Source organism: Ruegeria sp. BHSA123, assembly GCF_059613425.1.
In genome coordinates this window covers 1-54,615 of sequence record NZ_JBXWSL010000017.1, presented here as the reverse complement: position 1 = coordinate 54,615, position 54,615 = coordinate 1, and the positions used below count along the sequence as shown (strand labels likewise).

The window sequence follows — 54,615 nt, the reverse complement described above, 5'->3', positions numbered from 1 at the left end:
GATCTGGTGGTTGCCGACACCTGGGTTTCGATGCATGACAGCCAATCCGCCAAGGAACGTCGCCACAACATGCTGCGCCCCTATCAGGTCAACGCGGAACTCATGTCACATGCCAAACCCGACGCGCTGTTCATGCACTGCCTGCCCGCGCATCGTGAGGAAGAAGCAACCTCCGAGGTCATGGACGGCCCGAACTCGGTCATCTTCGATGAGGCCGAAAACCGCCTGCACGCACAAAAGGCCGTAATACGCTGGTGTCTGGGCGTTTAAGATCAACTTGCAGTTTCGAGAGGGCCATCAGGCTCTCTCATGACCCCCGGAGCATTCAATGCCTCACGTTACCCTGGAATTCTCCAAATCTCTGGACGACACCCATGATTTCCAGATGATTTGCGAGCGGCTGCATACCGTTCTCGCAAAACATGATGAAATCGACGCCTCAGCGCTCAAGATCCGCGCCGCGCCGATTGCCTATTCCTACGTCGGAACGCAACCGCAGACCTTCGTGCATGCCACGCTGCTGTTGATGCGCGGACGGGATGAGGCCACGCGGGCCGAGCTTAACGCGATCATTCTGGAAGTTCTGGCCCAGACCATGCCCGAGGTCGGCAGCATCACCGTGCAGGATGTCGAGATGACCCGCGCCACCTATGCAAAGCGGCTGGCAGGTTGACGCGGACCCGGTAGCGTGCCTCGGGGGTTTAACGCCGATGCACCTCCCAAATCCGCAACTTGGCGAGTGTTCCCACGCTCACCAATACCACCAGCGCGCACAGAGCGACCTTGGTCATCGTCTCCATCGTACCTTCGATCAACAGTGCGTGAATGACGCTACCCAGAATGGTTACCATGGCCAGTCCTGCATGGCCCAGGCGCCAGACCCGAAACCGCAAGTTTAGTCGCTGCCGAAAATTCCCCATTGCCGCCGCCGCAAAACCCGCCCACATGGCGATGACCCCCCATGTCGAAAAAGGTGTTGCAGACACGAAAAGCAATGCGTCCGCCACATCAGGCGGGCTTGTGATCCACAAGCCGGTCACATGGATCATAATGCTTGCAGCAAGGGCCAAGCCACACCGCCTGTGCCAATGGCGGCTGTTGACCGGAGAAAGTCCGGGCAACCAACGCCCGGCCAGCAAGGGTTGCAGAAGAAGAAGACACATCCCGATGATGCCTGCGAAACCGGCGACGATGTAAACCGGCTCTCGCCACGCCAGATAGGGGCTGAAAGCCGCTGCTACGACCGGTGCCAGAAGTGCGGCGATCAATGCCGCCCAGATCGCAACGCGCTTTAACACCTGTCAGACAGGTTGCAGCACGAAATGTGCAGCAAGGCTTTTGTCCTTTGCGCTCGCCATCACAGGGCGCAGGAACACAGTCTCAAATTCACCGCTGTCATAGGCCAGATGCCCGTGCGGTTGACCAAAAGCAGGCACAATCTGAGGCATTTCCAACCGGAATTCTCCGTTCGCATCGGTTAGTGTCGCCCCATGGCTGCGCTGGTCACGTTCATGCCCCTCGGTCGTGTGGGCCCATATCTGGATGCGCTGGCCGGGCAGGGGGGCTCCGTCGCCCGCGCGCCGCACGGTGCCGGTCATCCAGAACCCGCCGCCGCCGATGCGCTTCACGATCGGCGCACCGGGCCTGTAATTGTTCGACCCGCCCCGCATCGACGGTGTCGGCGCAAGACCGGCGGCGTGCGCAGGTGTGAAAATGCCGATCATACCGGCTGCAAGTGTACCAATCCCTGTCGCAACAAACTTGCGGCGGTTGATTTCGAGTCGGGCCATTGCATCCACTCCTGTCGGTTGAATCCCATCTTCGACTGGCTTCCCTGAACCGGCGACACCCGATGTCTAAAGATAGCACGATTGTTCATGATTCCGAGAGTCGCGAAGGAGCGTGCCAAATACGCCATTCCACGCCTTTGTGAGTATCTGCAAATCGCTCCAGGGACTTCACGATCATTGTGCAAAAATGCACTTTTCATGCGATACTTTCCCAATACCTTCAGCATGGGCGAACATGAAGCCGTCTCGCAGGACCAAAAAAGGAGATCAGGATTGAGTTGGAACCCCACCCATGACCCCGAATGCGCCTCCGAAAAAAATGCGCTGGAAACGCTCATCATTCCCCGCGCCCGCGATCTGGGCGGGTTCGAGGTGCGCCGCGCGCTGCCCTCGGTCAAACGCCAACTGGTTGGCCCGTTCATCTTCTTCGATCAGGTCGGCCCGGCAGAATTTGTCACCGAAGGCGGCATTGACGTGCGTCCGCCCCCCCATATCGGGCTGGGAACCGTCACTTACCTCTATCAGGGCGAATTCGAACATCGCGACAGCCTCGGCACTCACCAGATGATTTACCCCGGCGAGGTCAACTGGATGGTTGCAGGCCGTGGCGTGACCCATTCCGAGCGCACCAGCGAAGAAACGCGCGGTAAAGGCCACAAGCTGTTCGGCATTCAGACCTGGCTTGCCCTGCCCGAAACGCATGAGGATATGACCCCCGAGTTCGAACACCACAAGCAAGGCGCGCTGCCCCATATCCAAGACAAGGGCGTCAGCGCACGGCTGATCCTCGGCACTGCTTATGGCGAATCCAGCCCCGTGACGATGCTGTCCGAGACCTTTTATCTGGATGTTGAACTCGCCCCCGGCGCGACTTTCCCGCTGCCCGACGACCATGAGGATCGCGGTGTCTATGTCACGCAAGGATCAATCGAGATTGCTGGCGACACATTCGACGAAGGCCGCATGATGGTGTTCCGCCCCGGTGACAGGTTGTCGGCCCGAGCGGGTCCGCAAGGTGCGCGGCTGATGCTGCTGGGCGGCGCTACCCTGAATAAGGATCGCTATATCTGGTGGAATTTCGTGTCATCCTCGAAAGAAAAGATCGAGACGGCGATTCATGAGTGGAAAAGCGCCGATTGGGTCAGTGGCGCGTTCCACCTTCCGGCAGGGGATAACCGCGAATTTATTGCCATTTCGGAACAGCTTGAGCGCACAAAGCCCCGGCTGGCCCGCCCGCGAGCGGCGTCAGCGGCGGGTGGGCTTGTGTAACCGTCCGTTTGCGGTGATCCTTTCTGGTATACCAGAGGGGGTATCATGAAACTTGTCATCGCAGGCGCGGGCAGCATCGGCTGCTACTGCGGCGGTTTACTGGCCCGCTCGGGGCATGCGGTGACCTTGCTGGGCCGTGCCCGTGTACTGGACCCCATCCGCGAACATGGGCTGACGGTCACGAATTACGATGGCCTCAATTACCATGTTGCGGCGGAAGCCCTGACACTCAGAACGGATCCCGCCTGCCTGGATCAGGCCGAGCTGGTCATTGTCACCGTCAAATCCGGGGCAACGGCGGATATGGCCGGTCATATCGCGGACGCCGCCTGTCGGGATGCGCCCGTCCTGTCCTGGCAAAACGGGATCGAGAATGCGGCGACCCTGCGCAAGGCGCTGCCCGGTCGCGATGTGCGCGCGGGAATGGTCCCCTTCAACGTGGTCCCGAACGGCCCCGCCACCTATCACCGGGCCACATCAGGCGAAATTGTGATCCAGAACGGCCCCGGCGACCTGGCCACCGCCCTCAGCAGCCCGGACCTGCCCGTTATCGCAAGTGACCGGATCGAGGCGGTGCAATGGGGCAAGCTGGTGATCAACCTGAACAACGCGCTGAACGCGCTGTCAGGCCTGCCGCTTGTGGATCAGCTGCTCAGCCGTGACTGGCGCAACCTCATGGCCGACCAGATGGCCGAGGCGCTGTCCGTTCTCAAGGCGGCCGGGCATCCGGTGGCCTCGACAACGCCGCTTCCGGCGTGGCTGACGCCGCATATCCTGCGCCTGCCGACACCTTTGTTCAGCCGGATCGCGGCGCGGATGCTCACCATCGACCCCACCGCCCGGACCTCGATGGCCTATGACCTGATGGCCGAGCGGCAAACGGAAATCGACAGCCTTCAGGGCCATATCATTCGGCTGGGACACGAGACCGGGGTGCCCACCCCCCTGTGCACAAAAGTGTCTGACCTGATCAAACACGCGCCTGATCATCCGCTGTCCCCGGAACAGATCAGGCTCTGATCCCGGTCGTCAGACGAGGCCGGTCAGTATCCAGAAAATCACGGCCGACATGGCGGCGGCGGCGGGCACGGTCACGACCCAGGCTGCAATGATCGTCATGAAATGCGACCGCCGCACCAGCTTGCGCCGCCGGAATTCTTCGGGGGCCAGCTTCTGCGCTGTCGCGTTTCTCCCATTGTTCTGCTTCCGCCTGCGATCCGACTGCCATTCGCGATAGAACCCGACGCCAAAGATTGCGCCAACGGCGATATGCGTGGAACTGACCGGCAGGCCCAGCCAGCTGGCCACAATGACAGTGATCGCCGCCGACAGTGCGACGCAAAAGGCCCGCATCGGGTTCAGCTTGGTGATCTGGCTGCCGACCATCCGGATCAGCTTGGGCCCGAACAGAAACAGGCCGAACGATATCCCGAACGCGCCGATGATCATCACCCATAACGGGATCGAAACCTTTTGGGCGAAATCTCCGAACTCAGCCGCGTGGACAATCGCCGCCAGAGGGCCGACCGCGTTGGCCACATCATTGGCGCCGTGGGCAAAACTCAGAAACGCGGCCGATATCACCAATGGCAGGCCGAACAGGGTTTTCAGCGACCGGGTCCGGTTCTCCATCCCCTCGGATTTGCGGCGTACCCAGGGAACCGTCAGCGCCCAGACCAGCACGCCGCTGCCCAGACCGATCAGCAGCGCCACCTCCAGTTCGATCTTCACGATCCGCTTCAGACCCTTGACCGACAGATAGGTGGCAAACGCTGCCGCCATCACCGCCACAAGGATCGGCACCCAACGCCGCGCGGCGGCGATCTTGTCGTCCTGATACTGGATCTTGGTCTTGATCAGCGCCAGGAACCCAGCCGCGATCACGCCGCCAAGAACCGGAGAGATCACCCAGCTGGCGGCAATCGCGCCCATCGTGCCCCAGCTCACCGCGCTCAGACCGGCAGCGGCAATCCCCGCGCCCATGACCCCGCCCACAACCGAATGCGTTGTCGACACTGGCGCACCGATCCAGGTCGCCAGATTGACCCACATGGCGGACGAGATCAGCGCCGCCATCATGGCCCAGATGAACACATTGGTGTTCTGCACCGAGGCCGGGTCGATGATCCCCTTCGAGATGGTCGAGACGACGTCGCCTCCCGCAAGCAAAGCGCCCGCGCTTTCGGCAACGGCGGCGATCACGATGGCACCGCCCATGGTCAGCGCGTTCGCACCCACCGCGGGACCCATGTTGTTGGCCACGTCATTGGCACCGATGTTGATCGCCATATAGGCTCCGAACGCGGCGGCAGCCACGACGATATAGGTGCCGTCGGCCCGACCGAACAGCACCGCCGCCATCAATCCGGCAAGCACCATGAACGCCAGTGCAATTCCCGGCGCCAGCAGCGGGCGGGCGACATGAAGATTGGCGATTTCTACGCGCGAGATGCGTTGCAGGTCGCTGTCAAGCGACTGCCAGCGCGGTTTTGAATTTGTGTCAGACATGGGCTTGGTCAAAGTTTCGCAGATCGCCCGCAGCTAACGGTTTCCCGGTTCAGGGGCAAGCGCGCAGCCATCAAATTGTTGCGAAACGGCTACATCTGTCGCAGCAGCGCCTGCAACTCGAGCTCCTGCACCCGTTTGGCGGCTTCTGCCGGTGAAAACCACTGACGTTTGCGCTTATCCACTTCGGGAAAATCATCGGCAAGTTCTCGCACGGAAACCCGGTAGACGCGGGTCAGGACCGACTGTGCTGATCCCCCCTTGAAGATCTTGTCATAGGTGAATTGGCCGATGGGCTCCTTGTCGACCGCTTCTGCACGCACGCCAGCCTCTTCCCACGCCTCCAGCAGGGCCGTCTCCAACCCGTCCAGACCATTGACAGGCCAGCCCTTCGGGATGATCCAGCGCCCGGTTTCGCGGCTGGTGATCAGCAGAACCTCGTCCTGATCCTCGTGCTTGCGCGTGCACAGGGCCGCAAACTGCACCCTTTGGGGACGCAGGAATAAGGGGCGTCCGACCTCTTCCCAGATATTTTGCAGCCAAGCACTCATGATATGTTCTTCAAATCCTGTTTCTGTCTTCGAAACCTGTGTGACGTAACAACAATAATGCCAGACTTCAATGAAATGTCCGCTTATTTCTGATTATGACCGGTTCTTCGGTCAATCTACTGTGATTTGTGAGATTTCGTGCAACAGCCCCGAAAGCCTGAGCCGCTTGCCGGAAGCAACGCGGCAATGGGTCTATTCCTGCCTGCGTTTGGCCCTCAGCGTCGGGTCGGCCTGTGTCGGGTCTTCGGGCCATGGATGTTTGGGGTATTGCGCCCGCATATCCTTGCGCACATCCGCATAGGACCCGGCCCAGAACCCCGGCAGATCGCGGGTAATCTGGATCGGGCGCTGCGCCGGGGACAGCAGCGTAATCTTCAGGGGCTGTCCGCCAACCACCGGATGCCGGGTCACTCCGAACAGTTCCTGCAACCGAACCGAGATTTCGGGGACCGCCGCGCCATAATCGATTGGTACCTTGCGCCCCAGGGGTGTTTCAAACGATCCCGGCGCGCGCCGGTCCAGTTCCTGGGTCTGGACCCAGTCCAGCCGCGCGCGCAAGGCGGGCAGCGGGTCGAACCGTTTCCAGTCCTCCGCGCTTTTGACACCGGACAGCATCGGCAACAGCCAGTCGTCCAGCTCGGCCATCAGACCCTCGACCGAAAAGTCGGGCAGGTCCACCCCGTCGGCGCGCACCAGTTCCACCCGCGCGGCCAGCCGTGCGGTGGCCCCGTCCAGCCGCAATCCCAGATCGCGCACCCCGTCCAGCATCGCACGCGCCACGGCGGCGTCCGGGACATCCTTCCAGATGCGGTCGTCCAGCGTGATCGCCCCAAACCGCTCCTGCTGTCGTGACACAACCCGCCGCTCACGTTTTGACCAGGCGCAAACCTCGGCCCAATGGATCTGGTCGGCGAACAGTTCGCGGATCTCGCGTTCCGAAATCTGGGTGGCCATCCGCACCTTTGCCTCGCGCGGGTTTCCATCGGTGTCGGTGACAACCAGAAAAGGCGCCGCCGCCAGCGAATCGCCGCTGTCCAGCACGACACCTTTGCCCCCCGACAACACATAACGCGGCGCATTGCCCTTGCGCCGCTGCCCGATACGGTCGGGATAGGCGAGGGCGGCCATGGCAGCAGCGCTCAGATCGTCCGTCTTGCTTCCGGCCTGTTTCCTCAACCGCTTGGCCTCGGCATTGATCCGATCCACGGCGCCCATGTTCACCTGCCAGACCCGGTTGCGCTGAAAGGTGCGCACATCCCGCAGTGCCTCTTGCCGCAAGGCGATATCCACCGGCGCGCCGCGCAGGGGGTCGCGCTCGGCCATCAAGGCGGCCAAAGGCGCGGCACTCGGTCCGGCCCGCACCAGCATATGCCCCAGCCGGGGATGCAACGGCAGCGCCGCCAGCGCCCGCCCGTGTTCGGTGATCCGCCCCTTGCCGTCCAGCGCGCCCAGCATCGCCAGAAGGGCGCGCGCCTCGGCCATCGCGCCTTCGGGTGGCGGGGTCAGAAAGGCCAGATCGGCGGCATCCGCGCCCCACAGCGCCAGCTCCAGCGCCAGCCCGGTCAGATCGGCGGCTTCAATCTCGGCAGGCGGGTACGCGGCCAGCGCGCCATCCTCCCCCTTTGACCACAGCCGGTAACACAGCCCCTCTGCCACACGGCCCGCACGACCCGCGCGTTGCGTGGCCTCGGCCCGTGTCACCCGCTCGGTCACCAGTCGGGACATGCCCGAGCCCGGATCAAACCGTGCCCGCCGCGCTTGCCCCATATCCACCACCACCCGGATATCGGGGATCGTCAGCGAGGTTTCGGCAATCGACGTCGCCAGCACCACCTTGCGCCCGGTCTCAACCGGGGAAATCGCTGCGCGCTGGGCCGCAAAGGGCATGGCTCCGAACAGCGGGCGCACCGTGCAACTGGCGGGCAGGCGTCCGGTCAGGGCTGCTTCAGCCCGCCGGATTTCACCTTCACCGGGCAGAAACACCAAGATCCCGCCACCGGTGGCGCGGGTCTCGCGCTCGGCCTCAACGACCAGATCGACCAATGCATCCAGCCGCCGTGCCTGAGGCCCCAATGGCCGGTCCAGCCAGCGCATCTCGACAGGAAAACTCCGCCCTTCCGACGTAACCAGCGGCGCGGCCATCAGGCGCCCCACCGGGTCCGCGTCCAATGTGGCCGACATGGCCAGCAGAATCAGATCGTCCCGCAGCGCGCCCGTGACCTCAAGGCACAGGGCCAACCCCAGATCCGCGTTTAATGAACGTTCGTGGAATTCATCAAAGATCACCGCCCCGATGCCCGGCAGGTCAGGGTCCGATTGCAGCATTCGGGTCAGAATGCCCTCGGTCACCACCTCGATCCTTGTGTCTTTTGACACTTTCGCATCGCCCCGCACGCGGTAGCCAACACTCTGGCCCGCGCGCTCTCCCAGCGTCTCTGCCATCCGCTCTGCCGCGGCCCGTGCCGCCAGCCGCCGCGGCTCCAGCATCACGATCCTGCCGCCGCACAGACCCGCCTCCAGCATCGCCAGCGGAACCCGCGTGGTCTTGCCCGCACCGGGCGGTGCTTGCAGCACGGCCCGCCCCTGCGTCCGCAGGGCGTCCAGCAGGCCGGGTATGGCATCGTCTATAGGCAGGCGTAGGGTCATCCGGCCCTTATCCGCGATCCCGCAGGTGGCGTCCAGTTTCCGCGCGCACATCAGCAAATCGCCCCGCACGAAATGACGCAGGCTGCGCGATCTTCGCACTTCCTGCCGCCTCCGGTCTGGACAAACGCCCCCCAAGCACGGCAACTGTTCCTGCCTCTAGGAACGGGACAAGAATGCAGACAGACAGCCTGAGCGACAGAATTTTGAAGGGCGAGCGCCGGGCGCTGGCGCGTGCGATCACCCTTGTTGAAAGCAATCGCGCCGATCACCGGGCACAGGCCAGCGACCTTCTGGCACAGCTTGCCGGTTCGGGGCGTCAGGCGCTGCGCATCGGTCTGTCTGGCACACCCGGCGTGGGCAAGTCCACCTTCATCGAAAGCTTTGGCATGATGCTGACAGGGCAGGGGCTGCGCGTTGCGGTTCTGGCGGTCGATCCCAGCTCGGCCCGCTCGGGCGGCTCGATCCTGGGCGACAAGACCCGGATGGAACGCCTGAGCCGCGAGCACAACGCCTTCATCCGGCCCTCTCCCAGCCAGAGCCACCTTGGCGGCGTCGCCCGCCGCACCCGCGAGGCCATCGCCCTGTGCGAGGCCGCAGGCTATGACGTGGTGTTGATCGAAACCGTGGGCGTGGGACAGTCGGAAACTGTGGTGTCCGAACTGTCAGACCTGTTCCTGCTGCTGCTGGCCCCGGCGGGTGGGGACGAGTTGCAGGGCGTCAAGCGCGGCATCATGGAAATGGCGGACATCATTCTGGTCAACAAGGCCGATGGCGACCTGAAAGCCACCGCCACCCGCACCTGCGCGGATTATGCCGGCGCACTGCGGCTGCTGCGCAAACGCCCGCAGGACCCCGAAGGCTTCCCCAAGGCAATGACCGTTTCCGCCGTCGAAGAACACGGGCTGGAACAGGCCTGGGACGAAATGCAAACCCTGACCCAATGGCGCCGCGACACCGGTATCTGGGAGGCAAACCGCGCTGCCCAGGCCCGCTACTGGTTCGATCAGGAGGTCCGCCACGCCCTTCTCGCCCGTCTCGATACACCGCAGGCCCGCGCCGAGATGGAGCGCCTGAATGACGAAGTCTCGCAGGGACGACTCAGCCCGGCGGTTGCTGCCGGACAACTTCTGGACACGCTCGGCTGAAGGGCCGTCATGGCCGCTTCACCTTTTGCCAAATACTCTCGCCAACGGCATGGCCCGTCCGGGCCATTCCTGCATGGCAGGCAAAATGAAAGATTTCGCGCAGCCCGTCTTGACCCTCCGCGCGATTCCCACTACACGCATCCAACCAGTTTTCGGGCGCGACTTCGGGTTGCGCCCCTTGTGATTTGGCCGCGGGTATCTAGCCCGGCCTCCAGAAACAAAGGAAGAAACCATGTCGCGCCGTTGCGAACTGACCGGAAAAGGCCCGATGACTGGCAACAATGTCAGCCACGCCAAAAACAGAACTCGTCGTCGTTTTCTGCCGAACCTGAACGACGTTACCCTGCAGTCCGAAACTCTGGGCCGTGGCGTCAAGCTGCGCATCTCGGCGGCTGCGCTGCGTTCGGTTGACCACCGCGGTGGTCTGGACGCGTTCCTGGCCAAAGCCAAGGACGATGAGCTGTCGGCAAATGCTCTGAAAGTGAAGAAAGAAATCGCCAAGGCGCAAGCTTCGGCCTAAGGTCTTTCACTTAACAGTATTTCAGGCCCTGCACCCTATCGGTGCGGGGCCTTTTCTGTTGGGCCAGTCCCTTTCGGCCTCCATTGTTTTCAATCTGGAACTAATTTTTCGCCATTGGTGAACTTCTTCACATACAGGTTTCCGAATCTGACCTAACGTCACTGTCATCCATCAGGCGGGGGCCACATTATGACGTTAAAAAGTTTTTATCTTTTCCTGTTTCTGGCCGCGGTATTCCGCAAGGCAATTGCAACCTGCACGCGGATGCAGCGCTGGGTGAACCGGTCCCATACCAGCTTCACCACAGACAGGGTGAAAAGACCCGGACTGGATTATTGAAAAACAGCTTCAAGCGCGACCCTTTGGCGCTTGAAGCTTTTCCCGTTGCTGACCTATAGCTGGGTCAGAATGAGACCTTCTGTTACCAGATTTCTGCCTTATGTGCTAACCCTTCTGCTGGTTCTGACCGGGCAGGGGCTGGCCATGTCGCGCGGTATGGACAAGGCGGTGGGTCAGATGGTGCTGTGTACGGGCACCGGCCCGGTTGTCGTCTATATGGACGAAAACGGGCAACCGACCGCCCCGCCGCATTACTGCCCGGACTACGCAATATCCTTGCTGGGGGCCGTTGCGGTTGCCGAACAGGCACTGCCAGCCGCGCCGGAACAGGCGCAACCAGCACCGCTGCGGCATCTGGGCAACCAGATCGCCCTTCCGGTTCCCGCAACCCCGGCCCGCGCGCCTCCTGTCAGCGTTTGAAACCCACCCTTTTCAAACCTTTATACAGGAGAGGCACGATGTCCCTCAAAACCACTCTGCTCGCAACCCTGGCCTCCGTGTCGCTGGCCATCCCCGCCTTTGCCGAAGGCACCATCACGGTTGACGACGCCTATGCCCGGTCCTCGGGCAAGACCGCCATCGCCGGTGCTGCGTTCATGATGATCCATAATCAGGGTGACGCGGATGACCGGCTGATCGGTGTAACCTCGGACGCGGCAGCGCGTGTTGAATTGCACACGCACCAGGTCGATGAAAACGGCGTGGCCAAGATGGTGCATGTCGAAGAAGGATTTGCCATTCCAGCCGGTGAAACCCACATGCTGAAACGCGGCGGCGACCATGTGATGTTCATGGGGCTGACGGCCCCGTTCGAACAGGACGCCAAGGTGCCGGTCACGCTGATCTTTGAAAAGGCAGGCGAGGTTGAGATCGAGATTCCCGTGGATCTGGAGCGTCAGGACAAAGGCGGCCACGGATCACATTCGAACTAAGGCAACGCCTGTCTTCGGGCCGCGCGGCAGCCCTCATCTATGCGTCAGGCCGGGCTTTGCCCGGCCTGTTTTCCATGCGGCCGCGGATGGCGTTATTTGTTGATGGTTTTCAGGCCGACACGGTCGCCCGCCTGATGGAATCGCGAGGCCAGCCAGAACATGACAGCGGCCATGGCCAGCGCCGAGAATGCGATACCCCAGCCCAGCGCAACCAGCGCCACCGCAGGCCAGATCATCAGGACAAGCCCGACGACAAGCGCGACAAATCCCGAAACGCGCATGGAACCGCGTTGCGGGTCACTTGGATGCATCTGCCCGGCAGCCGCCAAGGATCCGATCCCGATGATCAGCGCCCATGCGCCCAACAGGAAAAACGCCAGTTTCACCGTGCCTTCCGGCCAGATCAGCAGGACAAGCCCGATCAGAAGCGCGCCGATCGCAGCACCTCCCAGCACCCCGCGACGGCCAACACCCAAAAGCGTCAGCCCACCGTCGAGGATCAGCAACACACCGACCAGCCGCAGCAGCAGCGCGATGCTGCCCGATGGCCAGAACAGGGCCGCGATGCCCACAAGCCCGGCCAGCACCCCGCGCAGCAGAAAAGTCCACCACAGGCTGGACAGCTGTTCCCCCAGCATGTCACGCCCGGCCATGCTGCTGTCATCCAGGATTTCACCGGTGCGGGGGTCTTGATCAGTCATGGCACATCCTCCAGTCGCTATTGCAGATAGTGTACACAAATTAAGCCAGCGTTGTCTGTAGCTTAAGAATTTCCCGCAAGAAGCTGCCCGACCCATCGCGGAACCGTTTCGGATGCCCTGCCGACAATGCGCTCGTCAAAGCCCGACGGCCCGGGCGTCGGCTCCAGATTGATCTCGACCGTCCGCGCACCCGCCGCCTGCGCCTCGTGAACAAAGGCCGCCGCCGGATAGACCTGACCCGAGGTGCCGATGGCGGCAAAGATCGACGCGCTGGCAAGGTGGTCGTAGATGTCGTCCATGTAATAAGGCATCTCGCCGAACCAGACCACATCGGGCCGGGCGGTGGGCTGGCCGCAGGCGGGGCACGGCTCGGCGACGGCCATCTCGGGCAGGGCGGGCCAGCGATGATCGCACCCGGAACACAGGGCACCCGCCAATGTGCCATGCATGTGGATGACACCCGTCGCACCGCCTGCTTCATGCAGGCTGTCTACGTTCTGGGTTACGATCACGACCTCTGCGTGCCAGCCCTGCTGCAACCGGGCCAGCGCCATGTGGGCCGCGTTGGGCTGCACGGCGGCGGCCTGAACGCGGCGTGCATTGTAAAACCCCTGCACCAAGGCGGGATCGCGGGCAAAGCCCTCGGGTGTGGCCACATCCTCAATCCGGTGCTGTGCCCACAGCCCGCCTTCGTCGCGGAAGGTGCTCAGCCCGCTTTCAGCAGAAATCCCGGCCCCGGTCAGAATGACGATCTTTCCCATATCCCCTCCGCGCGTTACACCTTGGCCATGACACACCGTATCCTCTTTGTCTGCCTGGGCAATATCTGCCGCTCTCCCGCGGCCGAGGGCGTCTTTCGCGCCCGCGCACCGCATCATGCAACCGACAGTGCCGGAACCATGGGCTGGCACGCGGGCAATCCGCCCTATGGCCCGATGCAGAAGGCTGCAAACTGCAGAGGCATTGACCTCGGCGACCTGCGCGCGCGCCAGTTCACCGTTGCTGATTTCGACCGGTTCGACCTGATCATCGGTATGGATGCCCAAAACATCGCTGATATCGAAGACCTGCGCCCGCCGGGCAACGGCACGCCGGTTCGCCTGCTAACGGATTTCGCCCCTCAGACCGGTGCCGATCACGTACCCGATCCGTATTACACGCGGGATTTCGACGGCGCGCTGGACCTGATCGAAGCGGCGGTTGACGGGCTTGCCGCCCATCTGGACACCTAGCCGCCGGTCACCCGCAACTGGCCGCTCAGCCAGGGCAGCTTGGCAACCGCCGGGTCCACGATCTGGTTCTGCATCAGACGCCGGGTCATGCCCGCAACCTCCTGCGGGACCTGATCGGACCACTCGGTGCGCGCCAGCAGCGATATGTTGCGCGAGAACTCTCCGAACGGGGCAGGGTGCGCCTCCAGCCCCTCATGGAACCGCGCCGCGCGCATAAAGCCCAGCGGCGTGGTGATCGCCCAGCCCAGACCCCGCGCCACCATGGCCATCAGCGCCATGTGCGAGCCGATCTCGAACCGTTCCTCGAACACCTGCGAGCGGCGCGCCAGATGCGCCTCGATCTGGCGGCTGATCAGCTGCTCGCGTGCATAGCGCAGAAACGGCAGCCGCTCCTGCACGGCCTCGACCCCGCCCGATCCCTGCGGCGCCACCAGAATGAACGGATCATGGACCAGCGGGTATTCGACCACCCCCTCCAGCACTTCGCCGCTATGGGCGGTGACCGCCATGTGCAGGCGCTGCTCGGCCAGCGCCTCGAACAGATCAAGGCTCGACAGGGTGATCAGCTTGAATTTCGACCGGGTCAGGCTGTCGGCCAGCAAGGTGGCCAGCCGCGGTGTCAGATCATTGTCGAAATCGTCGATCAGCCCGATCGACAGCGTGGTCAGATGCCCCAGATCCATGACCGACAGCTCGCTCTGGGCCATGTGCAGCTCGGCCAGAACCGCCTCGGCCCGCGCAAGGAAACTGCGCCCCGCCTGCGTCAGCCGCATCGGTCGCCGCCCGTGATCGACCAATTCGGTCCCCAGCGCGTTTTCCAGATTGCGCAATTGCTGCGATACGGATGGCTGGCTGAGCCCCGTGATCTCGGCAGCCTGTGCCACCGATCCCGTCCGCGCCAAAGCCTCGAACACTTCAAGGCCCCGCAGGGTCAGCCCTTTCATTACCATGCAATACACCTTTCGCTGCGCCTTTCTGGGGCGCAGCGTGGATCAGGTCAAGCATTCTGAACGGGTTAGCTGCAGATCGCCTGCGCCATCTGGCCAAAGTTCTGGTACCGATCCCACAGCGCATCATCGCGCGCGGATTTCGACATCTTCAGCACCTGCGCCTGATGGGGGTCCTTGAACCATTTCGCCACGGTCTTCTGATCACTGCGCGTCAACGCCTGATCCGCCACGCGCTGAATGCAGCTGCACCGGTCCCGCGTCGCGGCCGAGCGGTCCGACGCCATGCACGCCTGCCTGATCTGCGCCGCATCCGCGACCTGAGCCACCGCCGTCAGCGATGCCGCACAAAATGCGATAATGAGGAACTGTTTCATACTCGAGCCTCGTTTTTGCCTGCCCGGACGGGTCTGACGCCCCTCTCGGTCTGCGGCGGAGTATGAATCAAACGGGCGCGCGGATCAATCATACGTTGCGAAAAAGTGATTACACGGTCCGGAAACGATACATCCCCACCACCCCCGTAGGCCGGGCTTCAGCCCGGCACCGGTCAGGACAGGAACGGCAGCCAGTCTTCGATGGCTTTGATCAACGCTTCAATTTTCTCTGGATAATTTGCAGCATACCCTGCTCCTGTCGCAGGAATACCCCACTTGATCAAAGTATCTACCGTAAGATCGCCTTTGCCTGCACACCATTTTAGGAATCCTGCCAATCCAGCTTTGAGTTTGCCCAGAATTGCTTCAATCCACTCACGAGCAGGGCATTCCTCTTCCAAAGCCGTCGAGAGTTCTTCGGCAGCTTCCCAGATCAAGGTTATAGCGCCGGACAAACGTTCATCTTCGATGCTCTCAGGAGGGTTGTTCCCTCCGATACCGTGGCGTGCTGAGGTTCGAACCGTCAGGCTGCCTTTGATGTCCGATAAGGCTTTCTCGACTTCCCATCGCGCCCGAATTTTTTCGATTTCGTCTGAAACCGCTTTAGGTCCGTCTTTCCAAATTGTATCGTGAATCTGAGCTACTCTCCGCTGGAGTTCCAAATCAACTGGCGAGCCATCCACAAATCCTCGATACCAAGTTTGCCAAAATGCCCATTCTGGTTCGTCGTAACTCCAGTAGCTTAATAGCGGTAGATATTCGGGCTGATTGGAGAGTACCCATTGATCAGGCTCTTCTGCTGTAGCGTCATTGTTGGCCCAAAGCGGCACATTGAAGTCGAGGTCAGCTTCCGGCACAAAATGGATAAGTTCGTTGTTGCTATAGCGGAGAGATTCCCAACCAGAAGAACCGGTTAAGATTAATGAAATCCCGTCTGCAAGTGCAGCCACCGCATCATCTTGATCGGAAATAATGCTGAAACCCGGGGCGCAGATACCAAGTAACACTTCTTCTGAAAATCGGGCTAAGGAATCCATGTCGGCCAAAGGCCCTGTGCTCGATGTGTTCTTACTGGCTTTTTTTGCCACCTCACATGCTCCAAAGCGAAGAAACTTGAGTCTTCATCTCCAGCTACGCAATTGACCAGTGCACGTAGAACAACAAGCAACCACTCATCGAATTCTTTTTCGCTGACAACACTCGATCGAACCGGTGTTCTGGATAGACCTAAAGCGCGCAAGCTCTCTCTACTTGCGACCGTTCTTGCTTGCTGAAAAACTAGATCGTCAAATGCAATCATCGGACCCCCATTTTATACGAATAACTTGCTAGGCTGCGGCTAACATGATGCCTTGACCAACCCACGATTCCTCTACATATCCCCACTCCATGACAGACCTCGCTCATATCCGCAATTTCTCCATCGTCGCGCATATCGACCATGGCAAATCCACCCTTGCTGACCGGCTCATTCAAGAGACCGGGACAGTGCAGGACCGTGACATGAAGGAACAGCTGCTCGACAGCATGGATATCGAGCGCGAGCGTGGCATCACCATCAAGGCCAACACCGTCCGCATCGACTATACCGCCGATAATGGCGAGACATATGTGCTGAACCTGATCGACACCCCCGGCCACGTGGATTTCGCCTACGAGGTCAGCCGGTCGATGCGCGCGGTCGAAGGCTCGCTGCTGGTCGTGGACAGCACCCAAGGGGTCGAGGCGCAGACGCTGGCCAACGTCTATCAGGCCATCGACGCCGATCATGAGATCGTGCCGGTGCTCAACAAGATCGACCTGCCCGCGTCCGATTGTGACCGCGTGGCCGAGCAGATCGAGGATGTGATCGGCATCGACGCCAGCGACGCCATCCGGGTCAGCGCCAAGACCGGGCAGGGCATCCACGAGACGCTGGAAGCGATCGTGCACAAACTGCCCGCGCCGCAGGGCAATCTGGACGCGCCGCTCAAGGCGATGCTGGTGGATTCGTGGTACGACGCCTATCTGGGCGTCATCGTTCTGGTCCGCATCATGGACGGCACGTTGAAAAAGGGGATGCGGGTCAAGTTCATGTCGAACGGCACTCTGCACCATGTCGACCGCGTCGGTGTCTTCCGCCCGGAAATGCAGATGATCGACAGTCTCGGCCCGGGTGAGATCGGGTTTCTCACCGCCTCGATCAAGCAGGTCCGCGACACCCGTGTCGGCGACACCATCACCAATGACCGGGGTGGCGCCGAAGTCGCCCTGCCGGGCTTCAAACCGGCGCAGCCGGTGGTGTTCTGCGGCCTCTTCCCGGTGGATTCAGCCGAATTCGAAGACCTGCGCGACGCGATCGAAAAGCTGGCCCTGAACGACGCCTCATTCTCGTATGAGATGGAAACCTCGGCCGCGCTTGGCTTTGGTTTCCGCTGCGGTTTCCTTGGCCTGCTGCACCTCGAGGTCATCCGCGACCGGATCGAGCGTGAATATGATATCGACCTCATCACCACCGCGCCCAGCGTGATCTATCACGTCTACATGAAAGACGGCGTGATGATCGAGCTGCACAACCCCGCCGACATGCCCGACCTGTCCAAGGTCGACCACCTTGAGGAACCGCGCATCAAGGCGACCATTCTGGTGCCCGACGAATATCTCGGCGACGTGCTGAAACTCTGCCAGGACCGCCGCGGCATCCAGATGGACCTGACCTATGCGGGCCAGCGCGCCATGGTCGTCTATGACCTGCCCCTGAACGAGGTCGTCTTTGACTTCTACGACCGCCTGAAATCGGTGACCAAGGGCTATGCCAGCTTTGACTACCAGATGACCGGCTACCGTCAGGACGCGCTGGTCAAGATGTCGATCCTTGTGAATGACGAACCGGTCGACGCGCTGTCGACCATGGTTCACCGCGACCGGGCCGAGATGCGGGGCCGCGCGATGTGCGAAAAGCTCAAGGACCTGATCCCGCGCCACATGTTCAAAATCCCGATCCAGGCCGCCATCGGAGGCAAGGTCATCGCCCGCGAGACCCTGTCCGCCCTGCGCAAGGACGTGACCGCCAAATGCTACGGCGGCGACGCCACCCGGAAACGCAAACTGCTGGACAAGCAGAAGGCGGGGAAAAAGAAGATGCGCCAGTTCGGGAAGGTCGATATCCCGCAGGAGGCGTTTATTTCAGCACTAAAAATGGACAGCTAAGGCTGTCCATTTTTAGTGACGGTGGGCGAAAGCGGTTGGCGCAGCCAACCTGCGTGCCCACACGGTTGGGGGGGAGCGACCGAGTTTCCTAAGTAGGGTGCTCTACTATCGGCACGATCGCTCGATGTACTCTAATTGGCAAATCTTCTTGGATACGGCCAATCATCCCAAGAACGATGAGGTAGATTCGATCTGCGTCTGCTAGTACTTCGTCAATACTTTCTTTTGTCACGGCACTTGTTGAACGTTTGAAGATAGGGTCCTTTCTCGAGCCAGTGTTCGTCACATAGTCAACACGAAGGAAACCGTTCAGCGATCCGAAAAAAGCGCCATGCGCGGCCATATGTCGGTTACCAACAAACCTTCCTATCCAATCTGATAACGCTGACAAGTCTTCATCGAATCCAAATTTTTTGGCGAGTTCGCTAGACTTTTTCAATTCTCTGATGAGTTCTTTTGTAGGGAGCTTTCGAACTTGGCAGTACCGATCAAACCAGTCTTTGTTTTCTGGCTTCAATCCTTCAAGGCAAACAATCAGCGCACTTACCCAAAGTTCAATGTGAGCGCAGGTTTGTAGATAGAGCCCTAGGCAATAAGCGAACTCTTTTGGAAGCAATCCCTCCATAGCCGTGCCTTTGTCAAAAAATTGTTCACTCATGTATTTGCTCGAACAGGTTCTGTCTCAATCAGCTGATTGAGCGCGAAAAAAATAGCTGCAGCAAGAGCTTATTTCTATTTTTTTGCTTTGTGCCGCGGTCAAGTCAACCCACCCACCCGGCGGCATCACCGGGCCGCGTCATGCTGAAAGCATGCCTCCGGCATGACCCGCCCCCGTCAAACCAGAGGTTTGCCTCCGGCAAAACGGGCGGCGCGTTTGCTCCCCGGGGCTCCGCCCGTTCGGCCCTGAAGCGGTCCACTGGACCGTTTCCGAGACGGGCCTCACCCCCTCGGGCCGGCGCTGCCCTCTGTTCTGTCGCCCAATCGGGTTTAATATGCCGTAGGGCGGGCTTCAGCCCGCCAATCCTCCACTCCGCCATCTCCCCGACCCCAATCCACTGCGCATGGATCGGCTGTATCCGGTGGCGGGCTGAAGCCTGCCCTACGGGGTGGTGTTCAAATTTCGGGAAAATGGCAAACAGTGATACACTCCCGGCATTCCAATCAATTGATAAACGGAGGGATTGCCATGGACGCGCAACTTCGGGCGCAATACGCCATCAGCCGGTTTCAAGACTACCACGTCATCATGCGCACCACGCTGTTCTGCTTTGTCGGTATCGCCGCCATCATCAGCTTTGCGCCCGACGGTTATGCGCTGGCTCAGGCCATTCTGGTCATCGCCACAACCGCCTACGGCATTCTGGCGGGCGGGGCCACTTTGGATGATCTGGTCAATCTGCGTTCTGATATCGACGGGGAATTCGCCAATACCCATTATGCCAAGGGGTTGCAGAACAGGAACACAAAAGGGTTGAAGCTGGTCTCTCACGCGCTGATTGGCCTGACCGGGCTGGTCCTGCTGATCGCAGCGTTTGTCTAGCCCGTCGCGACATCCGTAGGGCAGGGTTGGTTGGGCGGTTGTATCAGCGCTTGCGCCATTGGGGCTCTGGCCGTTCGCGGCCCTCGGGTCTGCGGGTCAATCGCCGAAACCACACCTCACCCGCGCGGCACCAAATGCAACCATTGCATCGGAAAACCGCGCCCCTCGGACAGGATCGGCCATTTGAAATCATCCCCCAACCGGATAATCTCATCCATCTCGGACGTGTCGCGCACGCTTCCGTCCACATAGGCGACATCAAAATACCCGGCGCAGAACGCTTCGATCGCTTTCAGTTTCGCATCGCCATCCTCCACCATCTGGGGGTGCAGTTCGATCAGAAACTCCGACCTGCGGTAATGCGTCAGAAAATCTTCGGTCATCAGACTGAATTCAACGCCCTCGATATCGATCAGAAAGAAGATGTCCGCCGGGTCGGGGGCCACGCTTGCGATATTTTCAACCGTGTCCGTCAGCGCATCCCCAAATACCGTCACACGGTCGCCCACGCCGTTATGCTCCGCTGTTTCCCGGATCACATCCCGGCCTTTTGCCGAAACTTCAAAGCACACGCTTTTTTCGAACTGCCCCGCGGCCACCAGCCCGACGCCCCAAAAGCCGTCCGCCGCGCCGATATCCACCAGCACCGGCTTGTCCGAGTTGCTCAGCACCTTCAGGTTCTGCTGCTCATACAGGCCAAAGATTTTCGTGGCCGTATCCGAATGCCCACCCCAGAATGCGTTTTCGACAAAGCGAAACCCCTTCATCGGCCCGCACAGCACCTGTCCGCGGCTTTGTTCCAGCACGAACAGCGAAAACTCGTTGCGGAACCTGCGCACAATGCTCTTGAACTCTCGATGTTGTCGTTTTGGAAATCGCATGTTCTGTCTGGGGCTTTTCATGTTGGGTAGGACGCCCCCGGATGAGGGCAGTTGCCTGAAATCCCTGTTTAAGTTGAGGCGCGCGGTGTTGGAAGGAAAAACACAGTGCGCAATACCGGGCAGGGTGGGGTTTTCTTCTTGTCCACCTTTCCCGCGCATGAACCCTTGATGAAGTTTCCTTCAGACAGGTTGCAACCGCCGCGCGCGTATCCAATCTCAGTCACAGGCCAGCACGGCCCGCATCCCAAAGGAGGGTGCCGATCATCAGATCAGAGATTTCCGTAGCCTGCGCACCGGGACTGTTTTCGACCCCGTTACGGCCCGTCAGGTGAACCGAAGCGTTTCCGGCCCGGTCGGGTTGTTAAGGGGTATGAGCCGCCATTGGTCACGGATTGCGGCGGAGGGGGTGTTGGTACCACCGCCGGGCCGGAACGCTTCTCAGAAACGGAACCAGCGTCTCCATCGTGCGGAGGCAGGCCGGGCGGCCAGTTCACCGCCTGCGACAGGGTCCAGACCGCCCCGCGCAAGAATGCGGCGTTCCTCGGCGCGGGTCATCTGGATCTCGCGGACCTTCAGCGCGGCCTCGCGCGCGGTGACATAGCGGCCGTCCGGTCCCGGTTCCATACCGGGGATGTTGCGCCCCTTCGACCACATCCCGCGCAGCCCCGACAGCGGGTGTTTCCATCCGATCTCCTCGTCATCCTGCAACTGCCAGATCCGGTTTGCCTCGGTCATCGAGACCAGCGCGGCCAGCGGCTTGCCGTGCCGGGTGATCAGCGGCCCCAGATGGGCGCGGGCATAGGAAATGGTGCAGCGCATCGGCGAATCTCCGTCTGTACGATTCGTAAGATTGGGGGTCCGAGCGTTGTACAAATCGCACAATTTCGGCCTAACGGTCCGCACGGAGCGTTTTGCACCCGCAGCATCGCGGGAAATTCGGGTGCCGGGGTCATGTCCGGTTTTTTCCGCCCTCAACCCTTCGCAGGATCGGGGATTCTGGGGTTATCCACAAAATTCTCCCGCCGGATATCAACATCTTATCCCCGTCTAATTTTCATGCTGCAGTGCTATTTTCTTGTCGGATGCAGGGCGTGGTGCAACAGTCATCTCACCGCACAGGGTCTTCGGAACCGGGGCGGGACGCAAAGGCCAAGGGGGTCTGAGCAGAGGAAGGCGGATCTTAGGATTTGCATTTAACTGCAAAGGCTTACCGGTTGGTGATCAGCCAGATATGGGTCTCGGACCCAGGTCGGGTGGCCATCTTCTCAAACGGCCAATGCATGTCGCGATGGACCTTAGGGGACAAAGCGGCGGCTGCAGTCTCTCAGGGGGCTGGGGCGACTGGATCGGAGTGCTCCTCGGGGTGCGTCGACCCGGTAAGGCGTCAGGGCGTATCCGTAAGGGTACATGCAAAGACCGCGTCTGCGCACCTGACGCCTTTTCTTATGCCGAAATTCGGTTTCATACAGGCTACCACTCACCCCTGCCGAACGGGAACGGGGCTCTTCTGCGTGCGCGAAAGAGCCCCGATTTAGTGTCAGATATGCAATGCCGCGTCTATGCACCTGTAGGGCTAGACTACTGCGTGTGGGCGCAATCTTCAACCATATATTGCGTTAATGTCCGGCTCGCCCGCAAGATAAGCGCGTTTACAGGCTTTCCTGCACGTCCGAAGCTGCGTTCTGGATTGCATCCCCGGCCTTTTCGATATCTTTACCCGCGCCTTTGGCGGTTTCGCAGGCGGTGAGTGCAAACAGGCTCAGGCCAATCAGAATTACGCGGATCATGTGTGTCTCCTCAGTGCTCGATACGGATTCGGTAGCACCTTTCTCGACACCAAGCCAGAGCTAGCCTTTGTCCTCACCGCAGAACAGCTCGTACACCACTTCAAGCATCCGGCGCGGGCGGTCATCGGCCAACCGGTAGAAGATGGTTTTGCCCTCTCTGCGCGGCATCACAAGCCCCTCCAGACGCAGGCGGGAAAGCTGTTGCGAAACAGCGGCTTGTCTGGCGGACAACAGCTCTTCCAACTCGGTGACAGATTTCTCACCGGACACCAGGTGGCACAGGATCATCAGCCGGCCTTCGTGACTGATTGCTTTGAGGAAGTTGGACGCGCGTGTCGCATTATCGACCATTCGATCCAGGTCGTGTTGCGACATGTCCTGGGACAGCTGTGGAAGTGCCATCGAATGTGTTCCTTGTGAACCCGTTGACCGGGCGTAGTTTCCGTTACGTAAAGCTCGTCGCCTGCGAGCCCCTTCAGTACATGTTTCGATCAATTATTGCTATATGTATGAATCAAAAAACCGTGATCAGAAAAGGGGAACCCGCAGCCGTTTTTCCCGCAGCCCCTTGTGCAGGGCGCAATCACGGATGTGGTGGTACTGCGAGGCAGCGGCAGGTGTGGCAATCTTATTGGCGTTGGTCCACATTCGTTCTGTGTTCTCACCGACACCCCCTTGCAGCCCCCCGGAGCCAACACTAAGACTCAGGTAACACTTGTTGGGATAATGTCCCGATCCACAGCAAAACAGGCAGGTTGCGAATGTTTGATCCCGTAGATACCTACATGAATACGCTTGTCCCCATGGTCGTTGAGCAGACCAGCCGGGGCGAGCGCGCTTATGATATTTTCTCCCGCCTGCTGAAAGAGCGGATCATTTTCATCAACGGCCCGATTCACGATGGCATGAGCCATCTGATCGTGGCCCAGCTGCTGCACCTTGAAGCGGAAAACCCCAAAAAGGAAATCTCGATCTACATCAACTCGCCCGGTGGCGTTGTGACCAGCGGTTTGTCGATTTACGATACAATGCAGTATATCAAGCCGAAATGTTCCACTTTGGTGATCGGTCAGGCCGCCTCGATGGGATCGGTTCTGCTGGCCGGTGGCGAGAAAGGGATGCGCTTTTCGCTGCCCAACAGCCGGATCATGGTGCACCAGCCCAGCGGCGGATATCAGGGCCAGGCCAGTGATATCATGATCCACGCGGCCGAGACGCAAAAACTCAAGGATCGCCTTTATGATATCTATGTACGTCATACCGGGCAGACGAAAAAAGCAGTTGAAAAAGCGCTGGACCGTGACAATTTCATGAGCCCGGAAGAGGCCAAGGAATGGGGCCACATCGACGAGATCGTGGAAAACCGCGCAAAAACGGACGCGGATGAGGTCTGAGTTCCGGAGCCTGCGTTACCGGCGCAGGAACCATTTTGAGATTGTAGCGGCCAAAACGCTGGCCTAAGCTGCACGAACAGGCGAAAACGCATCCCCGCCGGGGGTGCTGGGATGAGGCCCGAAAGGTAGATCATGGCGACGAATTCAGGCGGTGACGGGAAAAACACGCTCTACTGCAGCTTCTGCGGCAAAAGCCAGCATGAGGTGCGCAAGCTGATCGCAGGCCCGACCGTTTTCATCTGTGATGAATGTGTCGAACTTTGCATGGACATCATCCGCGAAGAGACCAAAGCCAGCGGGCTGAAGTCTTCGGACGGCGTTCCGACGCCCAAGGATATCTGTGAGGTGCTGGACGATTACGTGATCGGCCAGTCCACCGCAAAACGCGTCCTGTCGGTTGCGGTCCACAACCACTACAAACGTCTGAACCACGCCCAGAAGGCGGGCAATGATATCGAACTGGCGAAATCCAATATTCTGCTGATCGGCCCCACCGGCTGTGGCAAGACATTGCTTGCGCAGACACTGGCCCGGATACTGGATGTTCCCTTTACCATGGCCGATGCCACCACGCTGACCGAAGCCGGTTACGTGGGCGAGGATGTTGAAAACATCATTCTCAAGCTTTTGCAGGCCAGCGAATACAATGTCGAACGCGCGCAGCGCGGCATCGTCTATATCGACGAAGTCGACAAGATCACCCGCAAATCCGAGAACCCGTCGATCACGCGCGACGTGTCCGGTGAGGGCGTGCAGCAGGCGCTGCTGAAACTGATGGAAGGCACCGTGGCCAGCGTTCCGCCGCAGGGCGGCCGCAAACACCCGCAGCAGGAGTTCCTGCAGGTGGACACCACGAATATCCTGTTCATTTGTGGCGGTGCTTTTGCGGGTCTGGACAGGATCATTGCACAACGCGGCAAGGGCTCGGCCATGGGCTTTGGTGCCGATGTGCGTGACAATGACGAGCGCGGCGTGGGTGAGATCTTCAAGGATCTGGAACCCGAAGATCTGCTGAAATTCGGCCTGATCCCCGAATTCGTGGGCCGTCTGCCGGTTCTGGCAACGCTTGAGGATCTGGACGAAGAAGCGCTGGTCACCATCCTGACCAAGCCAAAGAACGCCTTGGTCAAGCAATACCAGCGCCTGTTTGAGCTGGAAGATGTTGAGTTGGGCTTCACCGATGACGCGCTGAAGGCAATTGCCAAGAAGGCCATCGAGCGCAAGACCGGTGCACGCGGCCTGCGATCTATTCTCGAGGATATCCTGCTGGACACCATGTTCGAACTGCCGGGCATGAAAAATGTCAGCGAGGTTGTGGTGAACGAAGAGGCGGTGATGTCCGACGCGCAGCCGCTGTTCATCTATGCCGATGCGGCCAAGGAATCGGCCTCGGCGGGTTGAGGCCGGGCTTTTTGCCGCGACGGTGGGACTTCAGTTGAACCGGTTCAGGGGGCTCTGCCCCCGCCGCCCTTCGGGCATCTCCCCCGGGATATTTATAGCCAGATGAAGCTGGGGGATCCGTCGCTCGCACGCGCAGGCATGCGCGGTCAGGCGGCGGGAGCTTAAGCAAGTTTTCGAACGACAAAGGTGACAGGTTATGACTGTGAAACGCATTTCTTCGGGCGGTGAGTTTGAGGCGAAAGTCGGCTATTGCCGCGCGGTGGTTGCGGGTGGCTGGGTTCATGTCGCCGGGACCGTCGGGCAGGGCGACGACGTGGTGGCGCAATGCCGGTCTGCGCTGGATGTCATAGGTAAGGCGCTGGCTGAGGCAGGCGCGGGTTTCGAAGATGTGGTTCGGGTCACCTACATGTTGCCGGATCGCAATGAGTTCGCGCCGTGCTGGCCGGTTCTGGCCGAGACGTTTGGCGCCAATCCACCGGCCGTGACGATGATCGAATGCGGTTTGATTGATCCGAAGTACCGGATCGAGATCGAAGTGACCGCCTTCCTGCCGGAGTAACACTGGAAGCCCAAGGGGCACTGGACCTTGGCGAGCCTTTGGTCCATACCTTCTCTCGACCGAAATGCCGGAGGCAGCCGATGGGAATCCTGAACAGTCTTTTACGAGCCGTGACCTGGTGGAACGGGTCAACACTGAACACGCAGCTTTATACGGCGCGCAAGGGTGTGAAAGTGGGCGAAGACAATGAAGGCAATGTGTTTTATCGCACCGCCGACGACAGCAGGCGCTGGGTGATTTTCAATGGCGAGGCCGAAGCCAGCCGGATTGACCCGGAATGGCACGGCTGGATGCATCGCACCTGGGATGAACCCCCGACCGACAAGCCGCTGCCGCACAAAGCCTGGGAAAAACCGCATCAGGAGAACCTGACAGGCACGGCACTGGCCTATGCGCCTGCCGGGTCGCTGCGGCGGGCCAAGCCGGTTGAGCGCAGGGATTACGAGGCCTGGAGCCCGGAATAAACGAGGCGAAGATGTCGACCCATAACTGGACCGAAGTTCTTGTCGGAGGCGTCGTATTGGCCGGTGCCATCGCGTTTGGCGTCTATGCCAGCCAATCGACCGGCCTGTCGCAAGGTGCTGCGGGCTATGAGTTGGGCGCCTCGTTCCGGTCGCTGGAAGGGGTGGGCGTCGGCACCGATGTCCGTCTTGCCGGTGTGAAAATCGGCACTGTTACCGGGGTCAAGCTGAACCCGGACACCTATCGTGCTGACACGACTTTCTCTGTTGCGGAAGGCGTTCTTGTGCCCGATGACAGCGCCATCGTGATCTCGTCCGAAGGGCTGCTGGGTGGAAACTTTGTCGAAGTCATGCCCGGCGGTTCGCCCTTCTTTTTTGAACCCGGAGATGAGATTCAGGATACCCAGGGTGCGGTCAGCCTGATCTCGCTGCTGGTCAAGTTCGTGGCCGGAGATGGCGGCGAATGATGCGCGCCGGCCTGATTGCCCTGTTGCTGGCTGGAACCGGCGCCGCCGCGCAGCAGAAAGTCAACTCTGGCCCCGGCGCCATGCTGCGGGGGCTCGACAAGGTTAGTGGCCAGACGGTTGATATCGAATTGCAGACAGGTCAGACCGAACCTGTGTTCGGGCTGGATGTGGCGCTGGGGGATTGCCGGTATCCGGTGGACAACCCGACAGGCGATGCCTTCGCCTATCTGACCATTTGGGAAACGGGCAAGGCGGATCAGCTGTTTGACGGCTGGATGATCGCGACCTCTCCGGCGCTGAATGCGCTGGATCACGCGCGGTATGACGTTTGGGTCATCCGCTGTATCACGCCTTCTGCGGACTGAGTGATCGGCGCGGCAAAGTCGGCGCTCTGGTTCAGGGCTTCTTCCAGTTCTTTCTTGTAAGCACCACGCGGGATTTCGATCGCCCCAAGGGACGCCAGATGCGCGGTCAGGAACTGCGTGTCAAACAGGTGAAAGCCGGTTTGCCGCAGCCGGTCCACAAGATAGGCGAGCGCGATTTTCGAGGCATCCGTGCGACGCGAAAACATGCTTTCGCCAAAGAACGCGGCCCCCAGCGTCACGCCATATACGCCGCCCACCAGCGCCGCTCCGTCCCAGACTTCCAGTGAATGCGCATAGCCTGATTGATGCAGCTGGCGATAAAGGGCGTGCAGTTCCGCGTTGATCCAGGTGTCGGACCGGTCAGCGCACCCGTCGACGACGCCGGAAAAATCCCGGTTGATTGAAATCCCGAACCCGCAGTTCCGGATGCGGCGGGCCAGACTGCGCGAGATGTGGAACCCGTCCAGCGGAAATATCCCGCGAAACTTGGGGTCAACCCAGAACAGTTCAGGATCGTCGCGGTGTTCGGCCATCGGGAAAATACCGATGGAATACCCGTGCAACAGCAGTTCGGGGGTCAGGCTCATGCCGGTGATAGGGCGACCAGAGGGCGCGGGCCCTCTGGTACCTGGACCTTATTTTTCCATGTTCTCCGCAAGCCAGCGCTCCAGCCAGTGGATGTTGTACGCGCCGCTGTGCAGATCGGGCTCCTGCAACAGGGCGTGGAACAGGGGCACGGTGGTGTCGATGCCGTCTACGATCAGCTCTCCCAAAGCCCGCTTCAGGCGCGCCAGCGCTTCGTTGCGGTCGCGGCCGTGCACGATCAGCTTGGCAATCAGCGAGTCGTAATAAGGCGGGATCGAATAGCCGTCATAAAGCGCCGAATCCATCCGCACGCCCAGACCGCCCGGCGCGTGATAGGCCGTGATCTTGCCCGGGCAGGGCGAAAACTTCGGCAGCTTCTCTGCGTTGATCCGGACCTCGATGGCGTGACCGTTGATCTTCAGATCGTCCTGACCGAATGACATCGGCTCACCTGCGGCAACAAGAATTTGTTCGCGCACCAGATCGACGTCAAAGATGCCCTCGGTCACCGGGTGTTCCACCTGCAGGCGGGTGTTCATCTCGATGAAATAGAACTCGCCCTTTTCATACAGGAACTCGATGGTGCCCGCGCCGATATAGTTGATCTTGGCCACCGCGTCGGCGCAGATCTTGCCGATCCGGGCACGCTCTTCGGCGGTGATGCAGGGGCCGGGGGCCTCTTCAAAGACCTTCTGGTGACGGCGCTGCAACGAACAATCGCGCTCGCCCAGATGCACCGCATTGCCCTTGCCGTCGCCAAAGACCTGAATCTCGATATGGCGCGGCGTGGTCAGGTATTTCTCGATATAGACCTCGTCATTGCCAAAGGCGGCCTTGCCTTCGGCGCGTGCGGTCATAAAGGCGCTTTCCATCTCGTCCGCGTTCATCGCGACTTTCATGCCGCGCCCTCCGCCGCCAGCGGTGGCTTTGATGATGACGGGATAGCCGAATTCCTCACCGATGCGTTTGGCGTCGGCCAGCGTGGGAACGCCACCGTCCGAGCCGGGAACACAAGGCACACCCAGCGCCTTCATTGTGTCCTTGGCGGTGATCTTGTCGCCCATGACGCGGATATGTTCCGCGGTGGGACCGATGAACGTGATGCCATGATCTTCGACGATCTGCACGAACTCGGCGTTTTCGGACAAAAAGCCATAGCCGGGATGGATCGCCTGCGCGCCGGTAATCTCACAGGCCGAGATGATGGCGGGCACCGACAGATAGCTTTGCGGGCTGGGCGGGGGGCCGATGCACACCGATTCGTCCGCCATGCGCACATGCATCGCGTCGCTGTCGGCGGTGGAGTGGACGGCAACCGTCTTTATCCCCATCTCGCGTGCGGCGCGGATGACGCGCAGGGCGATCTCGCCTCGGTTGGCTATCAGGATCTTGTCGAACATGGGCCCGCCTTACTCGATGATGACCAGAGGGGTGCCGAACTCAACAGCGTCGCCATCGCCCACCAGCACGCGCTTGATGGTGCCTGATTTGGGGGCGTGGATGTGGTTCATGGTCTTCATCGCTTCGACGATCAGCAGCGTGTCGCCTTCGGACACTGTCGCGCCGACGGAAATGAAAGCGGGCGCTCCGGGTTCCGGCTGCATATAGACCGTGCCCACCATAGGCGAGGTGACAGCGCCCGGATGGCTGGCCGGATCTTCGGCGGCAGCAGGGGCCGCCGCGGGGGCCGCAGCCGGTGCCGCTACGGGGGCGGGCGCTGCTGCAGGAACAGCCATCTGAACCGGAGCGGCCACGGTCTGTGTCATACGGCTGACGCGCACGTTCAGACTGTCTTCTTCGCCATATTCGCGTTTGACCTGCAACTCGGTCAGATCGTTTTCGCGCAGCAACTCGGCCAGAGCCTTGATGAATGCCACATCCGCTTCGTGTTTAGTGTCTGTCATGAGTATCCTCGACGGTTCCCCTTTGGCCCGTCTGTTTCTTGCGGGCTCTGATCAAATTACGCAGGGTTATAGGCTAAGCGGCGGTGCATGAAAAGCGCCGACTCGCACCATCTGGCATGCGTTTCACGCGTAATTTAAAGGGTCGGACAGCTCACAGGGGCATCCCCGATAATTTGGCGACCAGTTCAGACAGCTTTCGCGCGCCGAATTTTTCAAGCAAACGGGCGCGGTAAGCTTCGATTGTGCGATAACTCAGTCCCAGCTCTGCTCCGATTTCCTTGGCCGATAGGCCACGGCAGGACAGGATGGCCACTTCGCGTTCACGGATGGTCAGTTCAACCAGCGGTCGTTCCTCGGATATGTCGGAAAAGCTCCAGATGCCGTGGCGGAACGGGTCGTCCGGCGTCAGCGACCGGCCCCGGGCGCGGCACCAGAACAGGTCCCCGCTGCGGCGGCGCATGACGCGCTCATCCGTGTAATACCCGGTGCCGCGCATCACCTGCAGGCTGCGCTCACCGATCCTCTCCCAATCAGCGACCGAAGGGTAAAGGTGCAACAGTGGCATGTTGCGATAGTCGTTTTCTTCTCCGCCAAAGGTGCGGGCAAATTGCAGGTTGCAGCGCCGGATGATCCGGTTTTCCAGCTCAACAAGCCCGATCGGCGCATATTCAAAGGCGGGGTCGCTCATGCGTGTATGGTGCCGGGAAAGCGCGCGGAAATGAAGGGGGGATGCGATGTCTTGCGCCAGATTGACGCCCGAAACAGATGCTGTGGTCTGCGCCAGTTTGTGAAAGTTGTAAATGCCGGTTGAAAAGAAATGATTAACCTACAGAAACAGATGTTATAATCTGAAAACGAATGTGAATTCCGCCGGATCTGAATTCAGGGAAAGTAGACATGCGCGACACGTTGACAGGCAGCCGCATTCGCGAAAGACGCCAGATTGCCGGACTGCGGCAGGCGGAACTGGCGCGGCAGGCCGGCGTATCGGCGTCTTATCTGAACCTGATCGAACATAATCGCCGCAGGATCGGGGGCAAGTTGCTGGTCGATATCGCGGCGGCGCTGGGCGTTGAACCTTCGGTCCTGACACAAGGGATCGAGGCAACTTTGGTTTCCGCCCTGCGTGAAGCGGCCGAAGAAGCGGTCGGGCAACAGGCCGAGGTTGACGGGCTTGAGGAGTTTGCCGGTCGTTTTCCCGGCTGGGCCGGTGTTCTGGCGCAGATGCATCGCCGTGTCGTGTCTTTGGAGCGGAACGTCGAAACCCTGTCCGACCGCCTTACGCACGACCCGCAACTGGCCGCGTCGATGCACGAGGTTCTGTCAACCGCCGCAGCCATACGCTCGACCGCCGCGATCCTTGCGGATACGCAAGATATCGAGGCCGAATGGCGCGAGCGTTTCCACAAGAACCTGCATCAGGATGCCGAACGGCTGGCAGGCAGTTCCAAGGCGCTGGTGACCTTCCTCGACGAAAGCGACTCGGCGGTTGATCCACGTGCCGTTCCCCTGGAAGAGGTCGAAGCCTTCTTTGAAACCCGCGGCTACACGATTTCCGAACTGGAAGACGGTGGCGATGTGGACGCGGTTGACCTGAGCGGGCTCAATACCTCGGCGGCGCGCACCGTCGCGCGCGAAGTTCTCAGGATCTATCGCGCAGACGCGCAGGCCCTGCCGCTGGAGGCCGTCAAAGCGGTTGTTCAACAGGGTGATCCGAACCCCATCGAACTGGCGCAGCGGTTCTCGGTTGATTTTGCCACCGTCCTCAGGCGGCTGGCTTTTCTGCCGGATGGCATCCTGTCACAACCGGTTGGCATGGTGCTGTGCGACGCGTCCGGAAGTATCCTGTTTCTCAAACCGATTCAGGGGTTTACCTTGCCCCGGCATGGCGATGTCTGCCCGCTTTGGCCGCTGTTCACAGCCCTAAGCCGTCCGCTGGTGCCGGCGCGCAAACAGGTCGTCCTGACCGGAAGGTCCTCGGCCGTGTTCGACTGCGTTGCCTATGCCTGGCCGCATGCAGTGTCGGGATACGATCAGGATCCGGCCTATCGCTCGGTCATGGTGGTGCGCCCGGTCAGGGACCCGTCAGACGGGGTGCCGGTCACTCAGGTCGGGCCGAATTGCCGTGTCTGCCCAAACCGCGATTGCAAAGCCCGGCGCGAGCCGTCGATTTTGAGCGAAGGTTTTTGACACGTTCATGACAGACCGCTTAATCTGGCGGGAACCGGTCCCGGGATGGAAGGCCGGTTATGGGAGGAATTGAACATATGAGCCGAAAGGTTCTGCTGATTGAGGACGAACCGAACATCGCCGAGGCTATCCGGTTCCTGCTGTCGCGCGAGGGATGGCAGGTCGAAACGCATGGCGATGGAACGGATGCGGTTCAGGTGATCCAGGGGGCGCAGCCCGATCTGGTCATTCTGGATGTCATGCTGCCGGGCAAGAACGGTATGGATATCCTTCGGGAACTCAGAAAAATGGAGGAACTGGCATGCTTGCCGGTTCTGATGCTGACCGCGCGGGGTCAGTCGCGCGACCGGGAAATGGCCGAAAACGCAGGCGTCAGCCGCTTCATGACTAAACCGTTTTCCAATGCCGAAGTTCTGACAGCCGTGCGTGATCTTCACGCGCAGGCGACGCGCATTTGATGTCCGGCGAGGGGAACAAGACCAAACCACCGGGCGCACGCCCTTCGCTTTTTCTGGAACGTGAAAGCTATCGTCGTCACAGGTTGACGGATGCCGCCCGGATTTTGCCCTTTCTGGGCGCGGCGCTGCTGGCCCTTCCGTTATTGTGGCCGGATCGGTCTGGCGGGGATGCGGCTGTGCCCTTGTCTTCGGCGATGTATTACATATTCCTCTGCTGGGGCGCGCTGATCCTGGCCGGGTTTGTCTTTGGGCTGGCCGCCCGCCGCATGGCCGCGCGTGAAGGATCGGACACGGGCGCTGAGTGATGGCCACCATAAATATTCTGATTCTGGTTTGCCTTGGCTATGTCGTGTTCCTGTTCGCGGTGGCCTTCGCCGCGGATCGCATGGCTGCGGCCGGGCGTGGCAAATGGTTGCGTTCGCCCGTGATCTACACTTTGTCCCTGTCGATCTATTGCACTGCCTGGACGTTTTATGGCGCGGTGGGCAACGCCGCGCGGTCGGGGCTGGAGTTTGTCACCATCTACCTCGGTCCGACGCTGGTGATGGTCGGCTGGTGGTGGGGGCTGCGCAAGCTGGTGCGCGTCGGGCGCAGCCAGCGGGTCACCTCGATCGCCGACCTGCTGTCGTCCCGGTATGGCAAGTCGAACACGCTGGCGGTCTGCGTGACCATTCTGGCGGTGCTAGGCGGCACGCCCTATATCGCACTGCAACTGCAGTCGATTACCCTGTCCTTCTCGATCTTTGCCGAGGCTGACCCGTCAGGCCTCTACCGCGAAGGGTCCAGCGTGTTTTGGGTCGCGGCTGGTCTGGCCGTGTTTGCCATCCTGTTCGGCACCCGCAATCTGGACGTGAACGAACGTCACCATGGCGTGGTCACGGCCATCGCGGTCGAAGCCGTTGTCAAACTGTTTGCGCTGATCGCCGTGGGCGTTTTCGTGGTGTGGGGGATCGCGGGCGGCATTGGCCCGATGATGGACCGGATCGACGCCTCGGAAATCGGCCAGTGGAACGTCGATGCCGGACGTTGGACGACGTTCATCTTTCTGTCCGCCGCCGCCTTTATCTGCCTGCCCCGGATGTTTCAGGTGATGGTGGTGGAAAACGATGACGAAGGCCATCTCAGAACCGCTGCCTGGGCCTTCCCGCTCTACCTGCTGTTCATGAGCCTGTTTGTCGTGCCCATCGCCGTGGTTGGTCTCGACCTGCTGCCCCAGGGTGCCAACCCAGACCTGTTCGTGCTGACCGTGCCGCTGTCCCAAGGCAATGACTGGCTGGCAATGCTGTCCTTCATCGGCGGGTTTTCCTCGGCAACCTCGATGGTCATCGTCAGTGCGATGGCCCTGTCGACAATGGTGTCGAACCATGTGGTCATGCCCATCTGGCTGAACACGCAGGAAGGCACCGGCTCGGTATCGGGCGATGTGCGCAACATTGTTCTTATGGCACGCCGAGTTTCCATTGCCGCCATCATTGCGCTGGGCTTTTTCTACTACCGGCTGTCCGGTGGCGGTGCGGCGCTGGCCTCGATCGGGTTGATCGCCTTTGCCGGTATCTCGCAGATTCTGCCAGCGTTGGTCGGGGGGCTGTTCTGGCGCAGGGCGACCCGGACCGGGGCGCTGATCGGGCTGACCGTCGGCTTTGTGCTGTGGATTTACACTCTGCTGCTGCCGGGAATGGGCGGGGCGTGGATGCCCGAAACCGTGCTGCAAAACGGCTTGTTCGGTCTCGGCTGGCTGCGCCCTCATGCCCTGTTCGGGATCGAGGGGATCGATCCGATGGTGCATACGGTGATGTGGTCCTTGTCCCTGAACACGCTTGCCTTCTGCGTCGCGTCCCTGCTCAGCTTTCCCAGCCCGTTGGAACGGTTGCAAGGGGCGCAGTTCGTCAACGTCTTCGATCACTCGGTCGCGCCGCGCGGTTGGTCCGGGTCAGTGGCGCAAAGCGAAGACCTGATGATCATGACGCAGCGCATTCTGGGCACCGGCCCCACACAGGAATTCTTTCAGGCCGAGGCGCAAAAACAGGGTGGCCGTTCGCACCTGCCGGAACCGACGCCGGGCTTTCTCAACCGTCTGGAACGCGAGCTCAGCGGCTCGGTCGGCGCGGCCATGGCCCATGCGATGATCGGCCAGATCGTGGGCGGATCGTCGGTCTCGGTCGAGGATCTGCTGGCCGTGGCCGACGAATCCGCGCAGTTGCTGGAATATTCCGGCCAGCTCGAGGAAAAGTCCTCCGAACTCAGCCGAACCGCACGCCAGCTGCGCGAGGCTAACGCCAAGCTCACCCAGATTTCCGAACAGAAGGACAGCTTTCTGAGTCAGGTCAGTCATGAATTGCGCACGCCGATGACCTCGATCCGGGCGTTTTCGGAAATCATGCGCGACACCGATGGCCTCAGCCGCCAGGAGCAGACCCGGTATGCCGCGATCATTCATGACGAAGCCCTGCGCCTGACCCGGCTGCTCGATGATCTGCTGGATCTGAGCGTGCTGGAAAACGGGCAGGTCAGTCTCAATCTCAGTGATGACAGCCTGCGCTCGGTTTTGGACCGCGCCGTGCCCAGCGCTCTGGCCGGGGCGGACCGAAAGATCACCGTCCGCCGGACCCGCGCGGCCGAACGTATCTTTCTGCATACGGATCTGGATCGGTTGGGGCAGGTGTTCATCAACCTGATCTCGAACGCGCAGAAATATTGCGACGCGGACGATCCGGTGCTGGTCATTTCCGCCCATGATGTCGGCGGCCGGGTCATCGTCGACTTCATCGACAATGGCAGCGGCATCCCACCGGGTGCGCGCTCGATGGTGTTTGAAAAATTTGCCCGCGTGGGCGGCGACAAAGCTGGCGGAGCGGGGCTTGGTCTGGCCATCTGCCGCGAAATCATGCAGCGGCTGGGGGGAGAGATCACCTATCTGCCGGGGCAGGGCGGCGCGGCCTTCCGGATCAGCCTGCCACAGGCCTATCAGCAGGCGGCGCAGTGACGCGGCCATAAAGGACTTGGTAACGCCCGCGGGTGTAAACCGGTTGCCAGGTGCTGGAACAATTGGTGATCGGGCGTCATGTCACAAGATGTCAATGCCGCGTTGGCGCGCAAACTGTCCGTCGGACAAAAGGATCTGGGGGATCGCCCGCGTTCGGTTCTGCGGGCGCTGCGCCTTGGGTTCGCGCGGGCTGCGGGCGACCGGCTGAACCTGCCGCTGGCGGTTATCGGGGAAAAACAATCCAGCCAGTCGCAGGACGTGCCGGGGGACGCGGCGGGGCAGGATTGGCTGCTGCTGGTGTTTGACGGCCCTGAAGGCCGCGCCGCGGCCTGTCTGAACCCGAATGTGGTCTCGGCCGTTGTTCAGGCCCAGACCATTGGTCAGGTTCTGCCCGGTGACCCCGGCGCACGCACGTTCACGGATACGGACGCCGCCATCGTGGCTCCCTTGATCGAAGCCGCGTTGACCGGTTCCGCCGCGTTGTTCGACGCCTCATCGGATCAGATTTGCCTTGCGGGGTTGGAATATTCTTTTCGCGCCAAGGATTTGCGCACCCTGTCGCTGGCGATGACGGAAGAGGTGTACCGCATTTTCGAACTGACCGTCGATCTGGCGAACGGAGAGCAGCAGGGTCGCATCTCGGTTTTTCTGCCAGAACATCCTGCAGTCTCGGATGTGGCAGAAGATACCGGGGAAAAGGCTGATCTGCGCATGGATCAGTGTTCGGGCGTGATGCGGGCGGAACTGACCGCCGCGCTGTGCCGCATGTCGCTGCCCCTGTCCGACCTGTCCGGAATGCGGATCGGGGACATTCTGCCGTTGCGCGGGGCGCGTCTGGACCGGACCGAGGTTCTGACGATCGACCGGACACGCGCCGGTATCGGTCGCCTTGGGCAATGCGGTGGTCTCCGGGCCGTGCGGCTGAATGAAACCGCTGCATTGCCAGCCCTGACTGGTTCTGACGCGCAGGACTTCATCGCCAGCAAAAGTGGAACACCACCGCAAGATCACCCGGTTGAACCGGCTGTGCATGATGCGCACGCCCAGACCGTCCCGGCCGGGGTGTCAGATCTGACAGATAGCGATCTGATCGTGAACGATTCAGAACGGATGGTCGCGGAAATCACGCAGCTCGCGGGGCTGGCGCCCCCGGAGTCCGCCAGCTAGGTTAAGGGGCACCTAGCCGCCATTGCCGCGGATCTGGTCCAGCATGGGGCGCAGATTGTCCAGCTGATACCCGGCTTTGCCAGTCGCACTCAGGATTTCGTCCGTGCTCATGTGGTCGCACTGGCCCAGGGCCCAGACAACCGAACACCGCGTGCCCGAGGCACAATAGGCCAGAACAGGGCCACTGCCGTTTTCCGCCATGTCGCGCTGCCGCTTCACGTTCTCAGGTGTCATCGTCTGGTGGGTCAGCTCCAGCACCTCATATTCCATACCGGCGGCCCGCACCGCTTCGCCGATCGCATCGGATTGCATGGCCGGGGGAACTTCGGCATTGGGCCGGTTGCAGATCACCTTGGCAAAGCCAGCCTCGGCGATGGCCGGAACATCCTCGACCGTGATCTGCGGCGAGACAGCATAGCGGGGGGTAATCTGACGAATCTCCATGCCAATTCCTTAGGCCGCGTTTGCCGCCCTGTCCAGCTGCGCGCCCAGCGGTGGTGCCACGAACATCCCAGCCGCCATTGCAACCAGAAAGACCAGCCCGCCCAGCCCGCCATAGCTCAGCGAGGCCATTGCCGGTCCGGGGCACAGCCCGGCCAATCCCCAGCCCATCCCGAACAGAACCGAACCCACGATCAGCCTGCGATCAACCTCGGGCTTGGCAGGGGGTGGAAAGGCTCCGCCGGTCAGGGCGTTTTGGCGACCTGTAGTCATCCGCCATGCCACAAGCATCGGCAGAATGGCACCGGCCATCACAAAGGCCAGCGTCGGATCCCAGTTGCCAAACACATCCAGCCAGCCCTGAACTTTTGTGGTGTCCGTCATGCCCGAAATCAGCAACCCGGCACCGAACAGTGATCCGGCGATCAACGCAATGATAAGACGCATCAGATCACTCCCATCACATGACGCAGCAGCACAAGGGTCACGCCCCCGGCAAGGATATAGAAAACGGTGGCCACGATGCCGCGCAGCGAGAACCGAGAGATCCCGCACACCCCGTGCCCCGAGGTACAGCCATTGGCGATCCGTGTACCGATACCGACCAGCAGCCCTGCCAGAATGACAACACCCAGATTGCTGGTAAGATGCGTCTGAGCCTCGGGCAGGATCAACGGGCGCAGAAGAAGGGGCATTCCGACAAGCCCCGCAATAAAGGCCAGCTTTTCGGCCATGCTCCCCTTGGCGCTGCCATCGACAAGGCCGCCCAGAATGCCGCTTGCGCCCATGATCCTGCCATTGCCCAGCAGGTAAACCGCCCCGGCCAGACCGATCACCAGACCGCCGCACAGCCCCCAGATCCACTCTATATTCATGTGGGAATTCCCTTTGTGATTTGTTGTTCCCGCTTCACAGCTTGTTGACCGGCAATTTCAGGAAAACATCGCCCTGTTCATCCGCCGGGGGCATCTGACCGGCCCGCATGTTAACCTGCAAAGACGGCAGGATCAGCCGCGGCATGGCCAGCGTGGCGTCCCGCGCGTCGCGCATTTCCACGAATTCTTCGATGCTGCGCCCCTGTCCGATATGGACGTTTAGCGCCTTTTGTTCACCTACCGTTGTCTCCCACGCGTATTCGTCGCGGCCCGGAGCCTTGTAATCATGCCCGACATAGATGCGGGTGTTGTCCGGCAGCGACAGTATCTTCTGGATCGACTGGAACAGCGTAGCCGACGATCCTCCGGGGAAATCACAACGTGCGGTACCAAAATCGGGCATGAACAGTGTGTCACCGACAAATGCGGCGTCGCCAATCACATAGGTCATGCAAGCCGGTGTGTGACCCGGCGTATGCAGCACGTCGCCCCGCATCTGGCCGATGTGAAAACTGTCGCCTTCCTTGAACAGCGCATCAAACTGGCTGCCATCGCGCTGAAACTCGGTTCCTTCGTTGAAAACCTTGCCGAACGTGTCCTGCACGGTGACGATCTGATCGCCAATCCCGATCTTGCCGCCCAGCTCCTGTTGCAGATAGGGGGCCGCCGACAGGTGATCGGCATGGACATGGCTTTCCAGAATCCACTCGACCTTAAGGTCCTGCGCGCGCACAAAATCGATGATCTTGTCCGCCGAGGTTGTCGACGTCCGCCCCGAGGCATGGTCGAAATCCAGCACGCTGTCGATGATGGCGCAGGCCCGCCCCTGAGGTTCATGAACCACATAGGAAACCGTGAAGGTCTGCTCGTCAAAAAACGCTTTCACTTTCGGTGTCATGATCTTCTCCGTTTCGGTCACGCATATCATATATGTGAATTGGAATGTGATGCAATATCGAACCTGAATTTGATGCCGGTCAAAGCAACCGCTGAAATCCTGGCTTAATCTTTAGCCTATCCGCGTCAGATTGCCGAAACTTCGACCATGGCAGGCAATTTCCCGCACAAGGTTACGATATTATCTGCGGGTCGCAATCCCGTTACGTATATTGGGGATACTGGCGCCACTTGGGAGGATGGTTATGACACCGACTGGTCTTTATTCCGAAGCCGAGCAGCTTGAACGTAAGCTTGTAAACGCGGGTCTGGAAACGCGTTTGGCGCTTCAGCCGAGTGTAAGTAAGATTGTTGACCGAATGCGGCAGCAGGGGATGGAGGTGCCTTCGCGCTTGCGTCGTCTGGATGCGGCCTTGTGCGAAGACGCGATTGAAGCGCAGTTTGATAACTTGCCGGTGTGAACCGGATGGTCATCCAAGGGATATCCCGAGGATGACCAGCATCAATCCAAGCACGGACAGAAACAGCGAGGCCAGGTTCCAGGGCAGGACCCCCTGAACCACCGCGCGCAGCTCGTCATCCGACAGACCGGCCTTGCGTGCCCGCATCACGCGAAGAATGCACCAGACCAGACCGGCAAGCCCGGCAACAGACAGGGCCGCACCGCCCCAGGTGATGAATTCAAACATGGTTCCCCGCATATCCTCGTGAACTGATCACGCGCTTAACGGATCGGTTGGGGTCATACAAGTGCGCCGGCCCAATGGGTGCTTGCGACCCGGGCGGCAGCACTGTATCCGGCATTCCACACCAGGGTTTCAGCCTCTGGAACAGGCGCGTCAGGCAGGTGCCCCCGATGATCGGGCCACCGCCGTTCACTGCCAACAACAGGCTGTCCACTTCTGGTTGCAGGTCCATAACCGGGAACAAAAAAGATGAGCATGTCTGAAGAAACAGAAGCAAATTACAAGGTCACCGCGGGCGAGCTGCGCCAGTTTGTGGAACGTATCGAGCGCCTTGAGATGGAAAAGAAAGACATCGCCGACCAGATCAAAGAGGTCTACGCCGAAAGCAAGTCGCGCGGTTATGACGTAAAGGCCCTGCGCAGCATCATTTCCCTCAGAAAAAGGGACAAGGATGACATCGCCGAGCAAGAGGCCGTTATCGAAATGTACAAAGAAGCGCTGGGCATGACCTAAGCCCGACCGCCACGAAACACGCTCCGCCGCAGTCCATCCCCTGGTCTGCGTAGCGGAGAAATATCAGGGTCAGACTCCCCTGTTCCGGGGCCTTCAACGGCAGCTATCATTTCATTTTGCGTGGTCGGTTTCGTCCGACGCCAAGTGATCAGAGCCTTCGCGCGATCCCGCAGGCACTGCACTTGACGCCTCCGGGCTGTATCGAACCGCCCATAAACTAAACTCGAACCACTATAGCCTCTGAAACGCCTATGGCCAAAGGCGCCGACCCGCGTGATGAACCTGATCGGAACACCCGCATTGATTGCCGCAATGAAGGCATAGGCCGTTTCTACGGCCGGAAAACCAGCCGCCGCACCGGTCCCATCAACCTAGACGGGCCAAAACAGCCACTAAGGTCGTTTTGCAACCGAAACTGAGAAATCTAGGGAAAACTCCGCGCCAAAACTCAAATCCTCAGAAACAGACAGAATGCTGCGCGTTTCCACACAGCCTCCGGACAATGCAGACGTCTTTCGGCTCGGATGAATTAAATAAAAGTGGTCAAGCTGGGAACTCCACTTGATTCAGAACCATACCACTTGGTAACTAACTTCATTGAGTTGCGTGGCGCTCTTTTTCCGGCCAGAATTCATCCACAACGACATATGCGATAATTACAAAGAAGGCGGCACTAGCAACTTGTAATACTCGAGTGATGCTCTTGACGTCAGCCTCGTCTGAAAATGGTGCAACAGACCCACCATACACAATCAGAGCCGTTGTAATAGCAGAGCCGGCGGCAGCTGCGAGCGGGACTTGAGATTTTCCAAGTGCTCCGAGGGTCAGACAGAAGAAAAAACATAGCAGAACGGGTGTCAGAATAACCGGAGCTATTACGTTTATTTCATAGCATATGATGGATACTGCCGCCCCAAGAAGGTTTGCCGTCAGCATAGCTTTTGCAACGGTTTTGCCTGCGGCAGGCATAGCCGCAAGTTGCTGGCTCAGCAGAGCGACAAAAAACAGAACCAGCAATGCGGACGCTCCGGAAATAAAGAACGCCATAGCAAACGGAACTGTTACAAGCGACATCCTGACAATTCGGCGATGGGGGTCGAAGTCCGGCGACGTTGCTGCCTTCTTTTGAGCCGCCGTTTGAGGTTCAGCGGGTATCAACACGAACATCAGCGTCGATACGAAGCCTGCAAAAAGCAGGTTCAACGGTATCCAATACACGAGCACCAAAGCCAGATTCTGAGATTGCAGAACCAGGTTTGGAATCATCAAGGCCCCCATGAGGGCGATGACACCCGGCAATACTCCGGCACCAGAAACTGACCAAATGAACGACAGGATTATTCCAATGGCCACGAGGATGAGGAACACAAGAGGATATGGCGAGAAGATTGACGAGACCAGGAAGGAAATGAACATCAATCCAATTGAAAAGACAAACAACTTAGCAAATGCTGCCAAAGGCAAAGCGGCAGGCGCTTGAAGAAAAAGGGCAGTGAAAACCGCCCCGACGACGGCGAGTGGCCACCCGAGAAACAGGCCCAATGTAAATACACCGGTAACACCTAGCGCAAGCCGGGTGACAGAGCGCCGGTCCTCAGTACGCATAGGACAGAATTGATACCACGCGGATGTAGGTACGGCCCACGAGGTTCAGCAACGAGTTGTCACTAAGATACATAATCACATCGGCCTGCCCGTTCAGTTGGAAACGAAGATCATCTTCAGCACTACCAGCTTCATAGCCGGGCAAGATAATCCTGACCGGGAACCTTTCCGGCTCACGCAAAAATCCCTTTGTGCTTGGTGGGCTAGCCAATTTTCCGGGTTCATCACCGCCACTCAAAGACACAGCAGCACTGAAGCTCTCAATGACGCCCGTAACAATTTGACCGGGATGCATATCCAACACTACATCAACCGGAGACCCCACCGAAGCTCTTCCCAAGTTGTTCTCGGTAAAGTACGCCTCGATCCAAATGTCGGTTGCATCCAGAAATGTCAGAAGATCTTGGCCGGATCTCGCATACGTTCCGGGGGCTATCAGCAGATTCGAGATTATACCTGTCGCCGGAGCACGCAGTTCAGTCCATTCAAGGTTTAGTTCTGCATCCGCCAAGGCCGCCAACGCGCGCTGGATTTTCGGGTTATCAATCCCGTCAACACCAAGCCGCTGCTTCGCCTTTTCAAGATCTGCTTTTGCGTTCTCAAAGTTCGCCTCGGACTGTGCCAGTTGCCCTCGGGCATCATCGGCCTTTGAGACGGCAATCAACCCTTTCTTTTCAAGCGCAAACACACGCTCCGTCTGCAGACGCATGGTGTCGAGATCACTCTGCGCCCTTGCCAGTTTGGCTTGCGCGCCGCTTACTTCCGCTGACGACGCTCCCACTTCCTGAGTGGCTGCCTCGAGATCGGCTTCGGCTTTGTCGCGATCAATTTCGTAAGGTCTGGCATCAATCCGAACTAGAACGTCTCCTGCCGAAACGACCTGACCGTTTTCAACAAGAACCTCGGTCACCGTCCCAGTGACCTGCGGAACGATCTGGGTCGCCACGGCCTTTACTCTGGCGTTCCCGGTGAAAGGTGTCTTGCGGTCAGCGACCAGATACCAGACGAGAAAGATGAGAATGACAGCCAATGTAGACCAGATCGTTTTCCTCATTTCGCCACTCCTTCAGCGGCGTTTTCGGTGCCCGGTGAGGCGTCGATCCAGACTTTGAACAACTCATAGAAGACAGCAAACAAAACGGGGCCCATGAAAATGCCGATTAAGCCATAGGCCATCATGCCTCCTAGCACCCCGATGAGGATCACAAGCATGGGCGTATCAAGGCCTTTTGAGATAAATACGGGCCGCAGGAAGCTGTCCATAATTGTTACGGGAATCGCCAGTATGGTGAAGATCAAAGCTGTACCTCCGGACATGGAACTCCATGCGTAGATGATAACAGGCAAAAGAACCAAGCCGGGTCCAATCTGGATGATCGAGAGGATCAGGCAGATGAACGCCAGCGTGGCGGCCGAGCCAATCCCGAACAGCACCAACAATACCCAAACGACCACCGCTTGAATCGCTGCAACGCCGATTACACCCTTTGTTACATTACGGATCGTTGCCCCCGCCAATGTTACGAATTCACCGCCACGCGGCGCAAATACACGGTTTGCAAAGTGCTGAAGGCCCTGAACCAGATTCGGCCCTGGGCTAAACAAAGCCCCCATTATCAATACCGACAATGCAAGGCCGAGAAGTCCAATTCCGATCCCCAGCACCTTTCCAAATAAGGATTTAGTGATCTCAAGAATCTGGGCGCCGTATTTTGCAAGCGCACCGTCCAGATTCCGTTCGAACATTCCCCAGACATCGGCAATTTTTCCTCCGACTAGCGGTAGTTCCTTGATACCTTCGGGCGCTGGGGGGATTTTCAATTCACCCCTGTCTGCTTGTTCCGCGAATTCAGACCCAAGTTCTGCGGCACCAGACACCGCAGTTGCGACTGGCCCGAGGGTCAGAACAAGACCCATCAAAACCAAGATCGTCGCTGTAAGCTTCTTTCGGCCTCCTAACTTGGACTGCATCCAATTAAATACCGGGTAAAGCGCCACACAGAGGATCGTTGCCCAGATAACTACGCTTGCAAGCGGGGCCACCATGACCAGAGCGCTGTAAAGGAATAGTCCGAGAAAGAGCAATCGTATCGCCAGATCGACAATCTTCGCGTCCTGGGTCTTTTCCATTCCATCCCTCCACTAGCTGTTTTCTGAACATTACACTCAAAAAGCAAAATATGTATATATGTTTTAGTTTTATGCGTCCGCCTATCAGCTTGAAGACACAAGTGGATCTGGGGCGCGGCCTGAGGTGCCTAGTCAAACTAATACCTGCGCATGAACTCAGTTTGGCTGAATTGGGTATAATCTATTTATCCGTTTTTTCGTCGTCTTGAGACAAGATCGTATCTGCCACCGTGGTAGCTGCTGTCACGAAGACACCGAGGCCCACGATGATGTATACCATTGTGAAGATTTTTCCTGCCGCAGTTTCAGGGGAGAAGTCACCAAACCCTACGGTCGAAATTGTCACTACAGAAAAGTAGATTGAGTCGAGCCAACTCCAACCTTCGACAAAGTGGTAAAAGACCGAGGCCCAAAAAATCATTCCAATTGTGAAGGCAAGGATGCCCTTAACTCTACCGTCCTTGAAAGCGACGCCTATCCCTCGTGTTATTCTGGTTAGTGAATTCATCTTGTCCTCGTTGATTGAAGAATTCACATATAGCAGTAATTACATGAATGTGGGGAATAGAAGGAATCTGATTGCCTGTAGTTTGGAAGATGTGTCCAGCAGCCATAGTCAAAGCTCATGCAACGTGTCCGTTTCTGGCTTTTGAAATCCACTTCAAACCAGCTGTTTAGAAACTGGGTGTGCCGGGTTTTGTTGCACAATTGCGCTTAGGGATTCACTCCATGAATCCAAGTTGATAGCTGGAGAGTATGAGCAGTTGGTCCCCTACGAAGTACAAGACCAAGAACTGACCGTCGTACAACACGGCGTTGAAGCAGCGCGGTTCACTATCGATCTGGTTTGATCCTGAGATGGCAAGGTATGCGCCTGCGACGGGCAAGTGCGGTCGTCAGCCAGAGTTCAGCGATGCAGCGATCCAGGTTTGTCTGATGCTGAAGGTGCTGTTCGGCATGCCTCTTCGCCAGACGACAGGGTTCGTTTAAAGCCTGTTGCGCCCAGCAGGGCTTGACCGGAAAGTTCCGGACTTCTTACCCTCTGTCGTCACCAGAAGACGTTGAACGTCTCTATCCCATACCGCGGTGGAACTGGGCCGTTGCACCTGTTGATCGACGCGACCGGGATCAAAGCTGAGGGCGAAGGTGAGTGGAACGCCCGCAAACATGGCGGCAGTAAAAAAGCGCCTGTGGCGTAAGCTTCATCTCGGAATAGATGAAGAAACACTGGAGATCCGCGCGGTTGATGTCACGACAAGCAACATCGGCGATGCCCAAAGCCGCGCAGAGACAAAGATGAACTGCGTCAAACTCCTTGGCCAAGGCATCATGGCCCGAGACTTCAATCGGCAGGTTGCCGAGTTCTAGGTCCGGATTGCGGTGCTCAACCGCTGCACAGCTCTTGGCATAACCAACACTGAGCCCGTAGCATAAATCCGTCCGGGGAAAGGGGAAGTGTGCTCACCCCCTGATTTGTGCAACAAGGCCGGTGTGCCGCACAAACAGAGCGTTGGTCATTTACCCGATTCTTAGACGTTCGACCAAATCGGCGAGAGTGCCAGCTATACGGTCAAGGTCATTTACAGTTCAGAATAGTAGCCGACCATATATTTCATTAACTTATTGATCAAATGGTCTAGGTTGCCCACGGGATGAAACGGAATATTAGGAGAAAGCCTTGCGATACGTTGCGAAAGGTATGTTGATTTGTTGCGCTGTCGCGTTTGTCGCTGTGTTGGCAGCTTGGCTTTTCCTGTCTTCCGCGTTGTTTTCCTCTGTCAGGAAAACTTTCGTTGAAAATCTGATCTCTAAGAAACTTGGTCAAGAGGTTAGAATTGAAGATGAAGTGCGTCTGGGTCTTGGTCGGCAATTGCAGGTATCAGCGGCGGGGCTGGTATTGCCTGGACCTCCGAATGCTGATGTGAACTTGGCAGCAATCGATGAAATTGAGTTTGAAGTTTCCGCGCGCGACCTCTGGAACAGTAAACTTTCGCTGAGTGACCTTTCTCTCTTGGGGGTTCACCTGAACCTGATCACAGACAAAGCAGGCGTCGGAAACTGGCAGTCCATTTCCCAAGCGGACGTTAATGCCGGGAAACCTGCAAAATCTCCGAAACTGCCAGTAGCTGGAATTCTATCGGACCACAAAATTGACCTGACTAATGTTGCCGTTCTTTACCGGAACGATCTAAACGGGCTTGAGTTGAATCTGCAGCTGCCTGAGTTGCTTTTGAAGCGTGATACGGAAACCGACGTTGCGACCGCAGTTGGGACTGGTTCGCTAAACGGAGAGAGTTTTGATCTGAACGGGACATTTCCCGCGGAAGACCCGTTTCAGGTTGCAGTGAACTTCGAACAGATCTCGATTGCCGCTCAGGAAGTCCCTCAAGAGAACGGGTTACAAGTGAAAACGACCTTAGATGTTGCCGAACTTGGCCAGTTTCTCGATATCCTGAAGCTAAACCGCGTTTTGGAAGGTACTGGGAATATTGGTGCAACGTTCAAATCAGTTGACGGCGTAGCACGAATTGACGACCTATCTGTATCGGCTGAATTAGAAGGCGGACAAAGCCTTTCGCTGACGGGGCAGGTCGGAGAATTGGGAAACCCGGAAGACGTATCGCTGACAACCCGCATTAGGTTGTACCCTGAAGATGCTGAACCAGCCCCTGCCGCATCGCGATATGATCTTAAACTTATCGCGGTCGACATGGTTATTGACAGCGTGCCCGGGCAGGTTCCGCAGCGACAAATGGTTATTGAGACCAACGGCTTCACGTTGGACACGTCTGGCGAAGGCCCGCCCCCGATAGAGTTCTCCGAGCTCTCTAGAACACCCGAAGGCGCCTTAAGGGTCGGGAGCATCAACCTGAGAATTGGGGAACCCGCCAATCCGTTTATCATTTTGAAAGGTTCGGTCGATGACGCGCTTCAGGTGCAAGGAATATCAGCCGAAGGCCTAATGGATATTCATGCAAGCAGTTTGATCTCACCAGAACTCCTAGGACCGGACGACCAACTCGGCAGGTTTTCCGGCGGCTTCCATTTGAACGGTGACATCAATCAGCTTTCGCTGACGAATTTGGATGCAAAGACAAGCGAAACGGAAGTCTGGAACCTCGAGGTGCATGGCACTGTTAAAAACGTACTTAAATTCGAGGACCTGGATTTGGCCATTGATGTCGCAGTCCCATCCGGAGCGGACCTATTGGAGGCTCTATCGCTTGAACGCGTGGAAACTGGGCAGGCTCGCCTTGAAATAGACATCGTTAGTGAAGGCACCGATTGGAACGCGAGTGCCAACGTCGAGGTTGCCGACTCGGTCTTGCAAATTGTGGCCGATCTTGATGATGCGACAAGTGACCCTGTACTGCAGGGTTCCATAGAGAGTGACCTGATAAAGGTAGATCAGATCCGAACCATCGTTCAGGCTGCTGCACAGTTGAGGAAAATAGGCGGTCCAGAGCCGGAAGAGAAAGAAACTAAGCAAGAAGACGAGCGCGACCAAGGTGCGCTAAGAGATGTAACGCTTAAACCTATCGGGCGTTCAATTCTCTTGTCCGGTATGGATATGGATGTCGACATCGACCTTCGGCACATAGAGGGTGCCAAGGGCATCAGCAGTTTGCAGAGCGAACTGACGCTCAACAAAAACGAGCTGAAGGCTGGGCCTTTGAAGTTTGAATACGGGGGCGCAAATTTTGACGTCAGCGGGCAAATGGATCTATCAAACGACGCGCACCTGCTCACGTTGACCGGCAAAGCAGGTGGCTGGCAGTTGGAGGATATTCTTCACAATCTGAACTTCAAGAAAGGCGCGAGCGGTAAGATCTATACAGACTTTTCGGTGACAGGGGGAACCGATTCACCTAAGCATTTTACTAACACTATGAGCGGCAACGCCACAGTGTCACTGCGTGATGGCTCGATCGAAACTCAGCTTTTAGATCTGGCAGGGTTAGGGCTGCTACCTTGGGTGTTTACCAAGGAAAAACAGAAGGTAGCTCCAATTGTATGTTTGCGAGCGCCGATTAGTATTTCCAATGGGAACCTCTCGACGAAACAAACCACGTTGGAAACAGATCACGTCCAGGTTGTCGTCTTTGGTGCTGTTGATTTGGCGGGCAAGGCCTTGGACCTAAATCTACAACCCCGCAAAATCGGAGAGCCTCTTTCGAGAAGTCCGTGGCCAGTGACTTTAAAGGGCCCGCTGGCTAAGCCGAAGGTTAAGGTCAAAGACGGACCAAAAAGACTGAAACGATCGGATGGTGCGGACAAAATGCCGACAAAAAGAAAGCTATGCGTTCCGGATATCTTGCAATTGCAGTAGCGGCGGGGGCCGACAGAGAAAGAACAAATCTAGGGTTTAAGAAGCAGACAATTCTTCCGAAAAACCGCACGTTCTTTATCACTTTAACCAATGCCGAAAGCAACGATTCCGCATTCTGCGTCTGGCTGAACTTTGACCCAAACAGCTCAATTGATGTCTCGGGGCAAAGTTATGCGTTCCAGGTTGCCATGTCCCTACGGTCAGGACTCACAACCAAAAGATGACGGTCGCGGCAAGGCATATGGCGGACAGGAACAAGTCACCGCACCTGTCATAGCGCGTCGCGATACGGCGCCAGTCTTTCAATCTGGCAAACAGATTCTCGATGCGATGGCGCTGACGATATAGCTTGGCGTCATGTTCAGCCGGATTTCTTCGACCACGTCGCGCCAGTATGCAGGCCTCGGTGCCGCGTTCGGCAAGCGCCTCACGGAACCAGTCTGCATCATACCCTTTGTCTGCCAAGAGTGATTTGGCTCGTGGAAGGCTGCCCAGCAACACCATAGCACCCTTTGCATCGCTCATCTGGCCGGATGAGAGGAAGAACGTCAGTGGCCTTCCACGTCTGTCGCAGACCGTGTGCAGTTTGCTGTTCAAACCGCCCTTTGTGCGACCGATGGCACGCGTTCGAGCCCCCCCTTTTGAGAGGCTTGACGCTGTTCGGTGTGCCTTCAGGTGAGTGCTGTCGATCATGATGGTTTCACCATCCTGTCCTGGCTGAGCCAGTTCCCTAAAGATACGGGCAAAGATACCCATGCGGGACCATCTCACAAAACGATTGTAGAGCGTCTTGTGCGACCCATAATCCGCCGGAGCGTCTCGCCACCGAAGGCCGTTTCGAATGACATGGATGATACCGCTAAGCACCATTCGGTCGTCGGATCGTCCACCCCCGCGAGGTTTCGGGAAAAGGTGTTTGATGCGGTTCACGTGGTCTGACTTATGCCAAAACAGATGCGACATGTGCATTCCTCCCGTCGCCCTTGAATCACGGGCTTACGCCGGTTGGAACCGCCATATCGAACGTCAAGAAAGCCGACTTTTCCGCCGTCTGACGGAAGGGGCAACCGTTAGCAAAACACAGCGCCAATTTCCAAAGCCCGCGTTCGGTTGGAGCTCATTTAACGGAGAGTAGAGCGCTAATCCCCTGCTCGATGCGTCCTGCGACAGGCTCCGCAAGCGGGATCGAACGCAGGAAATATTCTGGGTCGACCCCGGCCTCGAAGAATGCCGCCAGAGCCTTTTTCCCCATATCTATTCGCCCGGCCATTGCATGCATGGCGGCAATCAGCATCCAGTCGTACAGATTGTCACGGCCATCCACCTCGCTGATCATATCCGAGGCCACCTCGTATTCGCCCCGCATGAAGGGATCGAGCGCACAAGGGATGTTGATCCAGATTGGCAGTAGCGGGTTGTGTTCTCTTGCGCCTTCGATCATGGCTGTCGCTTCTCGCGTGTCCCCGATTGCGGCGAGCCAACCTCCCACCATCGCAGTCAACAACGTGGCATTCGGGTTCGCCTCGATAGCGCGCTCTATCAGGTTTGCGTACCGGGTGTTCTCACCGTGGAATCGCGCGAAACTCGCAGCGGCGTAGAGAGCTTCCTGACAATTAGGTGCCAACGCGATGGCCGTTTCTGCATGGCTCCTTCCATCGGAGACAACATCTTCCGCAGACCGGGCGCCCAAAGCTGCTTCCTCGATTAGTGCAATGGCCTTGAGCGCGTGGGCCAACCCGCTCGAAGGATTGTCGCGTAGCGCGGTGTCGATGAGGTCACTGAACTCTTCGAGACTGGATCGGCGTGAAGTCCGCATGTGTGCATGAAACGCCAGAAGGGCCTCAAAGACACCTGCATCTTCCGCACGCCTCCCGGAGTATTGCGCATTGAGATCTTCGGCGACTGCGCCGTAGGCGTCCGCCATACGGGTCGCGCATTGCCGCGCAATTTGTTCCTGCACATCGAAGGGATCTTCTGAATCGCCGGAAACGCGAAACCTGTCGGACCAGACTAAAGCTTTTCCAGGGTTTCGGTCGAGTTGAACTGACACACGCAGGCTCCCACCAGCCTCCCGGACATTGCCTCTCAAGATGTAGTCTGAGCTCTCTATAAGTTCTTGTTGCCCTATCTCCCGCGTAGAGTGGTCGGTGTGCCAACCTGACAACACTTTGATCTGGCCAAAGCGGGCGAGCTCGAGCGCGATCTCCTCAGGCAACCCTTCTCGGAAAATCAGGGCTTTTTCGGAGTCCGCACCTTCAAACTGCAAGATTGCGAGTGTTGGTAGTCCACGAGGGATTCTTTTTAGGATTTTGCTTTCCTCTACCGCGCGCCGCACGAACTGCGGGCGATACCTGCCCTTCGGAACAGTGATTATGATCTCGTCGGCGACACCAGCCGTCAGGTAGTAGTGTTCAATTGCCTTGCGCAGCTTGATCGCTTCGATCCGGACAATGGAGTCATTGTTTGAGTCGAAATCGGCGCCGCGTCCGAAGATATCCATCGCAAGAGCAGTGCCCTTCAGGTATTCGCCCCGACCCTCAAGTTCTTCGGTAACAATGTGGGCGAGGAATTTCTGTATCCTTGGGCCAGCCGTAAAGTCAGGCGATGCCAGGATTTGCTCAAGTTGTTGGGCTATCTCTTCGTTGCTCGGTTGGTCTCTCATGGTCAGCCTCTGTAGCTTCAACCCCTAAACTCTAAGCCGCAAGCCCGCGCTTGCAACCTGTTTGCAAAATTGCTCCCCATCGGGTGGATCGGTTGGCGTTCGGCTCTGATCGCCCAACTGTTGTTAACAGTTGTCGACGTCCCGCTTCATCACACCGTTGGCTAAGTCCCAATCATCGAAAACGCGGGCAGATCCGCAAAAGCCGAAGGGAAACAGAAAGATGAAAGCCTCCAACACCAAGAACCGCTCCTGGACCTCCACCGCCATCACCGCCATCCTGGCTGCCACTGTGACCACCACTGCCGTCACAGCCAATGCTTGTTCGCGCTTCGTTGCCGACACGGACCATGGCACAATCGTGACCCGTTCGCTGGACTGGGGCGGCAGCCGTCTTGGCGCCTATGCCCGTGTCCACCCGGAGGGCGAAGCCCGCGCTTCCTCTGATGTTGCCGAATACGCCAACGTAAAGGAATGGACCGTCAAGTATCACACGGTTGCCATGGAAGAGCACGAGACATTCCACGGTGTCACCGCCGAGGCAATCAACGACCAGGGCCTGAGCGCCATGGGCCTTTACATGAACGACTCCAAACCGTTCGTTACCGAGCACAAGGATAGCGGTGCGCCAGCGGTCAACATGGCAGACCTGACGACATTCATCGCCGAGAACTACGCCACCGTGGCCGAGGTCGTCGCCGGACACGAGGCCGGAGATTTCCAGATCGCCTGGGGAGCAAAGATGCGCGGCAGCGACAGCTACCACGGCGTGCACTTCTCGGCGGTCGACAAAAGCGGCCATATCGCACTCTTCCAGCTCAACGAAGGTGGCTTGGAGGTCGTCTACACCGGCGATACCGACAGCGATCTGCGGGTCATGGTCAACAGCCCGCTCCAGCAGGACCAGCGCGAGTACGCCGCCCAATTTGATCTTGCAAACAATCCGTCGGGGCAAGGCATCCCTGCCGACATCGGGTCGGCCAACCGCAATGTCCGGATGCTCTGGACGTCAATGAACCAGGATTACAGCGATCTGAACTACGCCGAAACGCTGGGCCGCATCCAGCAGGCCTTCGATTACTCGGTGACCGTGCCCTTGAACATCCAGGACCCGCAGGACAACGGCGCAGGCGATGACTACCCCACCTGGGTAAGCTTCCAGTACAACTTGGACAATGGGGATATTCGCACCCGCGCCATGGATACGGCTCAGACGATCACTTTCAACATTGAGGACACGAAGGCCTTCGACGGTCCTGTCTGCGCCGACCTCATCCAGCAGGCCAATGATGGCAATGGCGACGTAAAATGGGGGACCTGCAACGCGAACTCCTGAAACTTAGACCGATCCCTCCAAGTATCACATGACAACCGCCGCTCCGGAAATCCGGGGCGGCGGAACATTGCGAGCCTAAATCCCCTGAACCAAGGCAGACCTCTGCCCGAATTGAATAGTTGCAGCTCCTCGCAGCCAGCCGATCACTTTATACGAGCAAGATTTGTAGGTCCTGAGCCTAAGACACGACCATTAATACCAACCCTGGCACTGTCACCACTTACACTGAATTGATCTAGCCAGAGGGCCTTTCACCCAACTTTTTATATACACCGAAATCAATAACGATGACGGCATAAGTGGTTCTTTTGATCTGAAAGCCCAGTTTCAATCAAACCAATCCTACTACCGCAGTAATGCATTTGTGTAGTTTCGTAGATGAACCAGATGAATTGCTATGACCTCACGCTTATTCCAATCCACGTCAGACAACTTGGCGTAGCCGCCGATAAAGCTTGGATAGGTGTTCGCGGGCGAAGGTTTGCACCAGTGGCTTTTTCGGTAGCTTCTTCAAACTTCGCTCAAAATCCCGCAATCCGTTCAATCACCCAAAAGGCGGCTAGACTACCAATGCAGTAACTTGTCACGTGTTCAAGCTGGACCGCTCGCTCTTTTACTGCCGGATAGAGAAGCCGGGCCGCGAACCCAATGGTCAGTACCACAACGATAAACAGGATCTGACCAAGCTCTACCCCGACGTTGAAAGCAAACAGGGCCAGTGGAATGTCCCCTTCAGGCAAGCCGATCTCTCTCAGTGCCCCGGCGAACCCCAGACCATGTATCAAGCCGAATGCGAAAGCGACGATCCAGGGGAAACGCACGGCCAACGGGTCACGGTTCTCCGGTGAAAGCGATAGCTCATGGGCGAGGAACACGATTGAAAGCGCAATCACGGCCTCGACAGGTGGAGGAGGGAGGTTCAGCCAGCCGAGAGTGGCCGAAGCCAACGTGATGCTGTGCGCAACGGTGAACGCCGTGATCGCCCAGAACAACCGACTGCGATCGCGTATCAGCAGCACAAGCGCGAAGACAAAAAGCAGGTGATCAAGGCCTTCGAGGATGTGTGTCACTCCGAGCGCGACATAGCTCGAAAGGATGTCGAGAACCCCAGGATCCTCAGGTACAGTGAATGCGGTTTCGGTCCATGTCAGGCGACGCACCTGCGTCTGTCCGGGTTCCAATTCGTACCGCACTAAGGTTTCCGTTCTGGTCTGCTCCAGCCCGACGATCTCGATCACACCGCCCTCAAGGCCTCCTGGACAGGTGGTTACCCATGCGGTTGTCCAGGCACGTCCATCAAAGGACGGTGACGGAGGCGGCTCATGTGAACAGTTCCCTGGCAGGCGAGCCTCTATGGGCATCATTCGACCGTTCACGTCAGGTGCGCGCCAGGTCACGCGCCAGCGCTCTTGCCCCATGGACGCGAGATCGAGATACCCTGGATCAAGCGCGTGGGCCGGCGCGTATCCCGGCAGACAGATGGCGGAAATGGCGAGCAGAAGTAACAGCAGCCGTTTCATCTGTTCAACACCTCTTCGGCGTTGGGCAAGATAATGGTGTAGCGATCCAGCAGCGCTTGACCGAAGCTTTCGCGCATCTTCTTTGTCTCAGCGGCGAGCCATTCGGCCTTTACGCGGTCGCGGATTTCGGACAGCGGTGGCAGCACGGCGTCCATTCTCTCGATTACCCGCACGAGATGCAGGCCATAGCCGCTCTCGACCGGACCCTGCCATTTTCCGACCGGCAGGTCCGCCAGCGCCTCGTGGAACCCCTCTCCAAATGTGCGGTCGATCACCGGCGAAGGCGTTATCGGAAAGGACTGTGGCAGTAGAGTAGCCGGTCCCAGCGTCGCCGGGTCGGCACCGTTCTCCAGCAGCGCCAGAAGTTCTAAGGTATCCCGATCTCCGGGCACAACGATCTGTTCCAGAGCCATTCGAGCGGTTTGCGTGAACCGTTCCGGGTTTTGGTCCAGATACGTCTGAAGCATGGCCTCATCTGGTTCCACCATCGCGGCGCCGGATTCTGCGAGGAACTTCATCTTCTGGTTCAATCGCTGGCGTATGACCACGTCGCCTTGATCAAGTCCGAGGATCAGCGCCTCGCGGACATAGGCCTCTTCCAGCGCCCACGATTGCATCAAGTTCTCCAACTCCCGGATCGTGGGGGGGCGGTTCCAGGTGGCAATGAAGTTCTGCACCAGTCGGTTTGCCTCGCTCTCGGTCAAGCTGATCATATCGGGGCTGAGCGCAACTGGCTCATCCTCGATCGCCGCGTATGCGGCAAAGATCAGGGCACCAAGCGCGAAGAAATGGACAAGCGGGGAAAGAAGAAGCGTTCGCATGCGTATCATCAGGCCTTCGGGTATCAGTCGCCACAAGGGGGTAAGTTCTACGGTCGGCGATGTGATTGCAAGCTATTACACAAAACCCAAGTAATCTTGAGGCATATACAATCGCCAACCTCGCGACCCTTACCGCCGGATTCCATGCATTCGACGATGATCAAGGGTATCGTGGCACGGAAGCTTTGGCACCAAACGGGCGCCCTTAATCAGACCAGATTTCCAACGCCAAATCTCTATACCAAGCACGACGTCCGTTTGATCTCGGTCATGGGGACTGTTCGACCAAACCGCTAAAATATGGTTTTATGCTAAAACAGAAGCGTTGGGAGGAGAAGACATGGAACAGCAGAGACACGCCGCCGTAAAAAACGCGATTGCCTTGCTCGCAACGACTGTCCTCACTACGGCAATGCCAGCCCATGCGCAGGAATGGACCCCAACTTCGGAACAGCTCGCCGATACCTATCCAGCGCCGGCCTATTCACCCTATGCTGGTCGAACTTTCCCGGAACGG

Annotated in this window: 59 protein-coding genes and 1 pseudogene (1 of these 60 only partly in view); 28 read left to right on the top strand and 32 right to left on the bottom strand. The window is 58.7% G+C overall.

What is annotated here, in order from left to right:
- On the top strand, nt 1–270 hold the final stretch of the coding sequence (gene argF, locus AC2FNC_RS11340; protein WP_496715378.1) for an ornithine carbamoyltransferase. 657 nt of this gene lie to the left of the window's left edge; the window shows 270 of its 927 coding nt (coding positions 658–927); its start codon lies off the left edge, out of view; the stop codon is at nt 268–270.
- A gap of 58 nt (nt 271–328) precedes the next feature.
- Nucleotides 329–673: a 5-carboxymethyl-2-hydroxymuconate Delta-isomerase gene (locus tag AC2FNC_RS11335; RefSeq protein WP_496715377.1), complete on the top strand. Its 345-nt coding sequence runs from the start codon at nt 329–331 to the stop codon at nt 671–673.
- Nucleotides 674–701: 28 nt separating this feature from the next.
- Here AC2FNC_RS11335 and AC2FNC_RS11330 read toward each other — a convergent pair whose 3' ends face one another.
- On the bottom strand, nt 702–1,298 hold the full coding sequence (locus AC2FNC_RS11330) for a ferric reductase-like transmembrane domain-containing protein (protein ID WP_496715376.1): 597 nt from the start codon (nt 1,296–1,298) through the stop codon (nt 702–704).
- A 3-nt stretch (nt 1,299–1,301) separates the two neighbouring features.
- Nucleotides 1,302–1,790, bottom strand: coding sequence for a peptidase associated/transthyretin-like domain-containing protein (locus AC2FNC_RS11325; RefSeq protein WP_496715375.1), 489 nt, complete (start codon nt 1,788–1,790; stop codon nt 1,302–1,304).
- Nucleotides 1,791–2,063: 273 nt separating this feature from the next.
- Between AC2FNC_RS11325 and AC2FNC_RS11320 the strand changes: the two genes are divergently transcribed.
- Together AC2FNC_RS11320 and AC2FNC_RS11315 are read left to right on the top strand one after the other, a co-directional pair.
- Nucleotides 2,064–3,059: a pirin family protein gene (locus tag AC2FNC_RS11320; RefSeq protein WP_496715374.1), complete on the top strand. Its 996-nt coding sequence runs from the start codon at nt 2,064–2,066 to the stop codon at nt 3,057–3,059.
- Nucleotides 3,060–3,104: 45 nt separating this feature from the next.
- A complete protein-coding gene (locus tag AC2FNC_RS11315) occupies nt 3,105–4,079 on the top strand; it encodes a 2-dehydropantoate 2-reductase (RefSeq protein ID WP_496715373.1) in 975 nt (324 codons plus the stop codon).
- Between the two features lie 9 nt (nt 4,080–4,088).
- Here AC2FNC_RS11315 and AC2FNC_RS11310 read toward each other — a convergent pair whose 3' ends face one another.
- The 3 genes from AC2FNC_RS11310 to hrpB all read right to left on the bottom strand — a co-directional run bounded on the left by AC2FNC_RS11310 (nt 4,089) and on the right by hrpB (nt 8,761).
- Nucleotides 4,089–5,567 carry an inorganic phosphate transporter gene (locus tag AC2FNC_RS11310; RefSeq protein WP_480473642.1) on the bottom strand — a complete coding sequence of 493 codons (1,479 nt, stop codon included), beginning with the start codon at nt 5,565–5,567 and terminating at the stop codon, nt 4,089–4,091.
- A gap of 89 nt (nt 5,568–5,656) precedes the next feature.
- A complete protein-coding gene (locus AC2FNC_RS11305; protein WP_496715372.1) occupies nt 5,657–6,115 on the bottom strand; it encodes an NUDIX hydrolase in 459 nt (152 codons plus the stop codon).
- Between the two features lie 192 nt (nt 6,116–6,307).
- Nucleotides 6,308–8,761 carry an ATP-dependent helicase HrpB gene (gene hrpB / locus AC2FNC_RS11300; protein ID WP_496715383.1) on the bottom strand — a complete coding sequence of 818 codons (2,454 nt, stop codon included), beginning with the start codon at nt 8,759–8,761 and terminating at the stop codon, nt 6,308–6,310.
- Between the two features lie 173 nt (nt 8,762–8,934).
- Here hrpB and meaB point away from each other — a divergent pair, with 173 nt between their 5' ends.
- The 5 genes from meaB (at nt 8,935) to AC2FNC_RS11275 (ending at nt 11,697) form a co-directional block, all read left to right on the top strand.
- Nucleotides 8,935–9,906 (top strand): methylmalonyl Co-A mutase-associated GTPase MeaB, encoded by a 972-nt coding sequence (meaB, locus tag AC2FNC_RS11295; protein ID WP_480473639.1) that lies wholly within the window; start codon nt 8,935–8,937, stop codon nt 9,904–9,906.
- A gap of 232 nt (nt 9,907–10,138) precedes the next feature.
- Nucleotides 10,139–10,426 carry a 50S ribosomal protein L28 gene (gene rpmB, locus AC2FNC_RS11290; protein WP_008756960.1) on the top strand — a complete coding sequence of 96 codons (288 nt, stop codon included), beginning with the start codon at nt 10,139–10,141 and terminating at the stop codon, nt 10,424–10,426.
- A gap of 189 nt (nt 10,427–10,615) precedes the next feature.
- Nucleotides 10,616–10,765, top strand: coding sequence for a hypothetical protein (locus AC2FNC_RS11285; RefSeq protein ID WP_480484525.1), 150 nt, complete (start codon nt 10,616–10,618; stop codon nt 10,763–10,765).
- Between the two features lie 69 nt (nt 10,766–10,834).
- Nucleotides 10,835–11,185 carry a hypothetical protein gene (locus AC2FNC_RS11280; RefSeq protein ID WP_480495098.1) on the top strand — a complete coding sequence of 117 codons (351 nt, stop codon included), beginning with the start codon at nt 10,835–10,837 and terminating at the stop codon, nt 11,183–11,185.
- A gap of 38 nt (nt 11,186–11,223) precedes the next feature.
- Nucleotides 11,224–11,697: a copper chaperone PCu(A)C gene (locus AC2FNC_RS11275; protein ID WP_480555991.1), complete on the top strand. Its 474-nt coding sequence runs from the start codon at nt 11,224–11,226 to the stop codon at nt 11,695–11,697.
- A 92-nt stretch (nt 11,698–11,789) separates the two neighbouring features.
- On the opposite strand, the gene AC2FNC_RS11270 is transcribed toward AC2FNC_RS11275, so the two are convergent.
- Nucleotides 11,790–12,398, bottom strand: a complete 609-nt coding sequence (locus tag AC2FNC_RS11270) for an HdeD family acid-resistance protein (RefSeq protein WP_480495095.1) — start codon at nt 12,396–12,398, stop codon at nt 11,790–11,792.
- A 62-nt stretch (nt 12,399–12,460) separates the two neighbouring features.
- Entirely contained in the window at nt 12,461–13,159 is a 699-nt protein-coding gene (locus tag AC2FNC_RS11265) for an NAD-dependent deacylase (protein WP_496715370.1), read from the bottom strand.
- Nucleotides 13,160–13,186: 27 nt separating this feature from the next.
- On the opposite strand from AC2FNC_RS11265, the gene AC2FNC_RS11260 reads away from it, so the two are divergent.
- Nucleotides 13,187–13,630, top strand: coding sequence for a low molecular weight protein-tyrosine-phosphatase (locus tag AC2FNC_RS11260; protein ID WP_496715368.1), 444 nt, complete (start codon nt 13,187–13,189; stop codon nt 13,628–13,630).
- On the opposite strand, the gene AC2FNC_RS11255 is transcribed toward AC2FNC_RS11260, so the two are convergent.
- From AC2FNC_RS11255 to AC2FNC_RS11245, 3 genes are all read right to left on the bottom strand, one after another.
- Nucleotides 13,627–14,580, bottom strand: a complete 954-nt coding sequence (locus tag AC2FNC_RS11255; RefSeq protein WP_480473633.1) for a LysR family transcriptional regulator — start codon at nt 14,578–14,580, stop codon at nt 13,627–13,629. The genes AC2FNC_RS11260 and AC2FNC_RS11255 overlap by 4 nt on opposite strands.
- Before the next feature lie 65 nt (nt 14,581–14,645).
- Entirely contained in the window at nt 14,646–14,954 is a 309-nt protein-coding gene (locus AC2FNC_RS11250; protein WP_480473632.1) for a hypothetical protein, read from the bottom strand.
- Nucleotides 14,955–15,127: 173 nt separating this feature from the next.
- A complete protein-coding gene (locus AC2FNC_RS11245; RefSeq protein WP_496715365.1) occupies nt 15,128–16,042 on the bottom strand; it encodes a hypothetical protein in 915 nt (304 codons plus the stop codon).
- Between the two features lie 301 nt (nt 16,043–16,343).
- On the opposite strand from AC2FNC_RS11245, the gene lepA reads away from it, so the two are divergent.
- The gene (gene lepA, locus AC2FNC_RS11240) at nt 16,344–18,143 is read left to right on the top strand and encodes a translation elongation factor 4 (protein ID WP_480518947.1); all 1,800 of its coding nucleotides are present in this window, start codon (nt 16,344–16,346) and stop codon (nt 18,141–18,143) included.
- Between the two features lie 88 nt (nt 18,144–18,231).
- Here the strand turns inward: lepA and AC2FNC_RS11235 are convergent, their stop codons facing one another.
- Nucleotides 18,232–18,801, bottom strand: coding sequence for a hypothetical protein (locus AC2FNC_RS11235; RefSeq protein ID WP_480624028.1), 570 nt, complete (start codon nt 18,799–18,801; stop codon nt 18,232–18,234).
- 528 nt (nt 18,802–19,329) lie between these two features.
- Between AC2FNC_RS11235 and AC2FNC_RS11230 the strand changes: the two genes are divergently transcribed.
- Nucleotides 19,330–19,683 carry a hypothetical protein gene (locus AC2FNC_RS11230; RefSeq protein WP_480624027.1) on the top strand — a complete coding sequence of 118 codons (354 nt, stop codon included), beginning with the start codon at nt 19,330–19,332 and terminating at the stop codon, nt 19,681–19,683.
- Between the two features lie 116 nt (nt 19,684–19,799).
- Here the strand turns inward: AC2FNC_RS11230 and AC2FNC_RS11225 are convergent, their stop codons facing one another.
- The 4 genes from AC2FNC_RS11225 to AC2FNC_RS11210 form a co-directional block, all read right to left on the bottom strand.
- Entirely contained in the window at nt 19,800–20,522 is a 723-nt protein-coding gene (locus AC2FNC_RS11225; protein ID WP_496715363.1) for a hypothetical protein, read from the bottom strand.
- Between the two features lie 480 nt (nt 20,523–21,002).
- Entirely contained in the window at nt 21,003–21,383 is a 381-nt protein-coding gene (locus AC2FNC_RS11220; protein ID WP_496715362.1) for a hypothetical protein, read from the bottom strand.
- Nucleotides 21,384–22,213: 830 nt separating this feature from the next.
- Nucleotides 22,214–22,351: an entericidin A/B family lipoprotein gene (locus tag AC2FNC_RS11215; protein ID WP_209505735.1), complete on the bottom strand. Its 138-nt coding sequence runs from the start codon at nt 22,349–22,351 to the stop codon at nt 22,214–22,216.
- 60 nt (nt 22,352–22,411) lie between these two features.
- Complete coding sequence (locus AC2FNC_RS11210) at nt 22,412–22,753, bottom strand: ArsR/SmtB family transcription factor (protein WP_496715361.1); 342 nt, start codon at nt 22,751–22,753, stop codon at nt 22,412–22,414.
- A gap of 359 nt (nt 22,754–23,112) precedes the next feature.
- Between AC2FNC_RS11210 and AC2FNC_RS11205 the strand changes: the two genes are divergently transcribed.
- From AC2FNC_RS11205 to AC2FNC_RS11180, 6 genes are all read left to right on the top strand, one after another.
- A complete protein-coding gene (locus tag AC2FNC_RS11205; RefSeq protein ID WP_480473624.1) occupies nt 23,113–23,745 on the top strand; it encodes an ATP-dependent Clp protease proteolytic subunit in 633 nt (210 codons plus the stop codon).
- A gap of 132 nt (nt 23,746–23,877) precedes the next feature.
- Entirely contained in the window at nt 23,878–25,146 is a 1,269-nt protein-coding gene (gene clpX, locus AC2FNC_RS11200) for an ATP-dependent Clp protease ATP-binding subunit ClpX (RefSeq protein WP_480473623.1), read from the top strand.
- Between the two features lie 196 nt (nt 25,147–25,342).
- Nucleotides 25,343–25,705 (top strand): RidA family protein, encoded by a 363-nt coding sequence (locus AC2FNC_RS11195; protein ID WP_496715359.1) that lies wholly within the window; start codon nt 25,343–25,345, stop codon nt 25,703–25,705.
- An 80-nt stretch (nt 25,706–25,785) separates the two neighbouring features.
- A complete protein-coding gene (locus AC2FNC_RS11190; RefSeq protein ID WP_496715358.1) occupies nt 25,786–26,169 on the top strand; it encodes an NADH:ubiquinone oxidoreductase subunit NDUFA12 in 384 nt (127 codons plus the stop codon).
- 11 nt (nt 26,170–26,180) lie between these two features.
- Nucleotides 26,181–26,633, top strand: coding sequence for an outer membrane lipid asymmetry maintenance protein MlaD (gene mlaD / locus AC2FNC_RS11185; protein WP_480488409.1), 453 nt, complete (start codon nt 26,181–26,183; stop codon nt 26,631–26,633).
- Nucleotides 26,630–26,998: a DUF2155 domain-containing protein gene (locus AC2FNC_RS11180; RefSeq protein WP_496715356.1), complete on the top strand. Its 369-nt coding sequence runs from the start codon at nt 26,630–26,632 to the stop codon at nt 26,996–26,998. The genes mlaD and AC2FNC_RS11180 overlap by 4 nt, the downstream gene beginning before the upstream one ends.
- Here AC2FNC_RS11180 and aat read toward each other — a convergent pair.
- The 4 genes from aat to AC2FNC_RS11160 form a co-directional block, all read right to left on the bottom strand.
- Nucleotides 26,944–27,585, bottom strand: coding sequence for a leucyl/phenylalanyl-tRNA--protein transferase (aat, locus tag AC2FNC_RS11175; protein ID WP_496715355.1), 642 nt, complete (start codon nt 27,583–27,585; stop codon nt 26,944–26,946). The genes AC2FNC_RS11180 and aat overlap by 55 nt on opposite strands.
- Before the next feature lie 48 nt (nt 27,586–27,633).
- Complete coding sequence (accC, locus tag AC2FNC_RS11170) at nt 27,634–28,983, bottom strand: acetyl-CoA carboxylase biotin carboxylase subunit (protein WP_480495078.1); 1,350 nt, start codon at nt 28,981–28,983, stop codon at nt 27,634–27,636.
- 9 nt (nt 28,984–28,992) lie between these two features.
- Nucleotides 28,993–29,487 carry an acetyl-CoA carboxylase biotin carboxyl carrier protein gene (gene accB, locus AC2FNC_RS11165; RefSeq protein ID WP_480473619.1) on the bottom strand — a complete coding sequence of 165 codons (495 nt, stop codon included), beginning with the start codon at nt 29,485–29,487 and terminating at the stop codon, nt 28,993–28,995.
- 151 nt (nt 29,488–29,638) lie between these two features.
- Nucleotides 29,639–30,175, bottom strand: coding sequence for a LuxR C-terminal-related transcriptional regulator (locus tag AC2FNC_RS11160; RefSeq protein ID WP_209505755.1), 537 nt, complete (start codon nt 30,173–30,175; stop codon nt 29,639–29,641).
- 209 nt (nt 30,176–30,384) lie between these two features.
- On the opposite strand from AC2FNC_RS11160, the gene AC2FNC_RS11155 reads away from it, so the two are divergent.
- The 5 genes from AC2FNC_RS11155 to AC2FNC_RS11135 all read left to right on the top strand — a co-directional run bounded on the left by AC2FNC_RS11155 (nt 30,385) and on the right by AC2FNC_RS11135 (nt 36,285).
- The gene (locus AC2FNC_RS11155; RefSeq protein WP_480555630.1) at nt 30,385–31,677 is read left to right on the top strand and encodes a helix-turn-helix domain-containing protein; all 1,293 of its coding nucleotides are present in this window, start codon (nt 30,385–30,387) and stop codon (nt 31,675–31,677) included.
- Between the two features lie 77 nt (nt 31,678–31,754).
- The gene (locus AC2FNC_RS11150) at nt 31,755–32,135 is read left to right on the top strand and encodes a response regulator transcription factor (protein WP_480555628.1); all 381 of its coding nucleotides are present in this window, start codon (nt 31,755–31,757) and stop codon (nt 32,133–32,135) included.
- Entirely contained in the window at nt 32,135–32,440 is a 306-nt protein-coding gene (locus tag AC2FNC_RS11145; RefSeq protein ID WP_480555627.1) for a hypothetical protein, read from the top strand. The genes AC2FNC_RS11150 and AC2FNC_RS11145 overlap by 1 nt, the downstream gene beginning before the upstream one ends.
- The gene (locus AC2FNC_RS11140) at nt 32,440–35,118 is read left to right on the top strand and encodes an ATP-binding protein (protein WP_480555625.1); all 2,679 of its coding nucleotides are present in this window, start codon (nt 32,440–32,442) and stop codon (nt 35,116–35,118) included. The genes AC2FNC_RS11145 and AC2FNC_RS11140 overlap by 1 nt, the downstream gene beginning before the upstream one ends.
- Before the next feature lie 78 nt (nt 35,119–35,196).
- Complete coding sequence (locus AC2FNC_RS11135) at nt 35,197–36,285, top strand: FliM/FliN family flagellar motor C-terminal domain-containing protein (RefSeq protein WP_496715352.1); 1,089 nt, start codon at nt 35,197–35,199, stop codon at nt 36,283–36,285.
- Between the two features lie 12 nt (nt 36,286–36,297).
- On the opposite strand, the gene AC2FNC_RS11130 is transcribed toward AC2FNC_RS11135, so the two are convergent.
- Genes AC2FNC_RS11130 through AC2FNC_RS11115 form a run of 4 tightly spaced genes read right to left on the bottom strand, consistent with a single transcriptional unit; the run spans nt 36,298 to nt 38,499 of the window.
- A complete protein-coding gene (locus AC2FNC_RS11130; RefSeq protein WP_496715351.1) occupies nt 36,298–36,729 on the bottom strand; it encodes a protein tyrosine phosphatase family protein in 432 nt (143 codons plus the stop codon).
- A 9-nt stretch (nt 36,730–36,738) separates the two neighbouring features.
- A complete protein-coding gene (locus AC2FNC_RS11125; RefSeq protein ID WP_480518974.1) occupies nt 36,739–37,173 on the bottom strand; it encodes a DUF6691 family protein in 435 nt (144 codons plus the stop codon).
- On the bottom strand, nt 37,173–37,601 hold the full coding sequence (locus AC2FNC_RS11120; RefSeq protein WP_480495067.1) for a YeeE/YedE family protein: 429 nt from the start codon (nt 37,599–37,601) through the stop codon (nt 37,173–37,175). The genes AC2FNC_RS11125 and AC2FNC_RS11120 overlap by 1 nt, the downstream gene beginning before the upstream one ends.
- Before the next feature lie 34 nt (nt 37,602–37,635).
- Complete coding sequence (locus AC2FNC_RS11115) at nt 37,636–38,499, bottom strand: MBL fold metallo-hydrolase (protein ID WP_480473612.1); 864 nt, start codon at nt 38,497–38,499, stop codon at nt 37,636–37,638.
- A 244-nt stretch (nt 38,500–38,743) separates the two neighbouring features.
- Here AC2FNC_RS11115 and AC2FNC_RS11110 point away from each other — a divergent pair, with 244 nt between their 5' ends.
- The gene (locus AC2FNC_RS11110; RefSeq protein ID WP_209505776.1) at nt 38,744–38,959 is read left to right on the top strand and encodes a hypothetical protein; all 216 of its coding nucleotides are present in this window, start codon (nt 38,744–38,746) and stop codon (nt 38,957–38,959) included.
- A 9-nt stretch (nt 38,960–38,968) separates the two neighbouring features.
- Here AC2FNC_RS11110 and AC2FNC_RS11105 read toward each other — a convergent pair whose 3' ends face one another.
- Nucleotides 38,969–39,187, bottom strand: coding sequence for a hypothetical protein (locus AC2FNC_RS11105; RefSeq protein WP_209505778.1), 219 nt, complete (start codon nt 39,185–39,187; stop codon nt 38,969–38,971).
- A gap of 246 nt (nt 39,188–39,433) precedes the next feature.
- Between AC2FNC_RS11105 and AC2FNC_RS11100 the strand changes: the two genes are divergently transcribed.
- Nucleotides 39,434–39,697 (top strand): DUF2312 domain-containing protein, encoded by a 264-nt coding sequence (locus tag AC2FNC_RS11100; RefSeq protein ID WP_496715350.1) that lies wholly within the window; start codon nt 39,434–39,436, stop codon nt 39,695–39,697.
- A 594-nt stretch (nt 39,698–40,291) separates the two neighbouring features.
- Here AC2FNC_RS11100 and AC2FNC_RS11095 read toward each other — a convergent pair.
- From AC2FNC_RS11095 to AC2FNC_RS11080, 4 genes are all read right to left on the bottom strand, one after another.
- Nucleotides 40,292–41,302 (bottom strand): DUF2955 domain-containing protein, encoded by a 1,011-nt coding sequence (locus AC2FNC_RS11095; RefSeq protein ID WP_480518976.1) that lies wholly within the window; start codon nt 41,300–41,302, stop codon nt 40,292–40,294.
- Nucleotides 41,292–42,356, bottom strand: coding sequence for an HlyD family secretion protein (locus tag AC2FNC_RS11090; RefSeq protein WP_480518978.1), 1,065 nt, complete (start codon nt 42,354–42,356; stop codon nt 41,292–41,294). The genes AC2FNC_RS11095 and AC2FNC_RS11090 overlap by 11 nt, the downstream gene beginning before the upstream one ends.
- Entirely contained in the window at nt 42,353–43,432 is a 1,080-nt protein-coding gene (locus AC2FNC_RS11085) for an AI-2E family transporter (protein ID WP_496715348.1), read from the bottom strand. The genes AC2FNC_RS11090 and AC2FNC_RS11085 overlap by 4 nt, the downstream gene beginning before the upstream one ends.
- A gap of 181 nt (nt 43,433–43,613) precedes the next feature.
- A complete protein-coding gene (locus AC2FNC_RS11080; RefSeq protein WP_480518982.1) occupies nt 43,614–43,940 on the bottom strand; it encodes a potassium channel family protein in 327 nt (108 codons plus the stop codon).
- 308 nt (nt 43,941–44,248) lie between these two features.
- Between AC2FNC_RS11080 and AC2FNC_RS11075 the strand changes: the two are divergent.
- A pseudogene (locus tag AC2FNC_RS11075) lies at nt 44,249–44,866 on the top strand (IS5 family transposase).
- Between the two features lie 244 nt (nt 44,867–45,110).
- Complete coding sequence (locus AC2FNC_RS11070; RefSeq protein WP_480555614.1) at nt 45,111–47,762, top strand: AsmA family protein; 2,652 nt, start codon at nt 45,111–45,113, stop codon at nt 47,760–47,762.
- A 207-nt stretch (nt 47,763–47,969) separates the two neighbouring features.
- Here AC2FNC_RS11070 and AC2FNC_RS11065 read toward each other — a convergent pair whose 3' ends face one another.
- Nucleotides 47,970–48,725, bottom strand: coding sequence for an IS5 family transposase (locus AC2FNC_RS11065; protein WP_496715347.1), 756 nt, complete (start codon nt 48,723–48,725; stop codon nt 47,970–47,972).
- A 154-nt stretch (nt 48,726–48,879) separates the two neighbouring features.
- Entirely contained in the window at nt 48,880–50,424 is a 1,545-nt protein-coding gene (locus AC2FNC_RS11060) for a hypothetical protein (protein WP_480607771.1), read from the bottom strand.
- A gap of 220 nt (nt 50,425–50,644) precedes the next feature.
- Here AC2FNC_RS11060 and AC2FNC_RS11055 point away from each other — a divergent pair, with 220 nt between their 5' ends.
- A complete protein-coding gene (locus AC2FNC_RS11055; RefSeq protein ID WP_496715346.1) occupies nt 50,645–51,757 on the top strand; it encodes a linear amide C-N hydrolase in 1,113 nt (370 codons plus the stop codon).
- 521 nt (nt 51,758–52,278) lie between these two features.
- On the opposite strand, the gene AC2FNC_RS11050 is transcribed toward AC2FNC_RS11055, so the two are convergent.
- Both AC2FNC_RS11050 and AC2FNC_RS11045 read right to left on the bottom strand, forming a co-directional pair.
- Nucleotides 52,279–53,277 carry a HupE/UreJ family protein gene (locus AC2FNC_RS11050; protein WP_480518992.1) on the bottom strand — a complete coding sequence of 333 codons (999 nt, stop codon included), beginning with the start codon at nt 53,275–53,277 and terminating at the stop codon, nt 52,279–52,281.
- On the bottom strand, nt 53,274–54,098 hold the full coding sequence (locus AC2FNC_RS11045) for a peptidyl-prolyl cis-trans isomerase (RefSeq protein ID WP_480555608.1): 825 nt from the start codon (nt 54,096–54,098) through the stop codon (nt 53,274–53,276). The genes AC2FNC_RS11050 and AC2FNC_RS11045 overlap by 4 nt, the downstream gene beginning before the upstream one ends.
- Nucleotides 54,099–54,615 lie beyond the last annotated feature (517 nt).

Excerpts from the sequence above, each read along its gene's own strand:
- AC2FNC_RS11050 (WP_480518992.1), bottom strand. The coding sequence starts at position 53,277 with ATGAAACGGCTGCTGTTACTTCTGCTCGCCATTTCCGCCATCTGTCTG.
- AC2FNC_RS11325 (WP_496715375.1), bottom strand. The coding sequence starts at position 1,790 with ATGGCCCGACTCGAAATCAACCGCCGCAAGTTTGTTGCGACAGGGATT.
- AC2FNC_RS11145 (WP_480555627.1), top strand. The coding sequence starts at position 32,135 with ATGTCCGGCGAGGGGAACAAGACCAAACCACCGGGCGCACGCCCTTCG.
- AC2FNC_RS11080 (WP_480518982.1), bottom strand. The coding sequence starts at position 43,940 with ATGAATTCACTAACCAGAATAACACGAGGGATAGGCGTCGCTTTCAAG.
- AC2FNC_RS11055 (WP_496715346.1), top strand. The coding sequence starts at position 50,645 with ATGAAAGCCTCCAACACCAAGAACCGCTCCTGGACCTCCACCGCCATC.
- AC2FNC_RS11210 (WP_496715361.1), bottom strand. The coding sequence starts at position 22,753 with ATGGCACTTCCACAGCTGTCCCAGGACATGTCGCAACACGACCTGGAT.
- AC2FNC_RS11065 (WP_496715347.1), bottom strand. The coding sequence starts at position 48,725 with ATGTCGCATCTGTTTTGGCATAAGTCAGACCACGTGAACCGCATCAAA.
- AC2FNC_RS11115 (WP_480473612.1), bottom strand. The coding sequence starts at position 38,499 with ATGACACCGAAAGTGAAAGCGTTTTTTGACGAGCAGACCTTCACGGTT.
- AC2FNC_RS11235 (WP_480624028.1), bottom strand. The coding sequence starts at position 18,801 with ATGAGTGAACAATTTTTTGACAAAGGCACGGCTATGGAGGGATTGCTT.
- AC2FNC_RS11250 (WP_480473632.1), bottom strand. The coding sequence starts at position 14,954 with ATGAAACAGTTCCTCATTATCGCATTTTGTGCGGCATCGCTGACGGCG.
- AC2FNC_RS11260 (WP_496715368.1), top strand. The coding sequence starts at position 13,187 with ATGACACACCGTATCCTCTTTGTCTGCCTGGGCAATATCTGCCGCTCT.
- AC2FNC_RS11095 (WP_480518976.1), bottom strand. The coding sequence starts at position 41,302 with ATGCGTACTGAGGACCGGCGCTCTGTCACCCGGCTTGCGCTAGGTGTT.
- AC2FNC_RS11135 (WP_496715352.1), top strand. The coding sequence starts at position 35,197 with ATGTCACAAGATGTCAATGCCGCGTTGGCGCGCAAACTGTCCGTCGGA.
- AC2FNC_RS11150 (WP_480555628.1), top strand. The coding sequence starts at position 31,755 with ATGAGCCGAAAGGTTCTGCTGATTGAGGACGAACCGAACATCGCCGAG.
- AC2FNC_RS11155 (WP_480555630.1), top strand. The coding sequence starts at position 30,385 with ATGCGCGACACGTTGACAGGCAGCCGCATTCGCGAAAGACGCCAGATT.
- AC2FNC_RS11335 (WP_496715377.1), top strand. The coding sequence starts at position 329 with ATGCCTCACGTTACCCTGGAATTCTCCAAATCTCTGGACGACACCCAT.
- hrpB (WP_496715383.1), bottom strand. The coding sequence starts at position 8,761 with ATGACCCTACGCCTGCCTATAGACGATGCCATACCCGGCCTGCTGGAC.
- AC2FNC_RS11230 (WP_480624027.1), top strand. The coding sequence starts at position 19,330 with ATGGACGCGCAACTTCGGGCGCAATACGCCATCAGCCGGTTTCAAGAC.
- accB (WP_480473619.1), bottom strand. The coding sequence starts at position 29,487 with ATGACAGACACTAAACACGAAGCGGATGTGGCATTCATCAAGGCTCTG.
- AC2FNC_RS11180 (WP_496715356.1), top strand. The coding sequence starts at position 26,630 with ATGATGCGCGCCGGCCTGATTGCCCTGTTGCTGGCTGGAACCGGCGCC.
- AC2FNC_RS11265 (WP_496715370.1), bottom strand. The coding sequence starts at position 13,159 with ATGGGAAAGATCGTCATTCTGACCGGGGCCGGGATTTCTGCTGAAAGC.
- AC2FNC_RS11060 (WP_480607771.1), bottom strand. The coding sequence starts at position 50,424 with ATGAGAGACCAACCGAGCAACGAAGAGATAGCCCAACAACTTGAGCAA.
- AC2FNC_RS11105 (WP_209505778.1), bottom strand. The coding sequence starts at position 39,187 with ATGTTTGAATTCATCACCTGGGGCGGTGCGGCCCTGTCTGTTGCCGGG.
- meaB (WP_480473639.1), top strand. The coding sequence starts at position 8,935 with ATGCAGACAGACAGCCTGAGCGACAGAATTTTGAAGGGCGAGCGCCGG.
- mlaD (WP_480488409.1), top strand. The coding sequence starts at position 26,181 with ATGTCGACCCATAACTGGACCGAAGTTCTTGTCGGAGGCGTCGTATTG.
- AC2FNC_RS11215 (WP_209505735.1), bottom strand. The coding sequence starts at position 22,351 with ATGATCCGCGTAATTCTGATTGGCCTGAGCCTGTTTGCACTCACCGCC.
- AC2FNC_RS11275 (WP_480555991.1), top strand. The coding sequence starts at position 11,224 with ATGTCCCTCAAAACCACTCTGCTCGCAACCCTGGCCTCCGTGTCGCTG.
- clpX (WP_480473623.1), top strand. The coding sequence starts at position 23,878 with ATGGCGACGAATTCAGGCGGTGACGGGAAAAACACGCTCTACTGCAGC.
- AC2FNC_RS11100 (WP_496715350.1), top strand. The coding sequence starts at position 39,434 with ATGAGCATGTCTGAAGAAACAGAAGCAAATTACAAGGTCACCGCGGGC.
- AC2FNC_RS11195 (WP_496715359.1), top strand. The coding sequence starts at position 25,343 with ATGACTGTGAAACGCATTTCTTCGGGCGGTGAGTTTGAGGCGAAAGTC.
- AC2FNC_RS11280 (WP_480495098.1), top strand. The coding sequence starts at position 10,835 with ATGAGACCTTCTGTTACCAGATTTCTGCCTTATGTGCTAACCCTTCTG.
- AC2FNC_RS11090 (WP_480518978.1), bottom strand. The coding sequence starts at position 42,356 with ATGAGGAAAACGATCTGGTCTACATTGGCTGTCATTCTCATCTTTCTC.
- AC2FNC_RS11130 (WP_496715351.1), bottom strand. The coding sequence starts at position 36,729 with ATGGAGATTCGTCAGATTACCCCCCGCTATGCTGTCTCGCCGCAGATC.
- lepA (WP_480518947.1), top strand. The coding sequence starts at position 16,344 with ATGACAGACCTCGCTCATATCCGCAATTTCTCCATCGTCGCGCATATC.
- AC2FNC_RS11045 (WP_480555608.1), bottom strand. The coding sequence starts at position 54,098 with ATGCGAACGCTTCTTCTTTCCCCGCTTGTCCATTTCTTCGCGCTTGGT.
- AC2FNC_RS11190 (WP_496715358.1), top strand. The coding sequence starts at position 25,786 with ATGGGAATCCTGAACAGTCTTTTACGAGCCGTGACCTGGTGGAACGGG.
- AC2FNC_RS11125 (WP_480518974.1), bottom strand. The coding sequence starts at position 37,173 with ATGCGTCTTATCATTGCGTTGATCGCCGGATCACTGTTCGGTGCCGGG.
- AC2FNC_RS11085 (WP_496715348.1), bottom strand. The coding sequence starts at position 43,432 with ATGGAAAAGACCCAGGACGCGAAGATTGTCGATCTGGCGATACGATTG.
- AC2FNC_RS11220 (WP_496715362.1), bottom strand. The coding sequence starts at position 21,383 with ATGCGCTGCACCATTTCCTATGCCCGCGCCCATCTGGGGCCGCTGATC.
- AC2FNC_RS11270 (WP_480495095.1), bottom strand. The coding sequence starts at position 12,398 with ATGACTGATCAAGACCCCCGCACCGGTGAAATCCTGGATGACAGCAGC.
- AC2FNC_RS11285 (WP_480484525.1), top strand. The coding sequence starts at position 10,616 with ATGACGTTAAAAAGTTTTTATCTTTTCCTGTTTCTGGCCGCGGTATTC.
- AC2FNC_RS11160 (WP_209505755.1), bottom strand. The coding sequence starts at position 30,175 with ATGAGCGACCCCGCCTTTGAATATGCGCCGATCGGGCTTGTTGAGCTG.
- AC2FNC_RS11305 (WP_496715372.1), bottom strand. The coding sequence starts at position 6,115 with ATGAGTGCTTGGCTGCAAAATATCTGGGAAGAGGTCGGACGCCCCTTA.
- AC2FNC_RS11310 (WP_480473642.1), bottom strand. The coding sequence starts at position 5,567 with ATGTCTGACACAAATTCAAAACCGCGCTGGCAGTCGCTTGACAGCGAC.
- AC2FNC_RS11120 (WP_480495067.1), bottom strand. The coding sequence starts at position 37,601 with ATGAATATAGAGTGGATCTGGGGGCTGTGCGGCGGTCTGGTGATCGGT.
- AC2FNC_RS11205 (WP_480473624.1), top strand. The coding sequence starts at position 23,113 with ATGTTTGATCCCGTAGATACCTACATGAATACGCTTGTCCCCATGGTC.
- accC (WP_480495078.1), bottom strand. The coding sequence starts at position 28,983 with ATGTTCGACAAGATCCTGATAGCCAACCGAGGCGAGATCGCCCTGCGC.
- aat (WP_496715355.1), bottom strand. The coding sequence starts at position 27,585 with ATGAGCCTGACCCCCGAACTGCTGTTGCACGGGTATTCCATCGGTATT.
- rpmB (WP_008756960.1), top strand. The coding sequence starts at position 10,139 with ATGTCGCGCCGTTGCGAACTGACCGGAAAAGGCCCGATGACTGGCAAC.
- AC2FNC_RS11110 (WP_209505776.1), top strand. The coding sequence starts at position 38,744 with ATGACACCGACTGGTCTTTATTCCGAAGCCGAGCAGCTTGAACGTAAG.
- AC2FNC_RS11140 (WP_480555625.1), top strand. The coding sequence starts at position 32,440 with ATGGCCACCATAAATATTCTGATTCTGGTTTGCCTTGGCTATGTCGTG.
- AC2FNC_RS11315 (WP_496715373.1), top strand. The coding sequence starts at position 3,105 with ATGAAACTTGTCATCGCAGGCGCGGGCAGCATCGGCTGCTACTGCGGC.
- AC2FNC_RS11255 (WP_480473633.1), bottom strand. The coding sequence starts at position 14,580 with ATGGTAATGAAAGGGCTGACCCTGCGGGGCCTTGAAGTGTTCGAGGCT.